General features: G+C 54.8%; 45 protein-coding genes and 1 pseudogene. 20 read left to right on the top strand and 26 right to left on the bottom strand.

The features are described 5' to 3' along the window. Positions 1–96: 96 nt before the first annotated feature. Positions 97–1,569, bottom strand: a complete 1,473-nt coding sequence (locus AC2FLP_RS19990) for a hypothetical protein (RefSeq protein WP_496685892.1) — start codon at positions 1,567–1,569, stop codon at positions 97–99. Between the two features lie 201 nt (positions 1,570–1,770). On the opposite strand from AC2FLP_RS19990, the gene AC2FLP_RS19985 reads away from it, so the two are divergent. After that, complete coding sequence (locus AC2FLP_RS19985; RefSeq protein ID WP_496685889.1) at positions 1,771–2,826, top strand: hypothetical protein; 1,056 nt, start codon at positions 1,771–1,773, stop codon at positions 2,824–2,826. A gap of 902 nt (positions 2,827–3,728) precedes the next feature. On the opposite strand, the gene AC2FLP_RS19980 is transcribed toward AC2FLP_RS19985, so the two are convergent. The 12 genes from AC2FLP_RS19980 to AC2FLP_RS19925 form a co-directional block, all read right to left on the bottom strand. Beyond that, positions 3,729–4,085 (bottom strand): SPW repeat domain-containing protein, encoded by a 357-nt coding sequence (locus AC2FLP_RS19980; RefSeq protein ID WP_496685887.1) that lies wholly within the window; start codon positions 4,083–4,085, stop codon positions 3,729–3,731. Between the two features lie 23 nt (positions 4,086–4,108). Beyond that, entirely contained in the window at positions 4,109–4,327 is a 219-nt protein-coding gene (locus AC2FLP_RS19975; RefSeq protein ID WP_496685884.1) for an EF-hand domain-containing protein, read from the bottom strand. Between the two features lie 141 nt (positions 4,328–4,468). Then, positions 4,469–4,657, bottom strand: a complete 189-nt coding sequence (locus tag AC2FLP_RS19970; RefSeq protein ID WP_263845038.1) for a hypothetical protein — start codon at positions 4,655–4,657, stop codon at positions 4,469–4,471. A gap of 336 nt (positions 4,658–4,993) precedes the next feature. Then, positions 4,994–6,628 carry a chaperonin GroEL gene (gene groL, locus AC2FLP_RS19965; protein WP_496685881.1) on the bottom strand — a complete coding sequence of 545 codons (1,635 nt, stop codon included), beginning with the start codon at positions 6,626–6,628 and terminating at the stop codon, positions 4,994–4,996. Between the two features lie 43 nt (positions 6,629–6,671). After that, positions 6,672–6,959, bottom strand: coding sequence for a co-chaperone GroES (locus AC2FLP_RS19960; protein ID WP_496685878.1), 288 nt, complete (start codon positions 6,957–6,959; stop codon positions 6,672–6,674). A 670-nt stretch (positions 6,960–7,629) separates the two neighbouring features. Next, a complete protein-coding gene (locus tag AC2FLP_RS19955; RefSeq protein WP_496685875.1) occupies positions 7,630–8,163 on the bottom strand; it encodes a hypothetical protein in 534 nt (177 codons plus the stop codon). A 76-nt stretch (positions 8,164–8,239) separates the two neighbouring features. Continuing rightward, the gene (locus AC2FLP_RS19950; protein WP_420861915.1) at positions 8,240–8,368 is read right to left on the bottom strand and encodes a hypothetical protein; all 129 of its coding nucleotides are present in this window, start codon (positions 8,366–8,368) and stop codon (positions 8,240–8,242) included. A gap of 132 nt (positions 8,369–8,500) precedes the next feature. Next, positions 8,501–9,307 (bottom strand): transglutaminase-like domain-containing protein, encoded by an 807-nt coding sequence (locus AC2FLP_RS19945; RefSeq protein ID WP_496685872.1) that lies wholly within the window; start codon positions 9,305–9,307, stop codon positions 8,501–8,503. A 31-nt stretch (positions 9,308–9,338) separates the two neighbouring features. After that, entirely contained in the window at positions 9,339–9,590 is a 252-nt protein-coding gene (locus AC2FLP_RS19940; RefSeq protein WP_496685869.1) for a hypothetical protein, read from the bottom strand. A 194-nt stretch (positions 9,591–9,784) separates the two neighbouring features. Then, complete coding sequence (locus AC2FLP_RS19935) at positions 9,785–10,246, bottom strand: hypothetical protein (RefSeq protein WP_496685867.1); 462 nt, start codon at positions 10,244–10,246, stop codon at positions 9,785–9,787. Positions 10,247–10,254: 8 nt separating this feature from the next. After that, a complete protein-coding gene (locus AC2FLP_RS19930; RefSeq protein WP_496685865.1) occupies positions 10,255–10,641 on the bottom strand; it encodes a hypothetical protein in 387 nt (128 codons plus the stop codon). Beyond that, positions 10,638–10,946 carry a hypothetical protein gene (locus tag AC2FLP_RS19925; RefSeq protein ID WP_496685862.1) on the bottom strand — a complete coding sequence of 103 codons (309 nt, stop codon included), beginning with the start codon at positions 10,944–10,946 and terminating at the stop codon, positions 10,638–10,640. Before AC2FLP_RS19925 ends, AC2FLP_RS19930 begins: the two co-directional genes overlap by 4 nt. Before the next feature lie 278 nt (positions 10,947–11,224). On the opposite strand from AC2FLP_RS19925, the gene AC2FLP_RS19920 reads away from it, so the two are divergent. Beyond that, positions 11,225–11,650 (top strand): hypothetical protein, encoded by a 426-nt coding sequence (locus AC2FLP_RS19920; protein WP_496685860.1) that lies wholly within the window; start codon positions 11,225–11,227, stop codon positions 11,648–11,650. Beyond that, positions 11,647–12,060: a hypothetical protein gene (locus AC2FLP_RS19915; RefSeq protein WP_496685857.1), complete on the top strand. Its 414-nt coding sequence runs from the start codon at positions 11,647–11,649 to the stop codon at positions 12,058–12,060. The genes AC2FLP_RS19920 and AC2FLP_RS19915 overlap by 4 nt, the downstream gene beginning before the upstream one ends. Positions 12,061–12,210: 150 nt before the next feature. On the opposite strand, the gene AC2FLP_RS19910 is transcribed toward AC2FLP_RS19915, so the two are convergent. Beyond that, positions 12,211–12,945, bottom strand: a complete 735-nt coding sequence (locus tag AC2FLP_RS19910; protein ID WP_496685855.1) for a Crp/Fnr family transcriptional regulator — start codon at positions 12,943–12,945, stop codon at positions 12,211–12,213. Between the two features lie 150 nt (positions 12,946–13,095). Between AC2FLP_RS19910 and AC2FLP_RS19905 the strand changes: the two genes are divergently transcribed. After that, the gene (locus tag AC2FLP_RS19905; protein WP_298920877.1) at positions 13,096–13,332 is read left to right on the top strand and encodes a hypothetical protein; all 237 of its coding nucleotides are present in this window, start codon (positions 13,096–13,098) and stop codon (positions 13,330–13,332) included. 210 nt (positions 13,333–13,542) lie between these two features. Further along, entirely contained in the window at positions 13,543–13,674 is a 132-nt protein-coding gene (locus AC2FLP_RS19900) for a hypothetical protein (protein ID WP_281858944.1), read from the top strand. Positions 13,675–14,645: 971 nt separating this feature from the next. Here the strand turns inward: AC2FLP_RS19900 and AC2FLP_RS19895 are convergent. Together AC2FLP_RS19895 and AC2FLP_RS19890 are read right to left on the bottom strand one after the other, a co-directional pair. Beyond that, complete coding sequence (locus tag AC2FLP_RS19895; RefSeq protein WP_496685894.1) at positions 14,646–14,849, bottom strand: TetR/AcrR family transcriptional regulator C-terminal domain-containing protein; 204 nt, start codon at positions 14,847–14,849, stop codon at positions 14,646–14,648. A 122-nt stretch (positions 14,850–14,971) separates the two neighbouring features. After that, positions 14,972–16,135, bottom strand: coding sequence for a pyridoxal-phosphate-dependent aminotransferase family protein (locus AC2FLP_RS19890; RefSeq protein WP_496685851.1), 1,164 nt, complete (start codon positions 16,133–16,135; stop codon positions 14,972–14,974). Between the two features lie 191 nt (positions 16,136–16,326). On the opposite strand from AC2FLP_RS19890, the gene AC2FLP_RS19885 reads away from it, so the two are divergent. Then, the gene (locus AC2FLP_RS19885; protein ID WP_496685848.1) at positions 16,327–19,146 is read left to right on the top strand and encodes an FAD-binding and (Fe-S)-binding domain-containing protein; all 2,820 of its coding nucleotides are present in this window, start codon (positions 16,327–16,329) and stop codon (positions 19,144–19,146) included. A gap of 9 nt (positions 19,147–19,155) precedes the next feature. Next, entirely contained in the window at positions 19,156–19,833 is a 678-nt protein-coding gene (locus AC2FLP_RS19880; RefSeq protein WP_496685846.1) for a GntR family transcriptional regulator, read from the top strand. Between the two features lie 42 nt (positions 19,834–19,875). On the opposite strand, the gene AC2FLP_RS19875 is transcribed toward AC2FLP_RS19880, so the two are convergent. The 5 genes from AC2FLP_RS19875 to AC2FLP_RS19855 all read right to left on the bottom strand — a co-directional run bounded on the left by AC2FLP_RS19875 (position 19,876) and on the right by AC2FLP_RS19855 (position 24,553). Further along, positions 19,876–20,952, bottom strand: coding sequence for an Ldh family oxidoreductase (locus AC2FLP_RS19875; protein WP_496685845.1), 1,077 nt, complete (start codon positions 20,950–20,952; stop codon positions 19,876–19,878). Then, entirely contained in the window at positions 20,942–21,814 is an 873-nt protein-coding gene (locus AC2FLP_RS19870; RefSeq protein WP_109312708.1) for an ABC transporter permease, read from the bottom strand. Before AC2FLP_RS19870 ends, AC2FLP_RS19875 begins: the two co-directional genes overlap by 11 nt. Next, positions 21,811–22,620: an ABC transporter ATP-binding protein gene (locus tag AC2FLP_RS19865; RefSeq protein ID WP_058275284.1), complete on the bottom strand. Its 810-nt coding sequence runs from the start codon at positions 22,618–22,620 to the stop codon at positions 21,811–21,813. Before AC2FLP_RS19865 ends, AC2FLP_RS19870 begins: the two co-directional genes overlap by 4 nt. Further along, positions 22,617–23,576 carry an ABC transporter substrate-binding protein gene (locus tag AC2FLP_RS19860; protein ID WP_496685842.1) on the bottom strand — a complete coding sequence of 320 codons (960 nt, stop codon included), beginning with the start codon at positions 23,574–23,576 and terminating at the stop codon, positions 22,617–22,619. The genes AC2FLP_RS19865 and AC2FLP_RS19860 overlap by 4 nt, the downstream gene beginning before the upstream one ends. A gap of 125 nt (positions 23,577–23,701) precedes the next feature. Continuing rightward, positions 23,702–24,553 carry a fumarylacetoacetate hydrolase family protein gene (locus AC2FLP_RS19855; protein ID WP_496685840.1) on the bottom strand — a complete coding sequence of 284 codons (852 nt, stop codon included), beginning with the start codon at positions 24,551–24,553 and terminating at the stop codon, positions 23,702–23,704. A gap of 208 nt (positions 24,554–24,761) precedes the next feature. Between AC2FLP_RS19855 and AC2FLP_RS19850 the strand changes: the two genes are divergently transcribed. The 5 genes and pseudogenes from AC2FLP_RS19850 to AC2FLP_RS19830 all read left to right on the top strand — a co-directional run bounded on the left by AC2FLP_RS19850 (position 24,762) and on the right by AC2FLP_RS19830 (position 30,220). Beyond that, the gene (locus AC2FLP_RS19850; protein WP_496685838.1) at positions 24,762–25,442 is read left to right on the top strand and encodes a FadR/GntR family transcriptional regulator; all 681 of its coding nucleotides are present in this window, start codon (positions 24,762–24,764) and stop codon (positions 25,440–25,442) included. 187 nt (positions 25,443–25,629) lie between these two features. Continuing rightward, on the top strand, positions 25,630–26,313 hold the full coding sequence (locus tag AC2FLP_RS19845; protein WP_496685836.1) for a fumarylacetoacetate hydrolase family protein: 684 nt from the start codon (positions 25,630–25,632) through the stop codon (positions 26,311–26,313). Positions 26,314–26,370: 57 nt separating this feature from the next. After that, on the top strand, positions 26,371–27,906 hold the full coding sequence (locus AC2FLP_RS19840; protein WP_496685834.1) for an acyl--CoA ligase: 1,536 nt from the start codon (positions 26,371–26,373) through the stop codon (positions 27,904–27,906). 4 nt (positions 27,907–27,910) lie between these two features. Further along, complete coding sequence (locus AC2FLP_RS19835) at positions 27,911–28,888, top strand: 2-dehydropantoate 2-reductase (protein ID WP_496685831.1); 978 nt, start codon at positions 27,911–27,913, stop codon at positions 28,886–28,888. A gap of 747 nt (positions 28,889–29,635) precedes the next feature. Continuing rightward, a pseudogene (locus AC2FLP_RS19830) lies at positions 29,636–30,220 on the top strand (DNA polymerase beta superfamily protein). A 451-nt stretch (positions 30,221–30,671) separates the two neighbouring features. Here the strand turns inward: AC2FLP_RS19830 and AC2FLP_RS19825 are convergent. The 4 genes from AC2FLP_RS19825 to AC2FLP_RS19810 form a co-directional block, all read right to left on the bottom strand. Beyond that, on the bottom strand, positions 30,672–31,625 hold the full coding sequence (locus AC2FLP_RS19825; RefSeq protein ID WP_496685829.1) for a BMP family protein: 954 nt from the start codon (positions 31,623–31,625) through the stop codon (positions 30,672–30,674). Between the two features lie 89 nt (positions 31,626–31,714). Further along, positions 31,715–32,647 carry an ABC transporter permease gene (locus AC2FLP_RS19820; RefSeq protein WP_496685826.1) on the bottom strand — a complete coding sequence of 311 codons (933 nt, stop codon included), beginning with the start codon at positions 32,645–32,647 and terminating at the stop codon, positions 31,715–31,717. Positions 32,648–32,650: 3 nt separating this feature from the next. Beyond that, positions 32,651–33,736 carry an ABC transporter permease gene (locus AC2FLP_RS19815; RefSeq protein ID WP_496685823.1) on the bottom strand — a complete coding sequence of 362 codons (1,086 nt, stop codon included), beginning with the start codon at positions 33,734–33,736 and terminating at the stop codon, positions 32,651–32,653. Continuing rightward, positions 33,733–35,205, bottom strand: a complete 1,473-nt coding sequence (locus AC2FLP_RS19810; protein ID WP_496710070.1) for an ABC transporter ATP-binding protein — start codon at positions 35,203–35,205, stop codon at positions 33,733–33,735. Before AC2FLP_RS19810 ends, AC2FLP_RS19815 begins: the two co-directional genes overlap by 4 nt. A gap of 220 nt (positions 35,206–35,425) precedes the next feature. Between AC2FLP_RS19810 and gcvA the strand changes: the two genes are divergently transcribed. The 8 genes from gcvA (at position 35,426) to AC2FLP_RS19770 (ending at position 43,377) form a co-directional block, all read left to right on the top strand. Next, positions 35,426–36,352, top strand: coding sequence for a transcriptional regulator GcvA (gene gcvA / locus AC2FLP_RS19805; protein ID WP_366551229.1), 927 nt, complete (start codon positions 35,426–35,428; stop codon positions 36,350–36,352). A 97-nt stretch (positions 36,353–36,449) separates the two neighbouring features. Beyond that, complete coding sequence (locus AC2FLP_RS19800) at positions 36,450–37,133, top strand: DUF1989 domain-containing protein (protein WP_496685817.1); 684 nt, start codon at positions 36,450–36,452, stop codon at positions 37,131–37,133. Beyond that, complete coding sequence (locus AC2FLP_RS19795; RefSeq protein WP_496685814.1) at positions 37,123–38,634, top strand: amidohydrolase family protein; 1,512 nt, start codon at positions 37,123–37,125, stop codon at positions 38,632–38,634. The genes AC2FLP_RS19800 and AC2FLP_RS19795 overlap by 11 nt, the downstream gene beginning before the upstream one ends. A 15-nt stretch (positions 38,635–38,649) precedes the next feature. Next, positions 38,650–39,537 carry a polysaccharide deacetylase family protein gene (locus tag AC2FLP_RS19790; protein ID WP_496685811.1) on the top strand — a complete coding sequence of 296 codons (888 nt, stop codon included), beginning with the start codon at positions 38,650–38,652 and terminating at the stop codon, positions 39,535–39,537. Further along, a complete protein-coding gene (locus AC2FLP_RS19785) occupies positions 39,534–40,805 on the top strand; it encodes an amidase family protein (RefSeq protein WP_496685808.1) in 1,272 nt (423 codons plus the stop codon). Before AC2FLP_RS19790 ends, AC2FLP_RS19785 begins: the two co-directional genes overlap by 4 nt. Before the next feature lie 95 nt (positions 40,806–40,900). Next, positions 40,901–41,560, top strand: coding sequence for an FMN-dependent NADH-azoreductase (locus tag AC2FLP_RS19780; RefSeq protein WP_496685806.1), 660 nt, complete (start codon positions 40,901–40,903; stop codon positions 41,558–41,560). Between the two features lie 270 nt (positions 41,561–41,830). Beyond that, complete coding sequence (locus AC2FLP_RS19775; protein ID WP_496685803.1) at positions 41,831–43,177, top strand: dihydrolipoyl dehydrogenase family protein; 1,347 nt, start codon at positions 41,831–41,833, stop codon at positions 43,175–43,177. Positions 43,178–43,218: 41 nt separating this feature from the next. Further along, positions 43,219–43,377, top strand: coding sequence for a hypothetical protein (locus tag AC2FLP_RS19770; protein ID WP_496685801.1), 159 nt, complete (start codon positions 43,219–43,221; stop codon positions 43,375–43,377). 91 nt (positions 43,378–43,468) lie between these two features. On the opposite strand, the gene AC2FLP_RS19765 is transcribed toward AC2FLP_RS19770, so the two are convergent. Continuing rightward, positions 43,469–43,804: an SMP-30/gluconolactonase/LRE family protein gene (locus tag AC2FLP_RS19765; protein WP_496685798.1), complete on the bottom strand. Its 336-nt coding sequence runs from the start codon at positions 43,802–43,804 to the stop codon at positions 43,469–43,471. Positions 43,805–43,859: the final 55 nt, after the last annotated feature.

Genomic DNA, 43,859 nt, shown 5'->3' with positions numbered 1-43,859 from the left:
GATACACCCCTGAAACTCAGGGGCTTGAATCACGCAGCCAAGTCGACCGCAACCAAATTAATAGGTCCAGAACCTAGGTGCTCCACAGTCTTAGCCTCACCTCCGCAATTGGCAATTCAATACAACATTGCTGTCGCTAGCTGTTTCTATCATCGCAGAAAACGCCAGCACATCGCCCTTATTTAGACCAGAAAGGTCATCTGCGACTGATATTGGGAATTGACACTTAACGCTTCGGTTTTCGTTACTTCCAATACCAGAGGTCTGATCTATCCAGCTGTCCCAGCCATTAAAAGTTCCTGTGTTAATAGTAACTATGTCGGAAATGGGAGCCGAACTAACGGTTATCGTTTCGGCGGAAACCGCGATGTCACCAACCCACATAAACATCGGGAGATCCATGGTTTGTATTGTTGAAGCTATCTTAATTGCGTTCATCCCATGCAGTAAATCAGTGACCTCAAACTGGCGGTCATAGCGTTTGCACCCAACACCATTTTCAAAAACTGAATTGTGGTTTACTCCATAGCGGCTGTTTATGGTTTCGCATAGTAAAATGGAATGATGCGAATTTTCATTGGACGACGGAGTTAGTAAACTTAATGCGGCAAGCGTTTCGAACGAAGTGGTTTCCCATTCAGCGCGGTTTGCGAACCGAAATGAAATCATCTTATCCCAGTGCTCCGCTTGGGCATCGCCATTCTCATTAGTTGCCATGTTAACTACACCCACTGTCGCGTCGCTCAAGTTGAGTTGGCTGGCAACAGGACTATTGAGGGAGAACATCTCGTGCCAATTGGCATAGCCGCTCAATCCTCTGCCGGTGCCGTCATCAAAGAATGTGACTTGTCGCAATCCAGGCTGATTTAAATGGAAAAGTGTGCGAACAACACGCCGACCGTCATCCGTCCTCGCTCCCGTGGTAAAGTTTTGGGCTACAAGAAAATCCTTGATGACCGAGCCTTCTTTAGTCCCATCTGCTATGAAAATTCCGCCTAATGATGGAACGCCGTTGAGGACATCATTGTCGGTTAGAAACAACTCCGCGGGCGGCGCAATTCTTGTTGTGTCATAGTCAGGCCTAACCGAAACAGACATTGGTGGGACGGAGATCACCTCCGCCGAAGGGTCGGGCGAGATGTCCGAAACGCCTGTGGCATGATCTTCTCTGCCAACACCCCAGACAACTATTGTTGCGCTGCCCTGAACGCAACTTGCAAAGCGAATACAACTTGCCGGAGGTTCACCGAAGCAAACTTGATCGTCGACAATTCGGTACCGATCCTTGTGTACTGGAGACTCTACGTACGCACTACTTGACACTCCTTGCGCGGTTTCGCTTTCCAGTAAACTGTATGTTTGCCACCAGTCTCCATTTGCATCCCGACCAGAATGCTTCGTACCCGGTACAAACTCCAGAAGCTCAGCCGTGTTCATCGGTTCGGATATCTGCGAGCAACTCGGCACATTGTCGAGGTTTATTGATTGAGCTTGGGTAGCAGTGCCACAAAGTGAGCCAGTCAAAATTGATGCAACAAGCACCGTTCTCAAAATACTAATCATCTTCATGAACCCTCATGTCTCTCGCTAATACACTAAGCCCAACCCTTGCAGCAAATCTGTCCTACATACGCTGACGTCAGACAACAGCCAGGTTTCAGTGCTTATCTTCTCTATCAAACTCACTCTCTGCTAAAAACGTTCTCAGCTTTACATTTCGGTATAAGCCAAGCAAGTTTGAAAGGGTTTCTTGATGAGTGGAAATTTCGAATGGTTGTTCGTAGCTTTCGAATCTTGATTTGGCTCGTTGGCATTTTTCCCTGGTCGGCACTGACAGTCATAACATCGGCTGCAATTGGCGTCGCGCAAACTGGCACGGGTCAGTATGATGGCGAGTACTACAGCGATCAGTATGACTATAGTTTTCAGATTGTAGGAAACGAAGGCATCTGCACGAAGAGCAACGCACCCACCTACTCTGTTGGCAGCGTCATGTTCAAATTCGCCGTTGACCAGAGTGGACGATTTGATGGCCAGCAGATTTTCACTGATGGCCAGTGGTATGATGTCTCTGGGCAGTTTCATCAAAATAGCATCGCAATGCGCCATGGCGTCACGTTTTTGTGGGGCATGGAAAAAATAGACTTGCAAGTTGCTCTCGACCCATCTCCTCGATCTATGCAATACCGAGACGCTTTCAAAGCAAACAACGGCAACCAGACTATTGCTCGCATTCTGAATGATTTATCTCTATGGGATGCAACAGGCCCTGTTTGTCAGATTGCAGGCGCACCTGCGAACGGTAGCCTCCCGAGCTTTAGCGCCATGTTAGGACTTCTTCACAAACTTCTAGAGGGAGCAGGAAGTTCGGGAAACGAACTGGAGATGATCAACTTCGGGCGAAACGCCAACCAAAATTTCAATGTGACCCACGCTGAAGTGCAAACCACAGGTTGGCGTATTGCAGACCAATCTGAATCTGAGTTTCACCAAACGAATGTACCCTTTCCAAACAGAGTGACAAAGTTTGTTCACGAAGATGGCCCCGAGTACGTCTTCTACGATCATCCTACCAAAGGACAAATTCAACTGAATGATGGTCAGAATGACGGGACATACAATTTTGTAGTCCCAACTCCTCGGTATTCACCAACACACATAACTACAGGCGTGCAACATGTGGTGCTTGATGTATTTCCCTGGATTCTCTTCGGCGCAACTCCTGAAGATAGTACAGATATAGATCAACGGCTTGATATGTTTGTGAATTCACAGCGTTTCCAAAAATATATAAAATTGATAACTACTTTGTGCCCGTCGCCTTAGTTGGCACGAATTTAACCTCGAATAGGGGTGAACATTAAACTTCAGACCAGGGTTGAAATTGGATAATGGAACATAATTCAGTGGTTTGCTTGGGCAATAAGTTGTAGAGATTTAAGCATCAATAAATCTCTACTCGCGGCAGCATTGACCATTCCAATTTCTGCTCAAGCTGATCAATTTGACGCTCCGAAGAAGCCTGCGAGAAGTACAGTTAGCAGACACTAGGCTTTAGTGTTTCAGAAAAGAATGATTGGGTGAGCGTCCATATTGGGCTGACCGCCGAACATTGCAGAGTCTGCTTTCTGCACATTGCTCCCATTAGTGATGCCTGCTGCTACAAGAGCGGCGAAGGTCCGCATGGTGGCCAGCCTACCATCGCTGATCCTTGGTGGAATGTCTGCTATCTCCTAGCCAGCATGCATGTGGAATGACCGCTCCGGGCTGACTACGGTCCTTTGGAGAAAAAATGCGGATGGCTGCAAAGTCCGCAACTCGGACATAGACCCGATTTTGCTGAACGACCGGTCCTGGTGAAAGCAGACATCGCTCAGCATCGCCCCGATTTCGTCGGCTCGAACGTCTGCTTCTGCCGAAAGTGGACATTCAAGAAAACTACCCGTAGTTCCGCAATGCGGACAAAGGGTGAATTCGCTGCGTTTGCGCAAGAGGCTGCTTTCGTGCGCTTTCCGGACCTTCACTTTGGAGTGCACACGAGTTGCACACCTCCAGTGGTTACAACCTTGGTCCGGTGAGATAGTCTGTCCATCCCTCCATAAGTCGCGAAGCCTTCGACTCGCGGTCAATGGCCAATAGCCATCTCCGGAAGAGATGCAGGGTGAGTAGTATTGGCAGGGAAAACGATTAGAAGTGTGGGGCGTTTTCCGCCCCACACAGTGTATTCACTATGCGTGATGTTTCGGCATTTTCTGAAACACCACATAAAGGCCCGCCAGAACCAAAGCCGTTCCGACGACGCCGGCATTCCAGGCGGTCACAGGTTCGGTGAATCCGAACAGCCAAGGAGCCGCTACCAAAATCAAACCGTAGGAAACTCCCAAGTAGGTCTGGACCAGGTAATGTTTGTTGTGGCCGTAACCCGCTACGGTCAAAGCCAAAAGACCCGAGAGAATGAGAAGTCCTGCATCTCCAACGAGGGCATTGCCAAGAGCCGATTGGCCGCCGAGAAGCATGAATGGCGACAAAATGAGCCAAAGCCCTGAAGCTGTGAAGGCCCATCTGAAAACTTCACGGTTTTGCATAGCACATACTCCAACCTTTGGTTTCAGGAGTCGGTTGCAGGATCCGCGAGGTTGCCAAGCTCGACGGCGATAGCCATTTCCTCGTCGTCGACAAAGCCATCGCCATTTGTATCGATGTCCATGAAAATTGAATCTGTGAGGAAAGGGTACACAAGCTGAAGTTCAGCGAAGGATGCCATGCCGTCGCCGTCGGTATCAGTGTCGGCGGACATTGCATTGGCGGAGAATGCGACGGATGTCATGAGGGCAGCTGCGAGACTTACATTTTTCACGTTTTTTCCGATCAAGGTAGGGCAATCCATCATGGATTGCGGTTCAGGTCCCGCCGCATTACATTCTGCATTTGCGCAAGCTGGCCCGCTTTTTCACGCGGCCGTTATTTTTTACGCAAGGGCTTTCCTGGCAGCGTCGAGTTCGTATTTCGTCTTGATGTCGTCATTCGCTTTGTGCGCGGCCTCAGCAGCGTTGTAATGTCTCCAGGCCTGCGTTCTTTTTTCACCGAAGGGTGCGCCTCCACAGCTGGCTTTGACGGACTTCATCTTCTCCGAGATGGTATTGGTGTTGAGTTTCATTGTGGTGTCCTTTCCTAGGCACTTCGAGAAACAGCGGCACGCGAAAGAAGAATTTCTTTTCAGGGAACTGCCACTTGCGCGCCGCTTTAAAACTCGAAAACACACTTCCTGCTGAATTTTCAGCGGGCATATTCTAGCTAGCTTACATTCCAGTTTTCGACGCTTACACAGATCAGCTTGGAGCGATTTAATGTCAGAAAGCGGAGTCTTCAGACATGGTCTACTTAGGGGGCAGAGCGACTATAAAAGCCGGGTCGCTGATGCGAGCCGTCTTCAGGAATATGCTGCTCGCGGCTCATAAAGAGTGGTTCCAAGTCCGCGAGCAAAAATTCGCTTCTACATCACGCCTTCCATACCCTCCATGTCGGGTATACCGTGGCGGTTCGGCTTGGCGGGTTTGTCCGCCACCATCGCTTCAGTGGTGACCAGCAGGCCGGCAACCGATGCGGCATATTCCAGCGCGATCCGAACGACCTTTGTCGGATCAATGACACCGGCCTTCAACATATCGCCGTACTGATCCAGCTGCGCATCATAGCCGAACGTCTTGCTGGTGTTCTCAAGTACTTTTCCAGCAACGACTGAGCCATCGACACCGGCGTTTTCAGCGATCTGGCGCAACGGGGCCTGAAGGGCTTTGCGGATGATCTTGATACCCGCATCCTGATCCGCGTTGTCTCCTTTGAGACCTTCCAGAACCCTTCCCGCATGGACAAGTGCAACGCCACCGCCTGGCACGACGCCTTCTTGGACGGCCGCACGTGTTGCGTTCAAGGCGTCATCAACCCGATCCTTGCGCTCTTTCACTTCGATCTCGGTCGCACCACCAACTTTGATCACCGCAACGCCGCCCGCCAGTTTGGCCAGCCGCTCCTGCAATTTTTCCTTGTCGTAGTCCGAGGTGGTCTCTTCGACCTGTGCACGGATTTGAGTGACACGCGAAGCGATAGCTTCTTTGTCGCCTGCACCGTCGATCACAGTTGTAGTGTCCTTGGTGATTGTAATCTTCTTGGCATCGCCAAGCATGCCCATCGTGACGTTTTCGAGCTTGATGCCCAGTTCTTCGGAAATCACTTGTCCGCCCGTCAGGACGGCAAGATCTTCCAGCATCGCTTTGCGGCGATCCCCAAAACCAGGTGCTTTGACACCGGCCACTTTAAGTCCACCGCGCAGCTTGTTCACCACAAGGGTTGCAAGTGCCTCACCGTCAATGTCTTCGGCCATCACCAAGAGCTGCTTGTTCGCCTGCATGACAGCCTCAAGCAAAGGCACCATGGGGGCCAGAGACGTCAGTTTCTTCTCGTGCAGGAGGATGACGCAGTCCTCCAGAGTCGCCGTCATCTTGGCGGTATCTGTGATGAAATACGGGCTGAGATAGCCGCGATCGAACTGCATGCCCTCGACCACTTCGGTCTCGGTCTCCAGCCCTTTGTTTTCTTCGACGGTGATGACACCCTCGTTGCCGACGCGTCCCATGGCGTCCGCGATCTGTTGACCGATAGCAGCCTCACCATTGGCGGAGATAGTGCCGACTTTGGCGATCTCGGCCGTATCGCCCACTGGCCGTGACATTGCCTTGATCTCGGCAACAACGGCAGTGACCGCTTTGTCGATCCCGCGTTTGAGGTCCATCGGGTTCATGCCAGCGGCGACCGACTTCATACCTTCCTTGACGATGGCCTGGGCGAGAACCGTGGCGGTGGTTGTGCCGTCGCCAGCCTCGTCATTGGTACGGGACGCGACATCTTTGACGAGCTGTGCGCCCATGTTCTCGAACGCATCCGAGAGTTCGATTTCCTTGGCGACCGTAACACCGTCCTTGGTGATGCGTGGCGCGCCATACGACTTGTCGAGGACCACGTTGCGGCCCTTGGGGCCAAGCGTAACCTTGACGGCGTTGGCGAGCGTATTGATGCCCTTGAGCATGCGGTCACGGGAGTCTGTGCCAAATTTGACGTCTTTTGCAGACATGTCGGTATTCCTAAATGAAAAATGGGTGAGGGTTCAGCGTCGGTCAGGCCATAATGCCTAAGATGTCGCTCTCCTTCATGATCATCAGCTCTTCGCTATCAATCTTAATTTCAGTGCCCGACCATTTTCCGAACAGAATTTTGTCGCCAGCTTTGACGTCCATTGCGATACGCGCGCCAGCGTCGTCTTTTGCACCGGCACCGACGGATACGACTTCCCCTTCCTGCGGTTTTTCTTTTGCATTGTCAGGGATGATCAGGCCGCCCGAGGTCTTTTCGTCGCTTTCAATACGGCGGACCAAGACGCGGTCATGTAGGGGTGTAAACATCATGGAAATGCTCCTTTTCGGGATTTCCGGGTAGGGGTGGCATGCTTAGGGACACATTGGCACTCGCCACACCTGAGTGCCAATGTATGAAAAATGGTTATCCTGATCGGTCTCTGCAATAGGTTGTTGAACTATATTTAGCTCAAACCTGCTTTTCAGAAATCGCGGCGAAGAAGGCTGTCTTACTTTACCTTTTTCCCACCAATCGCCAGCGCAGGCTTTCCTGCAATGGAGTTGGCTGTGGCAGAGACCTTCGGCTTTTCTTGATTGAGTTTCTTGGGCGCAGGCGAATGATAGAGCTGTCCTTGTGATAGAGCCGTCTGCGTTTTCTGTGACGGTGGGGAAGTTCCCGACCCTCTTCGCCCCATAAGACATCGGTCGGCGTGATGCGAGCGATGTCTAGACAGGCCGAATTAACGGGTCCAGTACGTTACTGGGAAGACGCCGCGCGCCTGCGGGGATCAGCGGCGACGAGATGCACCACTAGGGCTGACGGGAACGGCGTTCCGCCAGGCTTTCAACCCCTTGCAGCGCCGACAGATCCGTTCTCCAAAGCCTTCACTCCGGAAAACAGCATCGCATCTCAGACAGGGACGCTCTCGAGGTACGTCGCCAAAGGCCCTTCCGTGGGCGATGTCCGGCAATGCTACGTCGACCGAGGTTTTGTTCGCGATCATGTCAAATCCGCGCTGACTTCCGTGCGCATAGCCGACGTCCCTGTCGGTCGTGGAGGCATGCCCTCGTTTTCAGCAGCATGGATTGACGCAATGTCACGTGCACCTTGTCGCGCCGGGTCCCGGTCAAGGACATCCCTGTCAGACTGGGGCGTCCTGAGCCCCGAATAGAGATGTCGCAAATGTGCTGCAGAGACCCCGTCGGCCTCCATAACGAGGCGCACCATCGGATCAGCCAGCATTTCCTCCAGGAAGAAGTCGGACAACGCTCTGCCTGTCAGCTTGTCCCTGGCGCGGGCATAGTCCAGATCGGCAAGGGAAACGGTCAGAGTCCGCGCAAGCCCCGGATGCGAAATCCGGGGATGGAGCTTCACCAGGACGGCGGCTTTCCAGGCTGCGGGATCCTGTTGATCCGGGGGAGAAACCAATTCCGTTTCGATCTCGTACTCTCCCGCCGGAAGCATCTCGTTGAAGCCCGGAGCGGTGAAAGGGCGGGAAAAAACCGCAATGGTCTTGCTCGTCAATTCTTCCATTAGTATGGACCTTTCCCTTGTTGCTGTGGGTGGTCCGCGCGCCCGTTGAGAATGGGGCGCGTGGCCGGTGCAAATCTCAAGATGTCTTGGATTTCGCTGGTGCTTCCTTGCCAACGGCCTTGGACTCGTTCTCTTTGGCAGGGGTTTTCGCAGGCTTCAGCTTCATTGCGGCCGCAGCCCTGGCAGTCAGGTCCTTGAAGGACATATCATTGATCCTTTGATTGGCCGGCGCCAACTCCTCATCCATGTCGGACCGGGATGCTTGACGCCAGTGTTACTAATATGGGGATTGGCAACCCCGTTTACGATAGCGCATCAAAAAGGAAGCCAAGGTCTGTCAGGCCAATTCATCCGTCCAGACCTTGAATTCCATCAAAGTGTTCTGACCAAATGTCTGGGTCAGAGGGACATCGGCAGCATCGCGACCGCGCGCGATCAGAATTCTGGCAAACCGCGGCTTGTTATTCCGCGGGTCGAACATGTGCCATTCTCCAGCAAGGAATACCTCCATCCAGGCGGCAAAGTCCCCTGGCGGATGAGGCAGAGGTTCACCGATGTCGCTCAGATATCCGGTGCAGTAGCGGGCCGGAATGTTCATGCAGCGACACAAAGCGATGGCGAGATGGGCGAAGTCGCGGCAGACACCCTGTCGCTCGGCGATGGTCTGCGATGCGGTGCACGTCGCCGTCGCCTGCATGTAGTCGAAGCGGACATGTCCGTGCACGAAATCGCAGATCGCCTGCACGCGGGACCATCCGGGGTCCGTGGTCTCAAAAAAGCGCCACGCCTCCTCCGACAGAAGGTCGGTATCGCAGTACCGGCTGCCCTGCAGAAACACGAGGGTCTCGAAAGGCAGATCCTCGACTGCGTGCTGCTTCGCGTCAGGGGACGCGGGATCGGGGCGGCCATAGTCGCGTAAGATGCCATCCGTTGACAGCGCGAAGTCTCCCGGCGGAGCCATGAGGCGCGTACACCAGTTGCCGAAGCCGTCGCGGTAGCTTTCGAGCGGTACGCTCGGCGACGTCACGAGGTAATCTGCACGCTCCAGATCGCCAAAGCGCGAGTAGTGGACGTTCAGCATCGCAATCAGCGGCGTCGGCTGCGGGAAGCTGTAGCGCAGACGGCACCCGATGCTGACGCGCATGGCGGACCCGCCACGACGAGAAAAATCCGCATCACCGTGCAAGGATGCACATCGCATCGGAGAGCCGTAAGCCTCGATTGCAGCCCCACCGGGTTCCGGATCGGTCGAGATAGGCGTTCTCCGGCAGATCGATAGCGATGCAACCGCCACCATAGCTGGGCGCCTGAGCATCCTGCGAAATCGGCCCCGTGCCATCCTGCGCAAGCGCGGGGAAGGCGAAGGACGCGATCACACCGGCCATGAATGCCGTCTTCGCGATCAACCTCGCGAGGGGATGCCTCATCGCCGCTTGCTCCTTGGCGGACCAGAGTCCGCCGGTTGCCGCGCGAGTCTTCGATAGCCCAAGCGTGAGCGTTCCAGTCAGCCGTAGAGTGGTCGCGGGCGGGGAGCCCCAGGAATTTGATCTCGATGGCATGCCTTCGTTCTCGGCCACCTGGATCGAGAAGTCCTGCGAAACTGTCGGATCAGTGCTACCGGTCATCGGGGCGACAATTTGTGCAAGGCCGCAGCGGCAAGAGCATGTTCTTTCTGGTGGTAGTCGCCGCGGAACTTGCCATCGACCTGCACCTCCCAGATGCCATTTCTTTCGCGTACCTGAACCCCACCGCGCTGCGCCGGCCGGTTCATGGAAGAACCTTGTTCCCCTCTACTATTCGGCGGCACGGGTTTCACGTCAGTCATTTCCGGCTCCTTCGCCTTTGGCACGCGCGCTTCTCCGAGGAGCATCACAGCGCGCATGAATTCTTCCGCGTAATCATCCGTTTCGCGGTGGTCATGCTCGTGCCGGGTCAATCTCATCGGTTCTACGAACCGTTCTCGGAGGTGGTCGACGAAACGCGGCTCGGTACGGGCCATGTAGGCGATCAGAGCTTGCAGGATCCGTTCATGGGCCAGAACGCGCCGTTCGAGGTCGGTAGTCTCGGGGGAAGCTATCGGCATGACGCGGTTCATCCTTCATCGACCGCGCCGTCCGGGCGCACCGGTGATCCATCGACATCAAGGGCTGCCAGACAAGCTTGCGCGATTTCGCGGTCCGGGGCCTCGGTTCCGGGCATCGTCGCCCAGCCGGATGTCATGAGAGCGTCGCGCCGCTGGTAGGTTGAGGCGGCCCTGATCTTTGCAAGCTTGTCCGCCCGCGCCGGATCTGACCGCGCCATATCGAGGCAAACCGGGACCATGGACGCGACAACGTTGTCGCGGGACATCGCCATCGCCCTGTCGTTCGAGGTGCCGCCGGTCACCCAGCCACCCCAGGAAAATCCGACAATGCCGACAAAGGCGGCGCCGATTAGCGCGCCATAGATGCCGGGTTTGAGCCATTCGGGAGTATTCATTTTCTATCCTCCCGCGGAGAAAGCGCCGCTTCGCTGTGGTTGTTCGTTTCGGATGTGTCAGCGTCCCGGCGCAGCGCCTCCTTAATGTCGCTCTCGGTCGTCAATCGGAGCTCACTTCGCCCCGCATGAGCACCCTTGCCGTGCACCGTCATGTAGGTCGCCGTCCGTCGATAGGCCTCGAAGCTCAGCCCCGGGAGAAGCTCCTCTTCGACGAGAACCTCATAGTCGCCCGCGGGCAGATCGCCCAGGTATCCCTGCAAGGTGAACGTGTTCGAAAACGTTACCATCGATCTGGTCGACCGCATGTTCATCTCTGGTCTCCGCGATGTTGGCAGATTTGTCGCCCGCCACTGTTGACGGCCCCTTGGAGGGGGGGGCGGACCAGTCGAACGAGTTACTCTCTTGTACCCCGGGATCGTCCGACTGGCGTTGACGCATGTTAGTCCCGGGCACCGAACCGGCTGCGACCTTCCTGGGAGCAGTCACCCGAACTGATCTGTGTAAGGGCGCGGGGATCGACCTGCGCGTATCCTTTGGCAAACAGGGATGATCTGCGTTCCTGCAACCCCTGAAAGGATTGGTAATGGCCGACCCCAGTGTTCTCAACCCGCACCCGCCCGAGTTCGATCGGTTTCTCCATGCCTCCGTCGGCGAGGACCGGAACGGCTATGCCGTGACTGTGCTCTCCACGCTTGCGCGGCTTGGCCTCGATCCATGGAAGGAAACCGCTGAGCTGGTCACGCTGGGGCGCGACGCCGCGCGAGCGCGATTGGGAACGCTGCTTGCCCGGTTTCGTGACGTTCCTGCGCTCGCCAGCGATCACGGTAGGGTCGCACGAGACTTGAGCCAGCTGATTCCCGAAGGCCGGACGTCAGGTAGCCTGAAGCGAGCTGCCTCGACCGTCGCAGACGGCCACCCGGGCAAAAGCGGAGCGATCTGGGCGGTACTCGCGATCATCTTTGTACTGTTTCAGATGTTCATGGTTGGCGGGTCGGGGTCAGGCGAATGACCGTATCAAACGCGACCGCGAGGAGACCGACACATGCAGCGCACAAGTCTGGTACGCTTTCTCCACACGAACAGGGCATACTCTGGGACATGGAAGAACACTTCTGGACCAGTGGCGCCGAGAACGCGCGGGCAACAACAGCGACCAACGCAGTCATGGTCTTCCCCTATCCGCCCGGCATCCTCCAGGGCGACCAGATCTGGACCCACCTTCGTGAAAGGACCGGCTGGCGCTCCGTTGTCATGGCCGAACGGCGCGTGATGCGGTGTCGTGACATCGCCATTCTCACCTATCGCGTCTCGGCAGAGAAACCCGATGTGCCGATCTACAAGGCCCTCTGCGCCTCGAACTATCTCAACGATGACGAGACTTGGGTAAGGATTTCCCACCAGCAAACTGCGGTGACATGAGAAGCGCAGAGGCAATCGAGAAGGCGAACGCGGCGAAGAACGACGCCGAGACCAACAAGGAACTCGATGCGGCGACCCACGCCCTCGCGTGAACGCCATCGTCTGATGTGATACCTGGGGTCGCCTGCCGAGCAACGGAGGGCGGCCCTCTCACTTCATGAGCGGTCCGGTCTGGTCCAGATATGCCGGATCAAACTCGGCGAAGTCCACTAGGCCACAATAGTCGTGAAACGTCACGCGACCGTCCCGAAAGGTCACCAGTCCACTCTCGCGAAGCTGCCGCAGAACGCGGTTCACGTGGATGGCACTCAGCCCCAGCGCATCCGCGAGGTGGTACTGGGTCAGCGGGCAGTCGTACCCATCCTTGGTCCCCATGCCGACAAGCGCCAGCCGCGATCCTAGCTCCAGCAGGAAATGCGCCATGCGGGCGTCCGCATCACGCCGACCGATTCCGACGAGGTGTTCAACGACCATCGCCTCATCCCTTGACACCGCCCAGAGTATGGCGGTCGCCAGGCGCGGCGTCTGAGCGAAGGCATCAAGAAGGTCGCTCTTCAACACTTCCGCAGCCTCGATGTCGACGATGGGTTCGAAGCTGTGGTCCGACGTGCGCAAGAGGACACTCCGCAGCCCGAGAAAATCCCCCGGCACTTGGAAATCCACGATCTGCCGGGTCCCGTCGGCCTGCAGTTTGTAGGAACAGACCCAACCCGCGGACAGAATATAAGCGACCTGAGCCGACTGCCCCTGATGCACCATATCACGCCCCGCTACGAAGGAGCGGCGACGCTGATGAAGTCGTTCAAGCACGGCCAGCTCGACCTCCGACAGGGCGACGAAGGCCGAGAGCTTGCGGGTCAGGGGGCTGTGTTCAGCAGATGTCATGGGGCCTCCCGGCGTGTCGCGACCCAAGAGCAGAAATCGGCTCGGGCACTGCTCTGGATCAATCCATCATAGAGCACTTCCTGCGAGATGTACGGATGCATCTGAGTCTTACCTTTTCTCAGGCTCACGATGCCAAGGAAGGAAACTCAGATGTCCACCGCAAGCGAACATGCAGGCCAGGCCGCCCTATCGATCTGCGAGGCGCTCCTGCTTGCCATGAACGATCGCGGGTTGCTGCCGGAACACGAGATCGTGGGGGTACTTCGTGACGCTGCGGCGACCCATGTGAACGCCCTTGGCACCGAACTCGAAATGGAAAGGCACCGGGCCGTCGCCGAAATGATCAACGCCATCATCGCTGGCGGGAACTCTGTTCGACGCCCGTGATGCAATACAGCGGCGGTCGCGATCCGCAGTCTCGCAGTAGAAGCCGAACAGGCCCGCTGGAATGTCCGAAATCGATGCCATGGGCGGCATGATGAAAACCGGCTCAATGATGCTGTCCAACGACGCACGACAGAGTTTCTGCTGGCAAGAAACGTCGGTATCAGTCCGACCATTTGAAAGCACAACAAACATGACATTGGAGGAAATCAGATGTCCAAAGGCAACAAGAAGCGTGGAAATCGTGAAGTGAAGAAACCGAAAAAAGTAAAGGAGCAGGTCCCGGCGACGGCTGATTTCGCCAAGGAAAAGACGCCGCTCAATATCGGGAATAAACGGAAGTAAACGCTGATATTCGGCGTACAAACGACCAACCTCAATTGCTTGCCGCCTCAGCTTCGCAAAGAAGACGATACTGTGCGATAGAAACGTGAACACCTGTTGTGCACGACGCCCCACAAGTATCTGATATTCCGTCGAAATCGCACCATCCATCACGGGAAAGACGCAAAAACCATCCTCGAATGACCGCTTCATATCAGCCTTCAGACTTTGGTGCACATTGCAGCATCGGTCAAAGTGGGCTCGAAGAAGACGTTCGCTGCACTTTGTATGAGTGTCTGCTATTCTTAGTTACCGGTCGTTCCGTCATGCTCGAACCTGAGGCTTTGAAGCGCCAGTTCCAATGATTAGTGTGGTATATTTAGTGGTATGCATCTTAATTTCTAAGATTTTATAAATTTTTAACATGAAGTTAGATAAAATGTATAGTTGCTCCTCGGTCCGCCACTGGTTTCCTGTTGGACGTCAGACGAATTTGACCTTTGCGTCATAAACTGACCCAACACCCCCTTTTCGTATCCCCGCAGACTGTTTCGTTTGATCTGGCTTCCCTTACGGAAATCAGGGCTGATTTGCAGGTTCAGACGGCGAAGCCGCCTGTTCCTGCTGATCCGAGATACAGTGCGCGCCCGTTTGCGTTCGTAATGGGCCATTGTAGCGGCCTTTCATGTAGTTTCGTTGCTACATGGCACCCTCCATTGGTTCGTTCGTTTCAAGCCGCACTCGGCTTGGTCGACCGAAAACGCAGCCGACCTGGATATTGGATTGCGTCCTCAAAAGCAATGGGCAGAAGACTTGTAGGGTGGTTCGCGACAAGCGGTGATGGGTGGTGCGCTCAACCAGAAGGCGGTTCACATAACACCCGCTCAACGACGTTCGCGGTTTGCTATGACGCTGCAATTCGTGCATTGGTTGCGAAAATCGGCCGATCAAGCTCTGTTTTGGCGAAGACTACAATGCGCAACACTGCTGTCTTAAGTGGTGATCGGCCAAACGTCTGTTCTGTAATAGGCGAAGAACATCGCGACGCAATCGTCCAAAATGTCTTTGGGCGTCGGGTTTTCGTCGAGGAAAAACAGGCCAGAAAAAAAGGAGTTTTTGACGAGCGCTAGAAGCTGGTTGGTCGCAAAAACCTGATCAGCCTTTCGGATCACACCTGCGTCCATGGCTTCGCTGATCAGCCTCGTTGTCGGGCATGCGAATCATAGTGAATCTCCTGATGAATAGGCAGTTTGAAGTGAGAGCTTGTCAGATCATAAGGTCGTGGTTGGTTTGAGTTTTTTAGAAACTCTGTCCAACGTCACGCAGCCTTGAGATGCTCCAAGGCAGCCTGAGTGCCGCCTCCGTTATGAGGCATACCGCTCTTGGTTAGCCCCATTTCTACGCCAGAAAGGGTGGCCATCAACATTAGGTCGTTGAAATCGCCTAAATGACCAATGCGGAACACCTTGTCGGCTACCTTGGACAGACCATTTCCTAGTGAGATGTCATAGTGCTCAAGCGCCGTAGCGCGAAACGCATCGGCGGAGTGACCTTCTGGAACTTTAACCGCAGTCAAGACGCCCGATTCCTGACCTTGTTGTATGCACAAAACCTCAAGACCCCAGGCGCGCACGGCAGCCCGTGTCGCGGCTCCGTGTCTGGCATGACGGGCAAAAACATTGTCCAACCCCTCCTCGTGCAACATGTCGATGGCCTCATTTAATCCATAGAGAAGATTGGTGCCGGGGGTGTAGGGAAAGAACCCCTTCTGATTTGGCCCGACCATATCATGCCAATCCCAGTAACTTCGCGGCGTTGTCACGGATTTTGAGTGTTTCAACGCCCGATCGCTCACGGCGTTGAAGCTCAGACCAGGCGGTAACATCAATCCCTTTTGCGAGCCGGAGACACACACATCGACCCCCCAGTCATCGAACCGAAAATCAATCGACGCAAGGCCGGAGATGGAATCCACGATTAGAAGTGCGGGGTGTTTTGCAGCGTCTATGGCCCTGCGCACTTCCTCAATTGATGAGACTGACCCGGTGGACGTTTCGTTGTGAACGACGCAAACCGCCTTGATGTCGTGCTGCTCGTCCGCACGTAGACGGTCTTCAATCTGATTGGGGTCCGCGCCGCCACGCCAATCTCCTTCAATCAGCTCTGGTTGCAACCCTAGTTTTCCAGCCAAGTTGCACCACATGAAGGCGAAATGCCCTGTTTCGAACATCAGAACTTTTTCGCCAGGCGAAACCGTGTTCACAAGAGCGGCTTCCCATGCGCCGGTGCCGGATGAAGGATAGATAAAGACGTTCTGTTTTGTCCTGAAAATCGTCTTCATACCATTGAGGGCCTTATTTCCCACTTCAGCAAAATCCGGTCCTCGATGATCAATGGTCTGCGTGCTTATGGCTCTCAGGATTCGATCTGGCACAGCACTTGGCCCTGGAATCTGCAAAAAGTGTCTACCCGCCTGACGCATTTGAACTGATCCTTACGCTGGTGCCAAAAAAGTGGCGCTATTGCCTATTGCAAAAGTTAATTATGAATTCATTATTCAGTCAACGATGAAGTGAAGGGTCTAATTAGGCTTACACGGAAGAGAAGGCGTACCTGATGGTAGAGAATGGATCGTTGTGCCGCCGACTGTTGTCTGATGTACGGGGGGAAGTGATGTCAGATCCGGCATCGCTTGCTCGATACTCGACCGATGCCTCAATCTATCAGATGATACCGGACGCTGTGGTGATCCCCCGGTCCACAGAGGATGTCCAAGCTGTAATGTCCATTGCGCGGGACGAAGGATGTTCGGTTCTGCCTCGCGGCGGCGGCACGTCGCAATGCGGGCAAACAGTCAATCAGGGTGTTGTGCTGGACAACACAAAACACTTGAATCGTATTCTTGACGTAGATGTTGAGAAACGTATTGCGCGCGTTCAGCCCGGTGTTGTTCTGGATCAATTGAACCAAGCGTTGAAGCAGCATGGCCTGTGGTTTCCCGTGGATCCCTCAACAGCGTCTCGTTGCACTCTTGGGGGGATGGCGGCAAACAATTCTTCAGGTGGAAAATCTCTGCGATACGGGATCATGCGAGACAACGTCCGTGCGATAAACGCAATCATGGTTGACGGCACAGAAGCGCGGTTCAGCGCTGATACGGCCGCATCAGGCGATTATGCGGATCTTGTTGGTGACATGCGCGCTCTTGGGCGTCGCGAGGTTGCTGAAATTGACGCTCGTTTTCCCAAAGTCCAGCGCCGTGTGGGCGGGTACAATATCGACGCCCTTGTAGGTAACGACATCAACATGTCCCATTTATTGGTGGGGTCAGAAGGCACATTGGCCTATTTCACAGAATTGGAATTAAGTCTGGCACGCCTGCCGGGCGCGAAAGTTACCGGTGTGTGCCATTTCCCGACATTCCGTGCTGCAATGGAAGCCACCCAGCACATCGTGACACTCAACCCGCAGGCGGTAGAGTTGGTCGACGACACCATGATTGCATTGGGGCGTGAAATCCCATTGTTTCGCGAAACGATTAATGCATTTGTTGAAGGCAATCCTGAAGCCCTGCTGCTGGTGGAATTCGCCGAGGGCAGCGCCGAGGCAAATGCTGCAAAACTGGTCGAGCTTTCGCAACTGATGGGAGATCTCGGGTTTGCTTTCAGCGGTGCGGAAAACCGGTGGGGCGGCGTTGTCTCTGTAACGGACAACTCTGTGCAGAATTCTATCGCCGAGTACCGAAAATCCGGGTTGAATGTCATGATGTCGATGAAAGAGGCAGGAAAACCAATCTCTTTTGTCGAAGATTGTGCTGTTCTGTTGCCCGACCTCGCCGACTATACCGCTGGCCTGACCGAAATCTTTGCAAAACATGGCACAAAGGGAACATGGTACGCGCATGCCTCGGTGGGGTGTTTACACGTGCGCCCCGTGCTGAACATGCGGCAGGACAAAGACGTCCGGACAATGAGGGCGATCGCCGAAGAAACATTTGATCTGGTCAAAAAATATAAAGGATCTCATTCAGGTGAACATGGTGACGGGATCGTACGATCAGAATTTCATGAAAAGATGTTCGGTCAGCGTATCGTTTCTGCGTTTGAGCAGGTTAAGAACCGGTTTGATCCCAACGGGGTGATGAATCCCGGCAAGATCGTGAACGCGCCCGCCATGGATGACCGCCGACTGTTCCGCTATGGCCAGGACTATTCGGTTCCTGAATTCGAAACGACGCTGGATTGGTCCGCTTGGCCGGGTTCCGGAGGAGGATTTCAGGGTGCCGTCGAGATGTGCAACAACAATGGTGCATGCCGCAAGCTCAAAGGTGGCGTAATGTGCCCATCTTTCCGAGCGACCCGAAACGAGCGTGATGTTACGCGTGGGCGGGCAAATACGCTGCGGTTTGCGATCAGCGGGCAGATGCCGGGCGGTTTGTCGTCCGATGCCATGTTGGACACAATGAAGTACTGCGTGTCCTGCAAAGCTTGCGCTCGGGAATGTCCGACCGGCGTCGACATGGCGCGAATGAAAATCGAAGTATTGTCAGCAAAACGTAAAAAAGACGGGCTGACGTTGGCAGACAAATTTATAGCTCACCTGCCCCGATATGCGCCAAAAGTCGCGAAAATCGCGTGGCTTGTGAATTTACGAAACAAAATTGGACCCTCGCGTAAGCTTTTGGAGGGACCGACTGGTATTTCAGCGCGACGTAATCTGCCAGTGTGGTCTTCTGCTCCGTTCCGTGATGCCGAGGCTCAGGACAATGATCCGCAGGTGTTGCTGTTTGCCGATGTGTTCAACCGGTATTTCGAGCCAGAAAATTTACGCGCTGCAGTACGGGTATTACGGGCAACAGGACTTCGGGTGGCTGTGGCGCGAGACGATCGATCTGACAGGGCCTTGGATTGCGGACGTACTCTTTTAGCTTTGGGTTGCGTGGATGAAGCTCGTTACGAGGCACAACGCGTGATTGACGCGACGCGAGAGGCGGTTGCAAAAGGTGTTCCAGTAGTCGGGCTCGAACCGTCCTCTATCCTCACTTTCCGGGATGAATTTATGGCACTTTGCCCGGGGGCGGAAACGGAGATGTTGTCGAACGCAGCCCACACCTTTGAGGAATTCTTGGCCAAGCAGCCGGATTTGCCCCTGAGTTCGTTGGATCGCCCGATCTATGTGCATGGGCATTGCCACCAGAAAGCACACGATGCCGTCACACCGATGCTTAACCTTTTGAAGCGTATTCCTGGGGCACAAGTTCACATGATAGAAAGCGGTTGTTGCGGCATGGCCGGGGCGTTTGGATATGCGCCTGACACTATCGATGTTTCGATAAAGATGGCACAACTCGACTTGTTCCCGGCGTTGGAAGCAGCGCCTATAGATGCAGTTGTCGTGGCAGACGGGACATCTTGCCGCCACCAAATCGCCGAAGGTACGCAGCGCCAAGCTATGCACGTCGCGCGCCTGTTGGATATGGTTCTTGATGCTTAGGAAATGGAAATGAACCTGACGGACAGCATTAAACGCCCGACCCTACATGAAGAACTGGTCCAAAGGCTGCGTAACCTGGTTGTCGAAGATGTGCTAAAGCCGGGTGAAAAAGTGCCCGAGAAGCAGCTTTGTGACTCGTTGGGGGTCTCACGGACACCTTTGCGAGAAGCTTTAAAGGTGCTTGCATCAGAAGGCTTTGTGGTACTTCAAGCCAACCGGGGGGCCCGCGTCGCAAGTGTCACGCGAGAGGAATTGGAGAATACATTTCCAGTGCTTGCGACGCTTGAGCAACTGGCGGGAGAGTTGGCGTGTCAGCATATGGATTCCGCTGAAATTGAACTAATCGAACGTCGCCACGCCGATATGCTGAAAGCCTATAAGTCAAATGACCGACAGGCATATTTTAAGGCCAATCAGGACATTCATCAGGCACTGATATGTGGCGCGCGAAACGATATCCTTGCGAGCCACCACAAGCTGTTGGCCGCACGGGTCCGCCGCGCACGTTTTATGGCCAACTTGTCGGACGAGCGCTGGGCGCAGGCCATTGACGAACATGAAGCCATGATGGAATTACTCAGGGCCCGTAATGCAGATGGGCTTGGGAAATCCATGAAGCTTCACATGATGAACAAACTTTCTGCTCTTGTGAAAGCGCTGGAGGTAGAGGGCGAGACACCTCGCTAAACCCTAGTAAAAAGCGCCTACCAGCTTCCCACGGATGCGCTGCTAATCGGCGCTGAGACTAGGAAACAGAGGGGATAACCCACAGTCCTCAGCAAGTTTGTTGAGGTCTCGGCAAAGAGCCGGGTTCAGCCTCACACCGTCTTTGCGGCGGGCCTCTGCGGCAGCCGTTTTGCCGTCTCCGGGCAAGCGCACCGGGTCATGACCGGGCAGGGGGGCGGATGCGCGCATTTCAGAGAAGACGCGGGCTGCGTTAGAAGCAAAGTCATTGCCCATCCCAAAGGCTGCCGGATTGAGCGCCATAACGAACTGGCCGGTGTTTGTGGATGAAGTTGTGTCCGAGGTGAAATTGACCACATCAGAACCGAAGGCCGCACCGTTTAAGACCCCGGCCATCAACCCGATAGCTACGGAAAGACCGAACCCTTTCGGACCCCCAATCGGCAACAGAAATCCTTCAGACTTGAGGGCGGGGTCCGTCAATGGGTTTCCATCACGCCCAACCATCCAGCCCTCGGGCATAAGCTTGCCTTGCTGCAACAGGGTTTTGATCTTGCCCATCGCAGCTACGGTCGTCGCCATATCAAACACAAACGGGTCGGGACCATCGGCAGGGGCGGAAAAAGCAATGGGATTGGTGCCAAGAAGCAAATCGCTACCGCCATAAGGCGGGACGTGGTTTGCGCTGCCCACTGCTGCTGCCATACCAAGCAACCCTGCATCAGCTTGTGGACGCACATAAAGTGCGAGTGGTCCTGCATGGTTGCCGCGCCGAACACCGACCCACCCGATACCGGCCGCTTTTGCCTTTTCAATTGCAAGATCCCGCGCCGCCGACATAGCCAGATGGCCGAGGCCATCGTCTCCGTCGATCAAAGCGGTTGCGACAGTCTCATGTTCTACTGTGACTTTTGGCGTAGGATTGGAGCCCCCCCCCGCCAGCCGGGCAAGGTACTGGCGCAGGCGAAAGACTCCGTGCGTACCGTAGCCATAAATGTCGGCCTCGACCATCAACGAGGCCACCTTGTCCGCATCTGTTTTTGGCACACCTCGAGTTTCGAGCGCGACCGCCACAAATTCACGCAGGGTGTGGCAGTCTATTTTCACAGGCTCAGAAGTCATCTCTTCCCACCTGTTCTTTGTGCCAAAACACCAATTTACGCTGTGTCCAAACCACCGACGCAAATACGACCAGACCGACAAGGCTGAGATACAGGATCAACGAGAAGACGCGCGGCGTGTTGAGCTGCGAGGCCGCAACTCGGATAAGTTCGCCAAATCCTTTGCCACCACCCAGGAATTCTCCTGTGATCGCACCAGCCATTACGCCGACTGCTCCGATCTTGAGACCGGTAAAAATTTGCGGCAGGCCAGTCGGCAGTTTCATCTTGAACAATGTCTGCATCCGACTTGCGCCCATCGTCTTGAAAAGCATACGCGCGTTTTCGTCGGCAGCGTGAAGCCCGGCCGCAGTACCAACAACGATTGGAAATGTCGCGATAAAGGCAGCAAGCGCGACCTTTGATTCAATGCCAAAACCCAACCACGCTACAAAGAGTGGGGCAAATGCCACCTTTGGCATGGTATCTATGGCCACCAGGTAAGGCATCACTGCCTTTTCACCAAATGCCGTTTCCCCCACCAATACGCCCAGCGAAAAACCGATCGCGATTGCCAGCGCAAAACCATAGATAACTTCTTTGATTGTGATCCACAGCGCCCCAAGCATGTAGCCGCCAGTCAATAGGTTTTGTCCCACGAAGATCATATCTTTCAGGGTTTCCATCGGTGTCGGCAAAATGATTGGGGAAACCAGCCCAAGGCTCGTGACACTTTGCCATGTGCCCACGAAAACCACGAAGACAAAGGTCATCGCCAGCCAGCGTGGAACTGAGTCGATAAAGTGAATTTTCTGTTCCCATACCGTGTCTTCTGCGGTGTCAGAATCCTTTAGGGAAGGTGAGTGGTTATGAACGTCGCTCACATTTCTTCTCCCTTATCCAGGAGGCTGCGAATGTAGTCTACAATAGCGCCAAACTTGGGCGTGGTCATCATATCCAACGTGCGTGGGCGCGGCAGGTCGACCTTCACGATCTCGGCAATCCTGCCCGGGCGTGGTTTCAACACGACGATTTCGTCGGACAAAATTACGGCTTCCTGAATAGAGTGCGTAACAAGAAAAGCAGTCGCATCCTGTTCATGGCAAATCCGCTGCAGTTCCATATTCATCATGTCGCGTGACAGCTCGTCCAGCGCGCTGAATGGTTCGTCTAACAAAAGCACGGCTGGTTCTGTGATCAGCATACGGCAGATTGAGGCGCGCTGAGCCATGCCGCCAGACAATTCGTTCGGATATACGTTTTCGAATCCCTTTAAACCCACGATGTCCAAAAGTTCGTGAGCCTTGCCCATTGCTTGCTTGGCAGCTGCCTTTCCGTCGCGGATCTCGATTGGCAACACGATGTTTTCCACTGCCGTTTTCCAGGGAAATAGTGTTGCCTGTTGGAACATCATACCAATGTCTCGCCGGGGACCGGTCACTGGCAGACCTTGTAGGATCACACGCCCTTTGGTGGGAGGGATCAGACCCGCCATGATCTTGAGCAGAGTGGATTTCCCGCACCCGCTGGACCCAATGACAGATGTGAAGCTTCCTTTCCGAAGCGTCAGATTAATGTCCTCAAGCGCAACAACAAGGTTGCGTGCATAGGTCTTGCTTAAATGGGTCAATTCGTAGACCGGCGTGCCCAAGGGCGCGCCGGAAAACTCTTGTGCGGCTGCAGCGTTCATTTGCTGGCGGCCTCGTTGCCAATGGCGGCAAATTCATTGGTCCAGGCGGCGCTCAAGTCATCAAGCGGTCCCGGAATTTCGCCCCCTGCGACAAGTGCGTCTTGCCATTCTTGCCAAACCTCGGCGGGGTACCATCCCAGACCATTGCTTGGATCCGCTGCTATGGTCTTCGAGCGTACGGCATCGAACAGCGCGGCCTGGAATTCTTTGTCTTCGCCTTCCTGCGGATTGCCGTCCGCCAGATGCTTCAGTACGGCTTCACGGTTAGCATCATCGAGAGCAAAGGCATGGCCACGTGCGAACGCGCGGCTCCAGGCCTCGACCAATTCGCGATCGTTGGCGATTGTGTCAGCCATTGTGGCGATACCGTTTCCGAAGAAACGCCCGAATTCCGCAGGCGTGATGTCACGCACCTTCATTCCGCGCTGGTTCAGGATTGCTGTATCAGCCGTCGAAGCAGAATATGCGTCGATTTCGCCGTTCAAGAAAGCTGCTGTCGCCGGGCCGCCGTCGCCAACGGTAAGAAATGTGAAATCCTCACCTTCTTTCATACCTGCACCGGTCAAGACGTTTCGTGCAAAACCCACTTCGGCACCGTCTGCGGTGCCGGTTCCGATGACCTTTCCGCGCAGTTCCTCAACGCTTTGGACTTCAGAGTCTTCCGGCACCGCGATGCCGAAGTTGCTGCGTGCCGCAACGTTGTAGATATGTACGGCATCCACATCGCGCGACCGCGCTGCAATCAGAGGTCCAGGTCCAGGGCGACCGAAATGCGCTTGCCCGGCAGACAATGCCTGAAGCACGGCGCCTGAGCCGTTGATCGCCTCGACTGTCACGTTCAATCCTTCATCTGCGAAGTACCCTTCTCCAATGGCGACAAACACAGGAAATGAGTTGATTGCCGAAGGGCTGGGCTGCACGAAGGTGATTTCACGCAAGTTTTGCGCAAAACCCATTGTTCCGAGTGCTCCTGCTACCGGAACAGCAGTAAGCAGGGACGCTGTGAAAGTCCTTCTGTTCATCATTGTAGTCTTCCTCCCTTGAATGTTGACGCCTCACAGCGATTGCTGCGTAGGAGCCATTATACGGCGCGCACTGTGTTCCTTAGCGTGCCGATTTCGGAAACCTCGCAAACTACGACGTCCCCGTTTTTCAAAAACTGCGGCGGTTCCATTGCGTATCCGACGCCTGATGGCGTACCTGTCGCAATGATGTCTCCCGGTTCTAGTGTCAGGCCTGCTGACAAGGATGCGATCAACGTTGGAATGTCGAATATCATGTCCGACGTCATCCCGTTTTGGCGCTGCTCACCGTTTACTGTCAGCCCGATCGACAGAGCTTGTGGATCGCTGATGGCATCGGCGGTCACGATGTAGGGACCAATTGGGCAAGATCCATCAAGCCCTTTGCCTTTAAAGTACTGGCCGCCATGGCGGCGCTGTATGTCACGGGCAGTTATGTCGTTCAGAATAGAATACCCAAAGACATGATTAAACGCATCTGCCTTGCTGATGTTACGCCCGCGCTTCCCCATCACGACTGCCAACTCGACTTCGTAGTCGATGGACTGCGACACCGAAGGGAAAAGTAGGATGTCGGCGTCTGGCGCAATGACCGAGGTCGGCGGCTTGGTAAAGAAAACCGGATGTTCGGTGATGCCGATTTTTTCTTTTTGTGCCCGTTCGCCTTCAGCAATGTGCTCAGCGTAGTTTCGCCCCACGCAGAAAACGTTTTTACGTGGCGTGGGAATGGGCGACAGAAGAGGCGCGTCTTCTGGGACCAGCAAGTCCTTGAGTTCGCCTGCCTCACCCGCGGCAACAACTGCACTCAACGCCTCCAGCGCGGTCTGACCGCCTTCGACAATCAGCTGCATTGTGCTTACATCAATAGACGTATCCGGCATGAGCATCTTAATCGCACGCGAAATATCCACCCTGCTTCCGTTAGCAAGCAATGCGACGCAAACGGCGTGGCCATCTAATGAAACAGTCGCTAAACGCACTCGGCTCTCCTCCTACATTCTGGCGCCCACTTAGGTCACCGATCTTGGCCGGCGACTCAGATTTGGTTGTCACTTGCCCTTGAGTTTTTGCCGACTTGGCGTTTCAATCAATCAACCAATCAGCAAATTGGGTGGCAATGTGAGTGAGCCTTCAGAACTTTCGCAACGTGTCCGGGACCTGATCGACAATGCGGGATACCGGCACAACGATAGACTTCCACCTGAAAGGGAACTGTGCCAATGGCTAGGCACAACCAGAAATCAGCTGAGGCGCGTATTGGCCGAACTAGAGGCGCAGGGGCTTATCTGGCGGCATGTGGGTCGGGGCACGTTCGTAGGTGCCCGACCGGTTCTAAATCTGACGGACGTGACCTATTTGGGTGCACAGATTAAGCCTGAACAAGTTGTGGGTGTTCGGTTTACCATAGAGCCGCAGCTTAGCCGCCTTGCCGCGCTTCATTCTACGCGTTCGGACTGCGAGCAAATGAGGCTCTGCGTTGAGAGGTGCCGAGCCGCAGAAGACTGGCGCACATATGAAGCATGGGACAATAATTTGCATCATGCGATAGCCCGGGCAACTCGTAACCAGCTTTTCCTGTACTTCTTCGAGACTCTGAATTCCGTTCGAAGGTCCATTGTGTGGGGACAACCTCGTAAAACCTATAAACCCCCCGATGATTATTCCAGCTTTCGAGAGCATGACTTAATCCTGTCGGCGATATCGAGTGGAGACGGAGAACAGGCGGCGCAGGCCATGTTGGCGCATCTGAGGTCCGTTTACTCCCGCGTGCTGCCAGCTAGTCTTGAGGCCGACCACTAAACTAGCGCCCGACCAATTTGGGAAATGGTTGGGCTAAGCAGCGGCTGAACCTCTTGCAAATCGACGGTCACATTGGCGATGACTGAGACAAGAGCTACGTCTTTTCGGGCGTGGCACAGCATCGATCGGAACAAGGCCACAGATTGGCAAACCGATCTTTGGCAACGATGTGTTCAGGAGGATAGCGATGCACGATCTTGTAATTCCCGCGGTGAAGGTTCACGAAATACCGGTAGAAGGCGGTGGCATATTCCCGGTACGTCGGGTTTATTGCATTGGTCGAAACTACGCGGCGCACGCCATAGAAATGGGCCACGACCCAAATCGTGAACCCCCATTTTTCTTCCAAAAGAACCCTGACAACCTCGATCCATCCGGAGAATTTCCATATCCGGCCCACAGCTCGGACGTACATCATGAAGCCGAAATGTATGTGGCGCTTAAATCCGGCGGAACGAATATTTCTGTGGAAGATGCTCTGGATCATGTCTACGGATACGGGCTTTCACTGGATATGACCCGTCGAGATCTGCAGGGCGAAATGAAGAAAATGGGTCGTCCTTGGGAAATCGGGAAGGCATTTGAGCGATCAGCTCCATGCGGACCGGTGCATAAAGCAGAAGATGTTGGGCCACTCGACGAAGGCGCAATTCGCCTATCGGTAAACGGAGAAACTCGGCAGGAAGGTGATTTGAACCAGATGATCTGGAAAGTCCCTGAAATGATCTCTTACTTAAGCGATTACTTCGAACTTGCCGCCGGCGATGTTATCCTGTCTGGCACGCCCTCTGGAGTTGGTCCAGTAAACCGCGGCGATGTATTGGTGCTGTCGGTCGACAAATTGGGTAGCCTAACTGTCAAGGTAACTTAGCAACCAGACCATTCCCTCTTCGCGAAATAGGCCAATGCTTTTGTAAACGGATCCCAGATGCCCCACTTAGTCGCCGATTTGATCGCACCCCATTCTGGCACTGCTAATGCTATCGGTGCCCCAGGTCGATCTTGGTTGAACTACCTCGGGCTCCGAGAGCTTTGCGTGAAAGTCAAAAAAGATCTCCATCAGATCGGAGTAGGTCGTGGCGACCGAGTGGCAATTGTGTTGCCCAATGGCCCCGAAATGGCGACGGCCTTCATATCCGTCGCCCAAGTGGCGACGACGGCACCTTTGAACCCGGCGTATACTTACGAAGAATACGTTTTCTACCTCAAAGACCTGAAGGCCAAGGCCCTACTTGTAAACGAAAACGACGATGGACCTGCCGTAAAGGCTGCTGGGGACCTTGGCATCGCAATCTTGAGGGCCTCTCACGATAGCTTACATTCGGCCGGACAGTTCTCCATATTGTCTTGTGACTCAATTGGCACGGCTGACACATCCGCACCGGGTGAAGATGATGTCGCCCTGATACTGCACACGTCAGGAACAACGTCGCGTCCCAAAATCGTCCCTCTGACGCAGGCTAATATCTACGCATCCGCTCGAAATGTGGCTTCGTCTTTGAAACTGACAATCGACGATCGCTGTCTGAGTATTATGCCGCTGTTTCATATCCACGGGTTGATTGCGGCTGTTGCCGCGTCTTTAGGTGCTGGATCTCAAATTAGCTGCGCCCCCGGGTTCAACGCTCTTAGTTTTTTCTCACAGGTCGCTGAAGTTGATCCGACCTGGTACACCGCAGTTCCGACAATGCATCAAGCTATTCTTGCCCGAGCTGCACGAAACCAATCGATCATTGAGCAATCGCGGTTGCGCTTTCTTCGGTCTTCTTCTGCTTCGTTGCCGGGCCCGGTAATGGAAGAGTTGGTGGCAACTTTTGATGCGCCCGTCATCGAAGCCTACGGTATGACTGAGGCGACACATCAAATGTGTTGCAACCCGCTTACTCCCCAAACGCAAAAGCCCGGATCTGTTGGAATAGCAGCAGGCCCCGAAGTCAGAATTGCAGACGAGAACGAAAATGTTCTGATTTCTTCGCGGGACGTCGGAGAAATCGTTATCAGCGGTCCGAACGTGACGCCGGGATACGAAAGCAACCCGCAGGCAAATGCCGACAATTTTTTTGAAGTGGACGGAAAAACTTGGTTTCGCACTGGCGACCAGGGTTCATTCGACGAAGAGAATTATCTGCGACTGACCGGTCGTCTTAAGGAGCTTATCAATCGCGGTGGAGAGAAAATCAGTCCACTTGAGGTTGACGCTGTACTCTTAAGCCACCCAGACGTTGCTCAGGCAGTTTGTTTTGCCGTTCCACACGAAAAACTGGGTGAAGACATAGCGGCAGCTGTGGTGCTTTCAGAAGGAGCGACGATCCAAGGTCAGGAGGTCAGGGCTTTTGTCGGCACGCGGCTCGCAAAATTTAAGGTGCCGACTTCGGTGGTTGTTCTTGAAGAAATACCAAAAGGCGCGACTGGCAAGATACAAAGGATCGGACTAGCTGCTAAATTGGGACTGGCAAAGGCTTAGACACATGAAAGTTTGTATCTTTGGTGCCGGAGCTATCGGAGGTTACGTTGCCGCGAAACTTGCACAGACTGATACAGAAGTCAGTGTCGTCGCGCGTGGCCCCCACTTGGCGGCAATGCAGGAAAAAGGACTGACCCTTCTTGAGGAAGGGCAGGATCCGGTCAGCGTTCCAATACGCGCTTCAGACAATGCTGCCGATCTCGGCCCACAAGACTATGTCTTCATCACACTGAAGGCGCATTCCGTCCCAGCAGTCGTAGACACAATGCAGCCGTTGATTGCAGACGAGACAACCGTAGTTAGTGGAGTGAACGGGGTGCCCTGGTGGTACTTCCACAAACTAGGCGGTCCTTACGAGGGAACGAGGTTGGCTTCAGTCGATCCGGGAAATGTGCAGTGGGACGGTTTTGGGCCGGATCGCGTCCTCGGATGTGTTGTTTATCCTGCCGCCGAGGTCATTGCTCCGGGATCAATCAAGCATATCGAAGGCAATCGTTTTTCGTTGGGCGAGCCCGATGGTGCTAAATCAGACCGTGCTGCCAAGCTTTCGGCTGCGCTATCCGCCGCCGGACTGCGTGCGCCCGTCAGACCAAGAATCCGGGATGAAATTTGGTTGAAACTGTGGGGTAACTTGTCGTTCAACCCGATTTCCGCTCTTACCCACTCAACACTTGATGTCCTGTGTGCCGACGAAGGCACGCGCTCGGTAGCACGCGGAATGATGCTCGAGGCTCAGGAAGTCGGTGAAAAACTTGGTGTAAAGTTCCCGATAGGTGTTGAAAAACGCCTCGACGGCGGAGCGGCTGTCGGTACGCACAAAACCTCTATGTGGCAGGATTTGGAGTTACGCCGACCGATGGAAATTGATGCCTTGGTCACTTCAGTGCAAGAACTGGGGCAACTTACGGGTATCTCAACGCCCACAATCGATACCGTCGCATCACTGATCAAACTGAGGGCAAAGGTCGCCGGTCTTTATTAAAGTCTTTGCGGGCCGTGCAACGCGCGCTTGCTTGAGGCGGATAACGGGGACTGGTTCCAACGTGTCATACAGCGCCTTTGGGAGTTTTCCTGCACCTTCAATGACAGTTAGTTCTTCGTTTTGGGTTAGAAATGCTTGACGGATAGGTCGGAATTGACTGACGCGATTTGTTCGATTCTTGAGGTTATGGTCGTCGACTGAGTTAAAGGTCTGTGACGTTCCACATTTCCTGTTGAACGTCACACAAAGCTGACCCAACCGTCACAGTTGGACCAGAAGCGGGGTGAACGTTCGACACCGGAAGGCACACCCGATGTTGGACATCAATTGATTTTGGCCCTCGCGTCTTAAACTGACCCAAATTTCCCATTTTAAGGCTCCTGCAGACAGTTTCGTTTGATCTGGCTTCCCTTATGGAAAATCAGGGCTGATTTGCAGACCAGACAGCGAAGCTGCCTGTTTCTGCCGATCTGCCACGTGGCGAACGCGGGAGGGGGCGAGGCAATGCTATTCGATAGGGGTGGTGCGGCCCGCAGGCACAGCCGAGGACACGGTCCTGTCCAATAGCGTTGCCCGAGGGGGAGGGCCGCGCCCTCACCCTGACGGCCAAGGGCGTTTCGCTGGTCCATATCCCGCTGGCCCACGAAAGGAAGGTGATGGGAAAGAGGGCTTACCGCTATTTGCGATCGAACCCTTCTGTCAAACTTCAAATAGTAATAGTGGCCACAAAGCGTACCTTCGCTACACGTGCAACATATCGAGGGCGATTGGGACATTAACGGGTGGGATATTCGTAAGGCACTTGGTTTGTTGATCAAACCTAACCCTGTGATGTTGGAATGGTTGTCCAGTCCTATCAGGTACAGGTGAAATGATGTGATATGTGAACGGCTGATTGCCTTCGCATCCAAGACGACCTTCGGCGAATCCTGTCTGCACCACTATCGCAACCTGGCACAGAAACAGTGGGACAAGCATGTTGGTGAGAGCCAGGAGGTGAGTTTTAAGGCGTATTTCTACATACTGAGACCCGCCTTGGCGATCTCCTGGATCCGGCAGATACCCGATACGCCACCGCCGATGAACCTGCATGATCTTATTAGAGATCAGGACCTGTTTCCCAACCTACTCGGGCATATTGACAGGCTTTTAGTGTCAAAAAGCAAAACCAAGGAAATGGGCCGCGGACAGCGCATAGCGATAACTGACGATTTCATACAAGATCAAATGGCGTGGGCAGCCGTGGTGAAAAAGACCGAAGATTGCCACGACCTCATTGCCGAGGGCAATAACTTGCTGCGGTACATCGTTAAGGAAAATGTCACGGCCTGAAATGCCAATATAGAAGGCATGTGGCAGCAGATCGGGCGTTCAACGAGAGACCGGTGGATATAACACCCGAACTGCGATGTGCAGGGGCTTTCTGCTGTTGTCTTTTGCCAAGAAATCAAAACCGGACCCTAGTGCAGCGTGCGGAGAAGATTCCAAAGGAGCCCAGTTTGACCGATGCTGCAATGAGCTTGGATGTCTGGTCACAAATTTTGCAAGGATGGTGTTGATTGAGCGTTTCCATGGTTGGATCTTAGGTAGTCCTGGATTTGTTCATTATCGGGTACTGTCGAATTGAAAACCAGCAATAGAAAGCCTAGCGACTCCGGCGAAATCGGGGGTAACACAGTCCCACGCGGCACAAGCGAAAGGCTTCAATCATTGATTTCTCTGGCTAAAAAAGCCCCCAGACTTGGGGGCGAGAGTAAAAGGAGGAGCGATTATTAGGTATGCATTATTGTGGATTTACAACCAAAGTGCCGGACTTCATGGCGTCGATCAGTTTGTTGACTTCATCCACAACGTCCACCGGGATATCTGGGTGGAACGACCCGATCCGCATGGCCAGTTCATTGCCCATATCCGCCCGGTAGAGCGCACCTTCCAGTTTGCCAGCAGCTGCCAGTTCCAGGTAGGACCGCATGTTGCCTCGGATATCCAGAATAGCGGACTGCAGGATTCCTGGCCATTCGTTGATCGCATCACGATAGATGCCGATGCCATAGACGCCTTTTTCCTGAACGGCCTGCATGGAGCCCAGCGTCGCGCTGTCCATTGTCGGCCAGACGACATCGGCGCCTTGGGAAATTTGGTTCAAAGCAGCTTCTTTGCCCTTGGCGATGTCATCCCAGTCGCCGGTCCAGGTAACCAGCACTCTGACGTCCGGATTGGCCGCTTTGGCCCCCGCTTGATAGCCAGCAACCGTGTCGGTCGTGAATTTGAACTGTTGCGCCGCGATGATGCCGATGGTGCCTGTGTCTGACATGGAGCCCGCGACGTAGCCCATCAGATAAGCGATTTGGCTGAAATAGAAATCTGCGTTGGCAATGTTGTCTTTTGTGCCCAGTCCGTTGTTCACCATGAACATGGTTTCCGGGAAGCGTGCTGCGACACGTTCCACTGCGTCCTGGAATTCTCCGCCGTGACCGATCACAAGGTCATACCCCCGGCGTGCGTAGTCGCTCAGGACTTCGATTTGTTCCGGCTGATGCACGCTTTCGGAAAAAGCGGCTTCAAAGCCAAGCACTTCACCTGCCTTGGTGAGACCTTCGAAGCCGGCTTGGTTCCAGCCGTTATCAGAAATCGATCCGGGCATAACGATCGCGGCGCGTTCGATCCCGTCAGCGGCCGTAGGCCCGGCCAACATCAGTGCCGCAAGCCCCGCCAATAGTTTGGACTTCAATTGCATTGTTGTTCTCCCATATTGGATATGTGTTGTCAGGGTGACGGGAGGATCGTGACGTGAAAAACGATGGTTTCTCACGTCACGGCTGAGATTTATCGATGCTCTCGGTCGTAGGGCAATCCGACGCTTGCAGGTGCGCTGGCCTTGGCGCCGAGGACCACGAGTGCGATGAGCGATGCGAGGTAAGGCAAGATCAAGAAGAGCTGATAGGGAATCTCTGGCGAGGTGAATTGCTGTTTGAATTGCACCGCATCACAGAAGCCGAAGAAAAGCGCCGCGCAGATCGCACCGATGGGCGACCAACGTCCTAAGATGATTGCCGCAAGCGCAATGAAGCCTTTGCCCGCGCTCATGCCTTCTGCAAACACATAGACTTGCGATAAGACCAGGTGCACCCCTGCCAGTGCCGCGAGGGCACCGCTGACTACTATTGCGAGATATTGCATGCGAAAGACAGGAACCCCGGCCAAGTCCGCGGCCTTCGGGTTTTCGCCAACGGCGCGAAGGTCCAGACCCTTGTGGGATTTCATCAGCCAGAACCAGGCGGCTATTGCCAACCCGATCAAAAGGTAGAACAGCGGATCCTGGGAAAACAGGGACGGGCCAACGACGGGAAGATCTGACAAGAAGGGAAAATCGATCTGCGAGAATCCGTTTACTCGCGCCCCTCCGGCCTGAGCACCAAATATCTGACGGGACAGAAATGCTGTGAGTCCGGCCAGCAGCAGGTTGAGCGCGATACCACCAACCAGCTGGTTGATGCGCAGCCGGATCGACATATACCCAAGCAGCAGGCCAGAGATCAAGCCGCAAATTATCCCGCATCCGAGCCCGATCACGGCGGAGCCCGTTGCGAAAGAACCAGCAGCAGCGCCAAGCGCTCCGGCTAGGATCTGACCTTCGAGGCCGATGTTGTACAGCCCGCCACGCTCCGCGATCACCCCGCCAAGGGCAGCAAAAGCAATTGGCGTACCCAATCGGGCGGTTCCGGCAAGGACGTCGCCCAGCAAAACAAGATCAATCATAGCTTATACCTCTTTCTTTTGGTGTTGTGTTTGGCGGCGCAGCCGCAGGTTTTTTGCCAGAAGTTTCAGAATGGATTTTGACCTAGTTCGCGGTGTCACGAGGGCGGCAGCGACAAAAACCACGACGAGCCCCTCGACCACTTCGATGACAGAACTGTCGACCCCGACGGCACGTTGCATCGTTCCCGCCCCGGAAGAGAGCCCGGCAAGGAACAGCGCGGTCAAAGGCGCGACAATTGGATTAAGAGCCGCAAGGAAGGCGACGACAATCCCGTCATAGCCGTAGCCATCGCTAAACAGGTGGAACAGGCGGTACTTCAACCCGATCACCTCGATTGCGCCGGCCAAACCGGCAAGGCTGCCGCCAATCAACATGGCGCGAATGATGGTCTTTTTCTGGTCCACACCGGCATAGGCCGCAGCGCGCGCATTGCGCCCCACAAGGTCCAGTTGGAAACCCGATGGCGTGAAGCGCAGCCAGAAATACAAGATGATCGTCATGCCCAGCCCGAATACATAGCCCGCATGGGTATCAGATTGCGGCATCAGAATAGGCAGGCGATAGGCTTCGGAGACTTCCTCCGAATAAGGATATGGCGCGCCTTCAGCCAATAGCGGCCCAGCCACGGCATAGCTGACGATGTGGATCGCAATGAAGTTCATCAACAGCGTGACGATGACCTCATTCGTGCCCCGATAGGCTTTGAGATACGCAGGAATTGCCGCCCAGAACGCCCCGCCGGCGGCGGCGGCGATAAATATCAGCGGCACGCCCAATAGACCGGGCAGATCGGGGATCGCCAAAGCAAAGACGGCGCCGAACAACCCACCAATATAGATCTGCCCCTCGCCACCGATGTTGAACACACCGGCACGCATCGGAATGATCACGGCCAGCCCCGCTAGAAGCATCGGCGAGGCTTTGACCAAAGTATTGGAGAACCCCCAGTAATTCAGGAAGGATTCCAGAAACAGAACCTTATAGGCCTCAAACGGGTTGTGCCCGTCGAGCAGGATCAGCACGCCGCCAACGCTCAGCGCTATAAGTAAAGCAATCGCAATCCGGCGTTGTATGGTAAATCTGATCATAGTACCTCCTCCGGCGCTGCGGTCATCAAGAGCCCGATGTCTTGAAGAGTTGTGTTTTCTGGATCGACAACACCCGTGATCCGGCCAAAGGCCATCACGGCGACGCGGTCAGAGATGTCGAGCACATGTTCAAGTTCAGTGGAGATATAGAGAACCCCCACACCGCTTTGGGCGACGGCACGGATCTTGTTCTGAACAAATTCCGTTGCGCCGACATCAAGCCCTTTAGTCGGCTGTACGACGACCAAAAGATTGCGCGCCCTGGCCACTTCACGGGCTAGAACGATCTTTTGTTGATTGCCACCGGATAGAGCCGAGGCGTTCAATTTCGGGTCAGGGGGCCTAATGTCAAAGGCCGCGACCACGTCGCTTGCGATCTCGTGCATCGCGCGCCGGGAAATCAGACCGCCAGACATGAACCTGTCTTCGCCAATGGATCGAAAGGCTATATTTTCTTCGACACTGAGCGACAGGACCAAGCCTTCGGCATGGCGGTCCTCGGGAACGAAGCCTATGCCATCTGCAATGCGCGAAGCGATGGAGGCGCTTGATATCTCCGTGCCATAAAGGTGGATGGCGCCGCTGGTTTGCCTTTTGAGGCCGGTGATCACCTCGCTCAACTCCGTCTGGCCATTGCCGTCGATCCCAGCGATTCCAAGAATTTCGCCAGCCTTCACGGAGAGGGTCAGATCCTGCAGGATTTCCGCGCCGCCTGGATCGATCAGGCAGACATCAGAGACAACCAGAGCGTCCGGTGCTGAGCTGGTGTCGTTGCGCGCCTTTTTGGCCTTGGGCGTCTCGACCGTTTCGCCGGTCGGCTTGTCTCCCATCATAAGCGCTGACATCTGGGCCATAGGCGTGGTCGCAACCGGAAGGACTCCCTCGACACACCCATGGCGCATTATCATGACGCGATCGGCAATTTCGCGGATTTCATCGAGCTTGTGGCTGATGAAAAAGACGAGGCAGCCGTTGGCAACTAGCTTGCGCACCCCTTTGAGAAACGGCGCGACTTCGGTCGGGGTAAGAACGCTGGTGGGTTCATCCAGGATCAGTATCGACACATCGCGAAACAGCGCCTTAAGGATCTCCACCCTTTGCTTCATGCCCACAGGCATTTCCGTGACGCGGATGTCGAAATCGACGTTAAAGTCAAAGTCGCTGCAAAGCTGCCGAATGCGCGCCCGCGCTTCGGCACCCCTCTTTGTGCTGGGCAAGCCGATCAGAATGTTCTCTTCGGCGTTCATCGCGCCGACCAGGCTGAAATGCTGGTGGATCATGCCGATCCCATGCTCAATAGCTTTTGCTGGGCTGGTCACCGAAACAGGTGTTCCGCCCAGTTTGATTGCGCCGTTATCGGGCTGATACAGGCCGATCAAAACGCTTGCGAACGTGGTTTTCCCCGCTCCGTTCTCGCCCAGAATCGCAATGCACTCGCCCTTCGAGGCCAGCAGATTGACATCGTGCAATGCACGAACGGCGCCAAACGACTTGTCTATGCCGGTAACTTTCAAAAATGGATCCAAGACAACCTCCCAACTTTCACGCAAATTCAAGAGAGAATGTCCTATCTTCTCAAATTAGATGTTTTCACCTCACAGCTGAGAAATTCGTCCACATGAGAACTGGCAATCGGGTTAGAGTGGAGCGACGAAATAGCATCGCATCAGGAGAGCAAAGCCGCGCGTCATGGCGAAGATACCGTCGTTGAAAAGCATTCAGGCCTTCGAAGCAGCCTGCCGGCATCTGAGTTTCAAGGATGCCGCCGATGAATTATGCGTCACTCCGACTGCCATTTCCCATCAGATCAAATCGCTGGAGGATCAACTTGGAGTACCCCTGTTCCACCGGCTGACCCGCGCCTTGAAATTGACGGAGGATGGGGCCAATTATGCGCCCCACATTATTGAGGCCTTCAAGAACATCGAAGCCGCCTCTCTCGCGCTGGAGGAAGACGACCTTGCGGGCACATTGACAATCTCAACCACCGGGTCCTTTGCCGCCAACTGGCTTAGCCCGCGGCTGCGAGGCTTTTACGAGAAATACCCGGAGATTTCGGTAAGGGTTCTGTCAAGCGATCAACTGGTGGATTTCAAATCCAGCGATGTGGATGTGGCCATTCGGTATGGCTTTGGCGATTATCCTGACAGCAATGTGGCTTGGGTCTTGAATGACTGGGTAGCCCCTGTCTGCAGCGTGGAAAAGGCGAAGTCACTGAGTTCCCCCGAAGAGCTTCTTAAGTCTCGTCTGATCGAATACCAATGGAGCGGGTTTTCCGATGCGGATCCGAGTTGGGAGCGCTGGATGGACGCGGCTGGCTTGCAGACTGGTGATGTCGAGCCCTATGTCACTTATTCCGAGGAACACATCTGCCTGCTGACGGCAAGCGATGGTCATGGTGTGGCCCTGGTCAGCCTTTTGGCCGCCGCGCGTTTTCTGGAACGTAATATGCTGGTCGCCCCCTTTGACACGGCATTGAAGAACAAGAGCTATTTTCTCGTCTGCCCGGAAACTTACGCCAATCGTGCACGCGTTCGTGTGTTCCGGGAATGGCTATTGGACCAAGCAGATGAGTTTCGTGACAGCGCCGTCGGTCAAAGGTTTTTTGAAGATTAGCGCGTCCGCAACGATCTAATCCGTCGCTTGAATTTTTGTCATTTCTAAACTGCCGAGAAGCATGCGTTTCTGAACCCCTAACCAGGAGTTCTTGCACATGCAAAGTTTTGACCCTTCCCAACCCGATGGTTTCAATCAAACACTGGACAGCACGGTCTCTGCCGACGGCGCCCCGGTCCTGGCAGTACGGTATACAGTGCCAGCACGTTGCGGTGTCGCAGTACGTTTGATAGCCGGGCAGACTTTGACCATCACCAATCCGACCGGCTGGCAAGTCTGCGATTTCTGGGCGTTCAATGCGGCGGAGCTGCATGAATATTTGTCTATACCGCATGTGCATACGGATCTTCTGTCTGTTTTCCCAAAGATCGGTGACAGGTTGGTCAGCAATCTGCGCAATCCTCTTCTGACGTTGACCCAAGACACATCGCCGGGTGTTCATGACACAACGATCGCCGCTTGCGATGCCAACCGGTACAAGCAATTGGGCGTCACTGATTACCACGACAATTGCGCCGACAACTTGAGGCAGGCCTTGCTTGCTATCGGGAAAAAAGCACCACATGTGCCAGCGCCCTTCAATCTGTGGATGAACGTACCAGTTCACCCTGATGGCAGCCTTGCCTGGGCTGCGCCAGTGTCAAAGCCGGGGGATAGCATAACCTTCAAAGCTGAGATGCCAGTCTACGCCGTGATGTCGGCCTGCCCGCAAGATATTACTCCAGTCAACGGAGACGAAGGCAAGCCGAGCGCGCTGGAATTTGTTGTTCATGACGGATGATGGCGGCGACATTTTTTCTGCACGCTGGATCATCGAAGATGCTTTTCACAGTCACAACGACTTCGCTCTTTATGTTCTAGACGGTAGAATAGGTGGCTTAGCACCTCTGGCCGTATTGAAGTCACGTTATCCCAGCGCAAGGGTGCACTCGGACACAAACACGGCGATCCTGCCCGGGTTTGTGAATGCTCATCACCATTGTTATGGGGTGAACCTGATCAACCAAGGGATACGGGATGACCTGTTAGAGCCTTGGATTTTCGCCTCCGCTGGCGCAGCCGACATTGCGCCGCGCCTCGCCACTGAATATGCGGCAATGCGCTTGCTGAAGAATGGGGTAACGGCTGTTGTGGATGCTGGCACTGCGGGTCAGACAGCGGCCATTGCCGAAGCGAAGATAAGGGACAAAATCGCCGTATATAATGGGCTTGGCCTGTCCTGTGCCATCGCGCCGGGCGAGAGATGGCACAACCAGCTTGTGCATCCATATGGGCAAAGCCAGTCGTTTCTGACCACCTTGCCCGAGGTTCTGCGATGCAAACTGCAACGCCAACACGTTGCGCGTACACGTATTGCACCGCAAAGCTTTGTACGGCTTCTGTCCCGGATGAATGGCGAATACGCGGCATCTGAATGCGCTGATGTGTGGTTTGGCCCCACTGCACCGCATTGGACGGGCCGAGAGATCCTTCGCGACATTGCCAGGAAGGTTCGCGAAAGCAGCCAGCGCATTCACACCCATGCAGAAGAGTCTCGGCTGCAGCACCTGTCGGCTACAGCCTGGAGTTTTCAGGGTGCCATCGCAGAATTGGGCAAAGCTGGCCTGCTCACTGACGGCTTGTCTTTGGCGCATATGGTCTGGGCGGACGAAAAAGATCTGGCGCGAGTGGCCGAGGCGCGCGCGCATATTGTGTGCAATCCTAGCTCCAATTTGCGGCTGCGGTCCGGCATTGCACCCGCGCCATTGATGAAGCGGATGGGCATCAACCTCGCACTGGGGATGGATGGGACCAGCCTGGCAGGCGATGACGATATGTTCGCCGAAATGCGTCTGGCGCAAAGCCTTTATTGGTCGAGTGATCGGGCGAACCCTAGCCTGACGGCGAAGGATGTTTTCGACATGGCCACTTTGGGTGGCGCGCGTTTGATGGGTATTGATCACAGCATCGGAAGCCTGTCCGTTAGAAAACGCGCCGACTTTGTGATCCTGCGCCTGGACCGTCTTGAAGGTCCCTGGTTAAACCCCGGCATTGATCCGGTTGAGCTGTTGGTCAGCTCGGCAAAATCCACGGACATCCAGAGCGTCTTCACCGGCGGACAACTGGCCGTTTCGCACGGCGAGGCCCAAAAGTGCGACGAAAAGAAAATTCTTCAAAACATCACCGACAGCATGCAGCGCGCCGCGGATCAAAGGCTGAGCGCCAGTGAATATGCCGTCGTCAAATCCGCATTACAGCGCTGGTATGACGATTGGCTGACGAACAATGCCCCGCAATTGTGACAGAGGAGCAAGACCATGCAGAAAAAGATAATCTGGCCAAACGGCGCGCGATGCGCCTGTGCGATCACCTTTGATATCGATGCGGACAGCCTGATCCATATCGCAAAGCCGGTCGACGGGCATGATCGCCTGTATCCGATCTCGATGGGGCGCTACGGGCCGACGGTTGCCATCCCTCGGATTCTAGAAACCTACAAACGCCTCGGGCTGAAACAGTCCTTCTTCGCACCCGGATGGGTCGTGGAGCAATATCCAGATGCTATGCAAGCCATACTGAAAGATGGTCATGAAATCGGCCATCATGGCTATTTGCACGAAGACCCGACAAACCACAGCGCGTCTGAACAAGTCTATTGGTTTGAACACGCGCTGGAGTCGCATAAGCGGGTTCTGGGCAATGTGCCAAAAGGCTATCGCGCACCGGTTTACAATGTGACGCAAGCCGTCATCGACCTGCTGAACAAGCATAAATTCGACTATGACAGTTCGCTGATGGCGGATGATGTGCCATATCTCATGCGATCCGGCGGGCGGACTTTGGTCGAACTTCCACCGCATTGGGGGACCGACGACTGGCCGCAATTCGCCCATTTTGAGGAGATTGGCTACATGATGCCCGTCGCCGGGCCACGCGCCGGGCTGACCCCATTTTGGGAGGAATTCGAAGCCCAATACGAAGAAGGTGGCTTCTGGATCGGTATTTGGCATCCCTTCCTGACCGGGCGTTTGGCGCGGTGGCGGCACGTGGAAGACTGGATGGAAACCATCTTGAACAGGGGTGACGTCTGGTTCGCCACTCTCGGAGAGATCGCGCAGCACGTGCGCACGCAATATGAGGCAGACCGGCAAAGCGTACGGGTTGAAGAACTGCCTTATTATAAGGCTCCGGTCCTGACGACATGAATATCCTTCAACGGGCGCGCGACATCGTGGCTTCGCTCGACGCGCAGCGCGAGATATTCCTTAGCGTTGCGCCCGATAGACTGTTGGATGATGCCCGATCCGCCTCCGCGCGGCAGGCCGCAGGGAGCCTGCTTGGCCCGTTGGACGGCCAGTTTCTTGCGGTGAAGGCCAATATCGACGTGCAAGCGTTCCGAAGCTATGCGGGATCTTTGGCCATCGATCCTCAACCAGCAGACAATGACGCCCCGATCGTGGCCAAGCTACGTTCTGCGGGCGCGATCATTCTGGGTCATGTGAACATGTCGGAGTTCGCTTTCTCCGGGCTCGGAGTTAATCCGCATTTCGGCACCCCTCTGAATGCGTTGGATAGCACACTGGTGCCCGGAGGGTCCTCGAGCGGATCGGCGTCAGCCGTTGCCTTGGGCTTGGCCGACATCGCATTGGGCACAGATACCTCCGGCTCCGTGCGCATTCCGGCCGCCTGTCAGGGCCTGGTGGGGTTTCGCCCAACTATGGGCCGTTATGAAAGCGCCGGGATTTTACCACTGGCGCCTTCTCTGGATACGCCAGGCTCACTCGCTTTTAACGTCAGTCAGATTTGCGCTGTAGATCGCGTTTTGTCGGATTGCAAAGAAACCGGGGACGCCTGCCGTCATATTCTGTGCCTGAGGGAAGACGCCCTGGTGGGATTTACCCCGGAAATCAGGGCTATGTACGAACAGGCCCAGCAGCATTTGTCCGATCATGGCATCGAATTGGAAAGGGTTGATATCCGTAGTTTCACTCGTGTCACGGAGATCTTCCAAACCTATGGAACGCTGGTGAGTGCCGAAGCCTTTCGTATTCTGCCAAGCTTGGTCGGAGACCAGCAGGCCAGACTGGACCCAAATGTGCAGGATCGCCTTGCACAGGCGGCTTCAATCCTTGGCACAGATCTGCAGGCATTGCTGGAAATCCGGCGGGCACTCATCTCAGACTTTGGCAGGGAACTGGCAGGGAAGATGCTGCTTTACCCGACATTGCCGTCGTACCCGCCGTCTGTTCAAGCCGTGACCCGCGATAAAGGGGTCTTTGCACGGGAAAACGCCCGTATCCTGTCGGTATCAATGAAAGCCGCTTTCCTCAATGCCCCAACAATTTCCATTCCATTTGGAGAACGGAGACCGGGGGTCAGCCTATCCTTGAGCGGCGGCGCAAACAGGGACGCGGATGTACTTGCGACGTCGTCTCATCTGGAGAAGATTTTTTCAGCGATTAGAGATGGCTGAGGTCAGCTCACTCTATTCAGAATTCTCTTCATTTGTACCTGTGCGTCTCTGGCTTCACCTTTGAATCGTTCATTGCAAACTGACTAGGTGACAAGATGACCACAATCCTGAGAATTGACGCAAGCGTGCGCCGCACCGACAACCCTATTGCGGCCTATAACTCCATTTCCCGCGCTTTGGCGGACAGTTTCGTGGAAGAATGGAAAACGGTTGATCCGGACGTCGAAATTATTGTGCGTGACGTCGGAATGACCCCGCCGGACTTCATTTCCAACGATTGGATCGCGTCCGTCTTTACACCGGATGAAGAACGCACTCCTGAACAGAGCGCTTTGGTCAGCTTGTCTGATACGCTGATTGACGAGCTCGACCGCTCCGACATCCTTCTGATTTCGACGCCCATGTACAACTATGGCATGCCCGCAGCCCTGAAGGCTTGGTTTGATCAGATCATCCGGATCAACAAGACATTTACGTTTGATTTGGCGCGCGGCGACTTCCCTCTGGAACCGATCATGTCCGGAAAAACACTGGTGCTGCTGACATCGGCTGGCGAATTCGGCTTTGAGAACGGTGGGATTCGCAATGACTCGGGCCACCTTTCTGCGCATATCGGCACCTTGCGCAAGTACCTAGGCGCAGAACGCATGTTCGAAGCTGCGGCCGAGTATCAGGAATTCGCCGATGAGCGTCACAAAGCTTCGGTCGCCTCAGCTCAGGCCCAGGCACGTCATATTGCGCGTGAGCTTGCCTAACCGTTTGCAGACCGGCAACTGGAGATGTCTATGGCCGCGACTACAATTCCCGGGGACGCGTCACCGGAGCGTTGCTTGCTTGACTGATCGAAAAACCTGACGCGCATTACTTTTTGTGCGGACCAGTCAGTTTCATGGGCGACGTGCAGGCTGACCTGAAAAGCCAAGGCGTTCCCGCCGAGCAGATCCATACCGAAAGTTTCGGTTCCGCCATGTGATCTCTATAGACGAAGATCCGCAATCGGAAATTAGAACGAGAGGAGTAACAATATGCGCGAGTCATATGATGTGATCATTATTGGTGGGGGCAATGCAGGGTTCGGTGTTTCCTCTGTGGCACATGAAGCCGGAAAATCCATTGCCTTTATCGAAGCGTGCGATTTTGGCGGGACCTGCCCCAATCGCGGCTGCACGCCTAAAAAAGTTCTTGTGGCAGCTGCCCACGTAATGCACGAGATCGAACAAGCGCCCATCCACGGGATCGAAGTCAGCAAGCCAAAGCTCAATTGGGCGAAACTGATCGAGCGAGAGAAGAGTCTGATTGGTTTCATCCCTGAAGCCATGCAGGGGCTGGCCGAAAAACGCGGGGATGTCTTTCGAGGCACTGCGCGTTTTATCAGGCCGAACGAGGTTGAGGTCGACGGTCAGATTATACATGGCAAGGACATCGTTATCGCAACAGGATCGAAGCCAAGGCCTCTGCCTATCCCCGGCACCGAGCACATGATCACGTCCGACGAAGTTCTTTCCGATGCGACATTGCCGAAAGAAGTTGTCTTCATTGGCGGCGGCGTCATTGCCATGGAGTTCTGTCATGTCTACGCGCGAGCCGGAGTGCAGGTGACAATCCTTGAAGCGTTGCCACAGTTGCTGCCACATATGGACAGTGACGCCGTATCGGCTCTGCAAGTGGAAACCGAACGCCTGGGTGTAGCGGTCAAAACCGGAGTATCGGTGACGGCAATCGAGAAGACTGCCGACGGGTTGCGTGTTGAATTCGAACATGACGGCAGAAACCAAAGTCTTTTAGCCGAGCGGGTCGTCAACGGCGCAGGCCGCGTCGCCAATATCGACGGGCTTAACCTCGATGCCGCCGGTGTCGGGCATGACGGACTTCGCATTCTGATCGACGATACGATGCGGTCCACCTCCAACTCTTCAGTCTGGGTTGCGGGCGATGCTGTCACCAGCTCCGCTCAACTTTCCCCCATCGCAACGTATGAGGGTCAGATTGTCGGCCACAACATCGTGCATGGACCAACTAAAAGGCCGGATTACAGCGTGATCCCCTGCGCCGTCTACACCGTTCCAGCGCTCAGCACCGTGGGCCTGACTGAAGCCGAAGCGCGGGAAAAGGGTCTCGATGTCTCAGTTACAGTTTCTGATATGTCCGGTTGGTTTTCCACCAAGACCTATGCGGAAACGGCAGCCTGGTCCAAGGTTTTAGTCGACAAGAGTACCGATCAAGTCTTGGGTGCTCATATTCTGGGCCATCACGGTGACGAACTGATTCATCTCTTTTCGATGGCCATGCGTCACGGCATCTCTGCCAGCGATCTCAAGTCCTCGCTTTATGCGTTTCCGACCTTCGCTGCGGATATGAAATCCTTGATTTAGAGCAGCTTGATACAAGCTGATCCTTCCCAAAGGAGAGCCGCATGAACGATAAAGTCTGTCTGATTACAGGTATCGGTGACGGAACCGGAGCATCGGTTGCCCGCCGGTTTGCATGGGACGGATACCGTATTGCCTTGCTGGCCCAGAACGCAGTTAAGTCGATGTCATCAGCCATGAACGCCCGCGCGTCGATTACCTGAGAGCCGAAGGTATTGGTAACTCTCTATTGTGCGCCTTGGACAAGACGAAACGCGCGGCCCGTTAAGGCCTTCAGCATAGTAGCCTCTGCCATCAGAAGAGAAAAGCGCCAGTTGTTGGTAGGAGGACTGCATATACGCTTGTGGAGGCGGTAATGAACAGGCGATTACGTTTCGGCCCGCCAAAGCAAACATTCGAGACTTCTTCTGGGACGAAAATCTTGCCCAGCAGCGTGCCATCCGGGTGGTAACAATGAACGCCGTCCTTTGCACTCGTCCAGACACGGCCTTGGGTATCGAGCCGAAATCCGTCAAAGACGCCTTCTTCGCATTTAGCAAAGACATCCCCGCCAGAGAGCTTGCCGTCTGCACTAACGGAGAACGCGCGGATATGATGCTCTCCGCTTGCGTTGTCTGACGTCAGCGCCAATGGGACAGTTTAGGTCGATTTGATAAGAGAGGGTTTCTGGCTCATCGTAACCGCC

It is taken from the genome of Ruegeria sp. CDSA141 (genome assembly GCF_059612005.1).
Note: the sequence above shows the minus strand (reverse complement) of the source record. Positions and strands in the feature narration are given on the sequence as shown.

What these genes read in the sequence shown, in the direction of transcription:
- AC2FLP_RS19990 (WP_496685892.1), bottom strand. Translation starts at nt 1,569, where the DNA reads ATGAAGATGATTAGTATTTTGAGAACGGTGCTTGTTGCATCAATTTTG.
- AC2FLP_RS19985 (WP_496685889.1), top strand. Translation starts at nt 1,771, where the DNA reads ATGGTTGTTCGTAGCTTTCGAATCTTGATTTGGCTCGTTGGCATTTTT.
- AC2FLP_RS19980 (WP_496685887.1), bottom strand. Translation starts at nt 4,085, where the DNA reads ATGCAAAACCGTGAAGTTTTCAGATGGGCCTTCACAGCTTCAGGGCTT.
- AC2FLP_RS19975 (WP_496685884.1), bottom strand. Translation starts at nt 4,327, where the DNA reads ATGACATCCGTCGCATTCTCCGCCAATGCAATGTCCGCCGACACTGAT.
- AC2FLP_RS19970 (WP_263845038.1), bottom strand. Translation starts at nt 4,657, where the DNA reads ATGAAACTCAACACCAATACCATCTCGGAGAAGATGAAGTCCGTCAAA.
- groL (WP_496685881.1), bottom strand. Translation starts at nt 6,628, where the DNA reads ATGTCTGCAAAAGACGTCAAATTTGGCACAGACTCCCGTGACCGCATG.
- AC2FLP_RS19960 (WP_496685878.1), bottom strand. Translation starts at nt 6,959, where the DNA reads ATGATGTTTACACCCCTACATGACCGCGTCTTGGTCCGCCGTATTGAA.
- AC2FLP_RS19955 (WP_496685875.1), bottom strand. Translation starts at nt 8,163, where the DNA reads ATGGAAGAATTGACGAGCAAGACCATTGCGGTTTTTTCCCGCCCTTTC.
- AC2FLP_RS19950 (WP_420861915.1), bottom strand. Translation starts at nt 8,368, where the DNA reads ATGTCCTTCAAGGACCTGACTGCCAGGGCTGCGGCCGCAATGAAGCTG.
- AC2FLP_RS19945 (WP_496685872.1), bottom strand. Translation starts at nt 9,307, where the DNA reads ATGCGCGTCAGCATCGGGTGCCGTCTGCGCTACAGCTTCCCGCAGCCG.
- AC2FLP_RS19940 (WP_496685869.1), bottom strand. Translation starts at nt 9,590, where the DNA reads ATGAGGCATCCCCTCGCGAGGTTGATCGCGAAGACGGCATTCATGGCC.
- AC2FLP_RS19935 (WP_496685867.1), bottom strand. Translation starts at nt 10,246, where the DNA reads ATGCCGATAGCTTCCCCCGAGACTACCGACCTCGAACGGCGCGTTCTG.
- AC2FLP_RS19930 (WP_496685865.1), bottom strand. Translation starts at nt 10,641, where the DNA reads ATGAATACTCCCGAATGGCTCAAACCCGGCATCTATGGCGCGCTAATC.
- AC2FLP_RS19925 (WP_496685862.1), bottom strand. Translation starts at nt 10,946, where the DNA reads ATGCGGTCGACCAGATCGATGGTAACGTTTTCGAACACGTTCACCTTG.
- AC2FLP_RS19920 (WP_496685860.1), top strand. Translation starts at nt 11,225, where the DNA reads ATGGCCGACCCCAGTGTTCTCAACCCGCACCCGCCCGAGTTCGATCGG.
- AC2FLP_RS19915 (WP_496685857.1), top strand. Translation starts at nt 11,647, where the DNA reads ATGACCGTATCAAACGCGACCGCGAGGAGACCGACACATGCAGCGCAC.
- AC2FLP_RS19910 (WP_496685855.1), bottom strand. Translation starts at nt 12,945, where the DNA reads ATGACATCTGCTGAACACAGCCCCCTGACCCGCAAGCTCTCGGCCTTC.
- AC2FLP_RS19905 (WP_298920877.1), top strand. Translation starts at nt 13,096, where the DNA reads ATGTCCACCGCAAGCGAACATGCAGGCCAGGCCGCCCTATCGATCTGC.
- AC2FLP_RS19900 (WP_281858944.1), top strand. Translation starts at nt 13,543, where the DNA reads ATGTCCAAAGGCAACAAGAAGCGTGGAAATCGTGAAGTGAAGAAACCG.
- AC2FLP_RS19890 (WP_496685851.1), bottom strand. Translation starts at nt 16,135, where the DNA reads ATGCGTCAGGCGGGTAGACACTTTTTGCAGATTCCAGGGCCAAGTGCT.
- AC2FLP_RS19885 (WP_496685848.1), top strand. Translation starts at nt 16,327, where the DNA reads ATGTCAGATCCGGCATCGCTTGCTCGATACTCGACCGATGCCTCAATC.
- AC2FLP_RS19880 (WP_496685846.1), top strand. Translation starts at nt 19,156, where the DNA reads ATGAACCTGACGGACAGCATTAAACGCCCGACCCTACATGAAGAACTG.
- AC2FLP_RS19875 (WP_496685845.1), bottom strand. Translation starts at nt 20,952, where the DNA reads ATGACTTCTGAGCCTGTGAAAATAGACTGCCACACCCTGCGTGAATTT.
- AC2FLP_RS19865 (WP_058275284.1), bottom strand. Translation starts at nt 22,620, where the DNA reads ATGAACGCTGCAGCCGCACAAGAGTTTTCCGGCGCGCCCTTGGGCACG.
- AC2FLP_RS19860 (WP_496685842.1), bottom strand. Translation starts at nt 23,576, where the DNA reads ATGGGTTTTGCGCAAAACTTGCGTGAAATCACCTTCGTGCAGCCCAGC.
- AC2FLP_RS19845 (WP_496685836.1), top strand. Translation starts at nt 25,630, where the DNA reads ATGCACGATCTTGTAATTCCCGCGGTGAAGGTTCACGAAATACCGGTA.
- AC2FLP_RS19840 (WP_496685834.1), top strand. Translation starts at nt 26,371, where the DNA reads ATGCCCCACTTAGTCGCCGATTTGATCGCACCCCATTCTGGCACTGCT.
- AC2FLP_RS19835 (WP_496685831.1), top strand. Translation starts at nt 27,911, where the DNA reads ATGAAAGTTTGTATCTTTGGTGCCGGAGCTATCGGAGGTTACGTTGCC.
- AC2FLP_RS19825 (WP_496685829.1), bottom strand. Translation starts at nt 31,625, where the DNA reads ATGCAATTGAAGTCCAAACTATTGGCGGGGCTTGCGGCACTGATGTTG.
- AC2FLP_RS19820 (WP_496685826.1), bottom strand. Translation starts at nt 32,647, where the DNA reads ATGATTGATCTTGTTTTGCTGGGCGACGTCCTTGCCGGAACCGCCCGA.
- AC2FLP_RS19815 (WP_496685823.1), bottom strand. Translation starts at nt 33,736, where the DNA reads ATGATCAGATTTACCATACAACGCCGGATTGCGATTGCTTTACTTATA.
- gcvA (WP_366551229.1), top strand. Translation starts at nt 35,426, where the DNA reads ATGGCGAAGATACCGTCGTTGAAAAGCATTCAGGCCTTCGAAGCAGCC.
- AC2FLP_RS19800 (WP_496685817.1), top strand. Translation starts at nt 36,450, where the DNA reads ATGCAAAGTTTTGACCCTTCCCAACCCGATGGTTTCAATCAAACACTG.
- AC2FLP_RS19795 (WP_496685814.1), top strand. Translation starts at nt 37,123, where the DNA reads ATGACGGATGATGGCGGCGACATTTTTTCTGCACGCTGGATCATCGAA.
- AC2FLP_RS19790 (WP_496685811.1), top strand. Translation starts at nt 38,650, where the DNA reads ATGCAGAAAAAGATAATCTGGCCAAACGGCGCGCGATGCGCCTGTGCG.
- AC2FLP_RS19785 (WP_496685808.1), top strand. Translation starts at nt 39,534, where the DNA reads ATGAATATCCTTCAACGGGCGCGCGACATCGTGGCTTCGCTCGACGCG.
- AC2FLP_RS19780 (WP_496685806.1), top strand. Translation starts at nt 40,901, where the DNA reads ATGACCACAATCCTGAGAATTGACGCAAGCGTGCGCCGCACCGACAAC.
- AC2FLP_RS19775 (WP_496685803.1), top strand. Translation starts at nt 41,831, where the DNA reads ATGCGCGAGTCATATGATGTGATCATTATTGGTGGGGGCAATGCAGGG.
- AC2FLP_RS19770 (WP_496685801.1), top strand. Translation starts at nt 43,219, where the DNA reads ATGAACGATAAAGTCTGTCTGATTACAGGTATCGGTGACGGAACCGGA.